A 57,671-nucleotide genomic window follows, 5' to 3' on the forward strand; every position below is an offset into this window, starting at 1 on the left:
TTTGAACGCACACAGGCGCGCAGGCAGCGGATGCCGATGAAACGCGTTTTCCAGCAGGTCCATCTGGTATCCCGCCGTATTCGCGTAAATCAGTAAATCGCCTGACTGCGGCACGGTTCGAAAATGAATCAATCGGTTCGTAATGACATCGTCGTCCAGACAGCTGTGTCCGGCGATCCAGGCTTTACCCGGCGTCGGACGTGTGTCTTTTTTGACGGAAAAAACATGCAGAGGATCAATCAAAAACTCAGAGTTAAACCAGGTTTCACACGCGCTGAAGCTGCTGCCTTCGACAAACACGACGTGGTTACCATCCGGCTGGCGGCGCGTGCGCGTGACGCGAAACACGGTAATCGCGCTTTGGTCGGCCAGACTGCGCCCCGGCTCAATCGCCAGAATCAGGCTGTACTGTTTTAGTACGTCCGCCACGCGATCCTGCCCGATTGAGGCAGACAGGAATGCCTCAAGATAGTCGACAGCCGAGCGCTCACCGCCATACGGGTAAAACGAGGTCGGCACCTGACCGTGGCGGTAATCCGCCGCATTCTGCTTCGCTAAATAATCCTGATAGCGTGAAGCCGAAAGATATTGAATCGGCAATCCCCCGCCGATATCAATCATCGCGGGCTGCAACCCCTTTGAGCGTGCACGATCCAGTAATGGCAGTACCTCAGCGAATGCCGCCACGCGGGTATCGGGATCATAGCCGCCGAGATGGAAATGGAAGCCTTCCAGATGAAGCACAGCCTGTCTGGTGCTCAACGCCTCCAGACAGATTGCAACCTCATCGGCCAGCATGCCAAACCGACTGGCCTGCGCGAACGACGGGCGATAGCGCAGCAGAACCCGCACGGGATCCGTCACGCGCAGCACATCCGCCAGCGCGAGCACCTCGTCGAACTCTTCCGGTGAATCCAGCACGATAAGCGCGCGGTGATGAACCAGCGCTGTCAGGAACTCACGCGTTTTGGCCGGGCCGGTGGCGCACAGCCGCGCGCCGTCGCAGCCTGCCCGCAGCGCATCTTTCAGTTCCTGTAAGCTGGAAACATCCACGCCGACACCCGCGTTAACCGCCGCCTGTACCAGCCCCGGCGATTTGTTCACCTTCGCGCCATAGTACAGGCGGCAGTCCACGTCGTGACGCTGCAACACTGTCCGCAATGCCGCGATATTGTTGGCCACAGTGTGCGGCCAGACAATATTCAGCGGCGACCCATACTGCTCAACCAGCCACGACAGCCTTTGCGGCGAGTTGAAAAGAAACTGCTCAATCTCACTATCCAGATAAGGCGTCAGTCTCTCAGGCCAGTGGGCCTGCGCGACAGGGAGGGAAGACACTGCGGCAAAGCTAAACAGGTTGCTCATCGCTATCTCCTTAACGTTCGGTTCCTGAAAAATACCTATCCTTAGAAATCAACCGCGACGGACAGCATCAGCGTCCGCGGCGTTCCTTGCGATACCGTGCTGAACGACGTCACGCCAGACCAGTAATTGCGGTCAAAGGCGTTCAGGACATCCGCACGGAATGTGGTGGGCGCGTTGTAGATTCGCGTCTTGTAACGCGCGCCGAAATCAACGGTGGTCCAGGAAGGAATAGACTGGGTATTGATGGTGTTGACGTTCTGCTTCCCGTTATGGGTGACGTTGGCGTTCAGCGTCAGATCGCGCAGGAACGGCAGATCATATTCCACGCCGGCGTTCGCCTGAAAACGCGACGTGCCCGGCGCACGCTTGCCCTGTGCACCCGGCGTCACGCTTTTGGTCAGCTCGGCATCCAGCAGCATCACGCCACCAGTCAGGCGCAGATCTTCCAGCGGTGAACCGACGACATCCAGCTCGATACCCCGATTGCGCTGCTCGTTAGCCTCAATAAACTCACTACCCGCTCCGTTAGCTAACCCGCCGCTCGGCTTGGTGATCTGAAACACGCTCAGCGTGGAGATCGTTCCCAGCGCGTCCACTTTCACCCCAGCCTCGTACTGTTTGCTCTTATACGGCGACAGCACCTGTCCATAATTGCTTGCTCTGGTATCGCTAACAACATCACCTTTACTCAGCCCTTCAATGTAGTTGGCATAGAGTGAGACGTGCTGCCAAGGTTTAACAACCACCCCGAGCATCGGGGTGATTGCACTCTTGTCGTTAGAAGAGCGCGTCCCACCATCCGGGGCGGCGAAATTGTCCGAGTTGATCTGCTGATAACGCAGCCCACCCGTGACTTGCAGCGCATCGTTCCAAAAGCCGAGCGTATCCGCCAATGCGATACCCGACAGCGCAGTGGAAGAACGTTTGCTAATCGTTGCAGGGGCGGCGATATTCTGCACGGGTGAAGAAACTGGATTGTAAATATTCGAGTTAATGAAATTAACATTTGGATCGCTGACGATGCCTGTAGCCTGACGATCGCGATAGTAGCTGGTCTGTACCGACAGCTTATGAGTCACCGAGCCCGTTTCCACATCCGCACGAACACCCGTCGCCAGCGTGTAGCGGCTGGTGGTAAAGCGATAATTCCCCACACTGGAGCGAATATCACCGTTATTATTCGTCACCTGCGGCACCTGCTCCGACAGTCGGCTCACGTGTGCGCTGGAACCGCCTAAATCGGTAAACCAGGTGACGTTATCCGCCAGGTCGTATTCGGTATGCAGCAGCACCGACTGGTCTTTGGAATGCCAGAATCCCCACGGCTGAGAGATATTGTTATTGCCATCCGGTGCGTCGGGCACGGTCACACCCTGCGCGAACGAATAAGGACGAGACGGCGCACGGGTTTTCAGATGCTGAGTGATGAGATCCAACGTGGCGCGGAAGCGTTCTGACGAGAAATCCAGCCCAAGCGAGCCGACCTGCGTGCGCTTGTCGCTACCATCCCACACCGTGTCGCCGTAACCGTAATTCCCGTTAAAACGCACGCCGAGCAGATTGTTATTGTCCAGCGCATAGACGCGGGAAATATCCGCATGCTGTGTGAGCTGGGAATCAGACTGCCAGCTGGTCGTGAGGCGGGTCAGATTGCCGACGGTGGTCGGGCGTTTGGTGACGGCGTTAATCACACCGCCCACGCTGCTGTTAGGCGACAGCCCATACAGCAGTGCCGACGGCCCTTTCAGCACTTCTACCCGCTCGATGTAGTCGGTCATCAACTGATAGTTAGGCGCCACACCGTAGACGCCGTTCATGGCGATGTCGCTCAGGTTTCCTTCATTGAGTGGAAAACCGCGAATGTAGTAGGAATCCAGCAGACCGCCCTGAGCACTGCTCACCCGCACCGATGCGTCATGCGCGACCACCTGCCCCAGCGTCTGTGCCTGTTTATTTTCAATAAACGATGCGGTCATGTTGCTGACGTTAAACGGCGTATCCATCACGTCCTTTTTGCCCAGCAGCCCGGTGCTGGACGACCGCGCCGACATGCCGCCCGCGACCAGCCCCTGCACGGCATCCGCGTCTTTAGCTTCCACCACGATAGTGGAATCATCGCGCTCACCCGTTGCCGACTGCGCGGGTATCGCGATGCCGCTTAGCACTGCCGTTACGGCGATGGCCAACACGGAGGGAATAGGAAAACGAGTCTTCCCGGTAGGTGGAGTGAAGTTCTTCCTGGCGTTCATCAACAAAGTTATCCATCTCAAAATGAGGAGTGAAAAAGATGCTCCCGTTTTCAGCCTGTGAGGCGGGAGCATCGCCATACATCACGATCCGATGCGGGTTTCTTCCTCTTCAATGAGGAAGGGATTGCTCAGACCGTGCTGAATCCGGTAGTCGCGATATTCCTGGATGTGCATGCGCAGCAGCGAACGCGTATACCAAGGCTGGGTCAAAAACATGTCGCGTTCGGTCTGCCACAGCTCGTCATCAACGCGCGACTTCACAGCGTCAAACGCTGCGGCCGTTTCTTCTTTCATCACCTGCCACAACTGGGCATCGGCAAAGCCGTATTCCGCGCTGAGCGCCAGCGCCAGTTCGTGCAGGTGGCTGACAAAGCAGGCATCGACGACAAACATCCGCACGGGTTCGATGTCGTCTTCAAATACCGTGGGCAGAATGCCGGGCCAGACGTAGGGTTGCAGGTGATGACCGCGCTGACGCAGCAGCGGCGCATAGGTGCGCCCGTCGCCAAAATCACGGATTAATAATCCCTGCGCGACACCTTCCGGTGAAAAGAGGATCTGGCTGTTCTGCTGATGCGCTTCCAGCCCGATGCCGTACAGCAGATAGATCGCGATAACAGGCCGGCTAACGGCGCGGACGTATTGGCGGAACCACGCTTCGGGGCCAAGCTCGGACAGCGTCACCAGCTCGGTGAACAGCGGCTGGTCGCGGTGAGGCAGTGCCGTAAACAGCGTGGCGACGGTCACGGGCAGCGCGCCGTCGGTGCGCTCATAAATTCGAGCATCGCGGAAAACGACGGAGAGATGTTTGCCCGGCGCGTCATCCTGATGAATCGCGTGCTTGTAGTGGAACGCCGTCTCTTCGCGGAAAAACGCCAGCCGCTGTTCGAACCCGCCTTCCTGCGCCAGAATCGCGTCGATAATGGTGCTGATACGTGGCCCCATGTGGATGGATTTCGCCTGTAGGCTGCGCATTTCGCTGGTCATCCAGATGGCGACGGGCAGTTTGATGAAAGGGGAAGCCGGCGGTTCAACGGGCAAAACCGTACGGAACGACATACCCGGCAGCGTAATGAGATCGGGGCCATCGGTAAGCAGAATCCCTTCGGCAATTTCATCCGCATAGTGGGATTTCACCCAGTTTTCCAAATGCCAACTGTGGATGGGCAGCGGGAGCCACTGTGTCTCATCCAGCCCCTGTTGATTCAGGCGCTGCTTCCAGTCCTGCCAGAGCGCGGGAAATGCCTGAGCAAACCACGAATGAAAATCATCGACGTGCGGCATGGATTCGACATACGCCATATCGCGGCGCAACGCGGTAATACGCAACGGCACGCGGGCGTTAAATTCGGGTGACAACTGCTGGACGTCTTCGTCACTCAGTCCGGGGCGGGATTTCCAGGTCGGGTAGTAAGGGTGGCCTTCCAGCGATCCCCACTGATCGAGAAACATAGCGGCATCGCGAATGCTGAGCTGCCGACGCAGCCACGGCGTGAAAGCGTTCTGCCCGTCCTGCTGCATGGCATCGGCCACCTCAGCACGCCACTGGCAACGATAGCGCCGGGCGTTGGTATCATTACGAATGCTGTTACCGACGTCTTTCTTCAGGCCACGGATGCCACTTTCTTCAGGATGAAAATCGAAATTGTCGCGAAGTAAATCAATCAATCGCTCGTGGCTGGTAACGGGAAAAGACGTTCCATCTGAACGAATAAGATAAATATTTCCATTATTAATATAGGTGTTTGCCGGTGCTGGCGAAATATCATCAAATTTCAATATCCCTTTGCCACCTTGCAAAACCAGCGTTGCTGCCCTGGAATTATCCTCAATAAATATCAGGTCATTTTTATTCACAATCCCTTCTGCGAAAAAGCAGCGAATCAATCGCCTTAACGCGTTTTTATTTGAGTAATCAGAGAGAAAATCATCTACATCCTGATGTATATCCCTGTGTTTAATTTCGTCAACCTTGATATTCATAACCACTCCTCATACCGATAAAACAAGTAAAAACCGATTGCAGTAACGTATAAAAGGGTGTCGTTAAATCTCGGGTTAACACGTCCCGAAACGTAATAAAAATGTCGTGATAGATGGATTGAAAAATAATGAACGGAAAGCTAGCACATTAACCACCGCGATGTAAATAGGTATCATTCTTATTCGCAATTGATGAGTTGCATTTTAATAAAAATGTATTTAATCAATTAATTAACAAAATTAGAGCAGCATGGGACACGCTAAAATCTATCTCTTTGTGCCGGATAATGCGCCCCACCGCTTTCAACAAGCCGTCTGCTACGGTGCCGATGCCGTGATATTTGATTTAGAAGATGCTGTTCATCCTGATGAAAAAAACCAGGCTAGAGAAAATATTCTCCAATGGGATAAAAGTGATACGGCCGTCTCTGAAATAAATTGCAAAAGATATATACGTTTAAACAAATTTGGTTCAGTGGAATTCAGTGAAGATATCGAGTTTCTGAATAGACTTAATAATAAAGAAAAATTAAGAAATAACGATCCATCCAAACATAAAACAGCCAAATGGGGAATTTTTTACCTAAAATAGAATCCGCAACAATGCTGCATGATGCGCAGGAAATGATAAATCGTAATAGATTAGAAAACGTGAACATTACTGCGATTATTGAAACCGCGCAGGGGTTGCATCATGCAGAAGAGATTTGTGCAGCAGGGGTAGATAACTCAGCCCGTTGCGCCGATAGCTCGCAAAAGAGGGATGTTTTTCCTCAATAAAAGTGCGTTTGCCCGGAATGTCGCACACATGCAAATGTCCTCTACATGCCACTACCGGGCCACTTTTTACTTAACGTACTCAATCGAATTAACAAACCACTCACGCGGGCCGTCTGGCGTGTTCACGATGAACTCCTCATCAACCGCTTTTTTCAGCATGGCGCGCGCCATCGGGGAATCGATTGAAATATAGTCTTTATTGTCGCCGTAGATCTCGTCTGGACCGACAATCCGAAAACGCTTCACCTCACCTTGTTCATTCTCGATCTCTACCCAGGCGCCAAAGAATACGCTGCCATCCTGCTGCGGCGAGTAATCAACGATTTTCAATTCCGTCAGGCATTTTCTGAGGTAGCGCACACGCCTGTCGATCTGGCGCAATAAACGCTTGTTATAGGTGTAATCCGCATTTTCTGAACGATCCCCAAGGCTCGCCGCCCAGGAGACAATTTTCGTAATTTCCGGGCGCTTTACATTCCAGAGATGGTCATGCTCTGCCCGCAGTTTGTCATACCCCTCGCGGGTAATCAGATTGGTTTTCAAGTCAGTAACCCCGTTAGGCTCTTAGTGCGTACCACATGCTTCGATATTCCCACGTGCAAAAATCGCGCGTTCATTACACAGATTTACAGTTTTGGCTAATAATCTACCAATAGACATAAATATGTCATTTCTATCCCGTACTTTTAGCCACAGAGAGCTACGGAGAACGATTTATGTTTAGCTTAGACGCCATTCTGCAAGATCTTGCCCCGCATCGCCATACGCCCCCTTGGCAGAAAACGGTTTTGCGTTCTCTGCTATTTGAAAATGAAATGCACCAATTTGCGCGGCGTTATCCGCATCTGAAAGGCTTAGATCTGGTCGAACAGATTCTTGACTACTTCAACTTCAATTGTGAAATGGTCGAAGGGGATTTAGAAAATATCCCCAGTCAGGGGCCAGTGGTGTTGGTTGCCAACCACCCCATTGGCTCACTGGACGGTCTGGCGCTACTGCGTACCGTCGCCAGCGTCAGGCCCGACGTCCGCATCGTCGCCAGCCAGCTACTCTCTTATGTCGCCCCGCTCAAAAATCTGTTTTTTTCCGTCGATAACTTCAATAACCGCACCAAACGCCAGCAAATCAGCGCCATCCAGCAGCATCTGGAAGGCGACGGCGCGATCATCGTCTTCCCGGCGGGCGAGGTTTCACGCGCCAGCCTACAAGGTATTCGCGACGGTCACTGGCACAACGGATTCATCCGCATGGCGAGCAAAGCCCGCGCGCCCGTGGTTCCGATTCATATCGGTGGACGCAACAGCACGCTGTTCTATCTCTCTTCCATGGTTTATCGCCCGCTATCCACGCTCCTGCTGGTGAGAGAGATGTTTGGTCAGCGCGATCAAACCCTCAAGCTGCGTATCGGTGCCAGAATTCCCTATGCGTCCTGGAGTCAGGGTGACTGGAACGCTAACGATTTGGCGGCCCGTTTCCGTCGTCACGTTTATCGCCTAGGGCAAGGAAAGCCCGGCTGTTTTACCGGTGAAAAGCCCATTGCACTGGCCGAAGATCGCGTGCTGCTGAAGCGCGCGCTGTCAGCATGCGAAACGCTGGGTACCACGCCGGATGGCAAGATTGTCTATCTGTATCGACGCGGTGAAGAAGATTACGTGCCGCTGTTGCGCGAACTCGGACGCCTGCGCGAAATCGCCTTTCGGGCTGTGGGCGAAGGATCCGGCCAACGCCGCGATCTGGACAGCTATGACGATGACTATTTGCACCTGATTCTGTGGGATGACCGCGAGCTAGAGATTGTCGGTGCCTATCGCTTTGTCTCGACGGCCAGTTTGATCGCAGAAAAAGGGAAAAGCGGCCTCTACAGCCACAGTCTGTTTCAGTACGGCGACGAAATGGATCCGATACTGGCGTCAGGCATTGAGCTGGGACGCAGTTTTATTCAGCCCAAATACTGGGGTAAACGCGGACTGGATTATCTCTGGCTGGGTATCGGTGCCTATCTGGCGCGTTATCCGGAACACCGCTACCTGTTCGGCCCAGTGTCGCTTTCTGGCACCTTGCCGCCGCATGCACGCGATTTGCTAGTTGCATTTTATCGTCTGCATTTCACGCCCGATCAGCCGCTGGCTACGTCGCGTCGCCCTTATCCGGCCTCGCTGCCTGACGTGCTGAAACAGTTTGAGGGAACAGACTACCAGCAGGATCTCACTCGGTTGAAAAGCATGCTCAGCAACATGGGGTGTGCGATCCCCACGCTCTACAAGCAGTATTCAGAGCTGTGTGAGCCGGGAGGTGTGCGATTTATCGACTTTGGCATCGATCCCGATTTCAATAACTGCATCGACGGCCTCGTGCTCGTCGATCTGAAGCAGTTGAAAGAGTCACGCTATCAGCGCTATATCGCCCCTTTTACCAGCGACAGCGTTTCTTGATTGATCGGTGCGTTAACGTCTAAAGGGGTTAACGCACTACTCTCCCACGTTTTTATCATTATTCCCATTCGCCAACGCCATACCCACACGCATTTTGTCTCTCAGATCACACATTTTATACGAAATCCCACTTGCCGTAATTTACGTGATCAACCGAACGCTTTTCTTGCCGATATTGAAGATATTCTTATCTATACATTTTTAAATACGGGAGTCGACGATGTATCCCGGAAACAAATTTTATGGCAATAAAACCTTGTCATTACTTGCATCGATTACGATAGCAAGCTCCCTCCGCTGTGCCTTCATAGCATGTCAAAAAATTAAGGATGTTTATGAATATGCTGAACAGAATCAAACTCGGTAATATGCTAGGAATGGGATTTACTCTGGTTATCATGATCAGCCTGATGGTGGCATTCTTCGGACGACTCCAACTGGTTGGACTGGGTAACGACATCAATCGGCTTTCCGGCACCACGTTGGCGAATATGTTATTGATTCAGGAAGTGAAAGCTGGTTTTGATGCTAATGCTCGCCTGATTCGCAACATTGCAATTAGCACTGACCCTGCACAAATCAGGCAGGAAAAGCAGTTCGTCGACGAGCAAATCGCCCGCAATACCGCCAACCTGAAAAAGCTGGGGCAACAGCTCGATACCGAAGGCACCCGCGCGCTGCTGAAACAGTTTCAGGACACCCGCCCGCCCTACCTTGCAGCCTTTTTGAAAGCGATGGAATTGGTACAATCCACCGATCCACAGCAGCGTCTGCAAGGTAACGCTATTATTCTCAATGAGATGCAGACGGCACAAAACGCACTGTTCAAAGTGCTGGACGCGATGATGGCCTCGCAGCAGCAGGATACCAACAAAATTGTCAGCGGGGCGCAGCAGGATGCACAGTCCGGCAGCGTCATCATGCTAATTCTCGCGCTTGCCGCCGCCGTCATGGCCGCTGCCGTGGCCTGGCTGATTACCCGCACGCTGAAAAACCAGTTGGGGGGAGAACCGCTCTACGCCACGCACGTTGCCCGTCAGGTGGCAGATGGCGATCTGGCCGTTGATATCAATATCAAGCCGAACGACCACAGCAGCCTGTTAGCCACCATGCGTCATATGAGTCATAACCTGGGTGATATCGTCGAACAGGTACGGCAGAGCAGCGAAGCCATCGCTTCCGGTTCCAGCCAAATCGCCGCAGGCAGTGAAAACCTGAGCCAGCGTACGGAAGAGCAGGCCGCCAGTTTGCAGCAAACGGCTGCGTCAATGGAGCAGATGAGTCAGGCAATTCGTCAAAATGCGGAAACCGTCCGCAACGCCACTCAGCTTGCCAGCCAAACTAGCGAAACGGCGACCAAGGGCGGCGAAGCCCTCAGCGATATGGTCATTACGATGAAAGAGATCTCCACCAGTTCACACAAAATCCGCGACATCATCAGCGTCATTGATGGCATCGCCTTCCAGACCAATATTCTGGCGCTGAATGCGGCGGTCGAAGCCGCGCGCGCGGGTGAGCAAGGTCGCGGTTTCGCCGTGGTGGCTGGGGAAGTACGTTCGCTGGCACAGCGTTCCGCCTCCGCCGCGAAAGAGATTGCGGTGTTGATCAACACCAGCGTCGAAAAAGTGGAAGCGGGGAATCGTCTGGTTGAAGACACCGGCAGCACCATTGATGATCTGGTGCGTCAGGCGCGCAGCGTGGCTGATTTAATCAATGAGATCGGAACGACAACGCAGGAGCAGGAGTCCGGCATTTCGCAAATTCATGATGCCGTGAACCAGCTCGATCAGGTCACCCAGCAGAACGCAACGCTGGTGGAAGAATCCGCCAATGCGGCAACCAGCCTGCGCGAGCAGTCCTCTCATCTGGTGACGCTCATGAACCATTTCCATCTACGGGGGATGCCAGCAGCCCGCCCAGCGCCGATGGCGAAGAAAGCCCAACCGACTCGTTTAGCGCTCGCGCCGGCCGGCAATGCACAAGATAACTGGGAAAAATTCTAGGCTTATCCTACCCGTGATCACCATGATGCCATGACATAGGCATCATGGTGAAAATCGCATCACTCTTTCAGCGCGGAAACATAGTCCCGACGCGGCGGTCCGGTATAAATCTGACGTGGACGGTAGATCCTGATTTCATCCTGCTTGTGCATCTCATCCCAATGCGCAATTCTGCCGACGGTAGGTAAATTTTGTTGCACTGAACAACGCCAGATCATCCGCGTTTTCCAGACGGCGGCGGCTGGCATTTTGCACGCTCAATCCGTATAACTGTCCTCACTTATTTCACTCACTACTTAATTCCACTACTTATTTACTCCACTAACTTGATGACGATTGATATCAGACCTATGAATGATTCATTAAGCCACATTATCGCCAGCGAATTGCAGGCGCGTACGGAGCAGGTAGACGCCGCCGTCCGCCTGCTGGACGAAGGAAACACCGTCCCTTTTATCGCCCGTTACCGTAAAGAAGTGACCGGCGGGCTGGATGACACCCAGTTGCGCCAGCTCGAAACGCGCCTCGGTTACCTGCGTGAACTGGAAGACCGACGCCAGACTATTCTGAAATCCATCGACGATCAGGGAAAGTTAACCGCGCAGCTCGCTACCGCAATAAAAGGTACGCTGAGCAAAACCGAGCTGGAAGATCTCTATCTGCCGTATAAACCGAAGCGCCGCACGCGCGGACAGATCGCGATTGAAGCCGGTCTGGAGCCGCTGGCCGACGGCCTGTGGCAAGACCCGAGCCAGGATCCGGAACTGACGGCCCAGGCTTATGTCGATGCCGAGAAAGGCGTAGCGGACGTGAAAGCCGCATTGGACGGCGCACGTTACATCCTGATGGAACGCTTTGCCGAAGACGCCACGCTGCTGGCGAAAGTGCGTCACTATCTGTGGAAAAACGCCCATCTGGTTTCCCGCGTCGTGGAAGGGAAAGAGGAAGAAGGCGCGAAATTCCGCGATTATTTCGATCACCATGAACCGATTGCTCAGGTGCCTTCACACCGCGCACTGGCCATGTTCCGTGGCCGTAACGAAGGCGTGCTGCAACTGGCGCTGAACGCCGATCCGCAGCACGAAGAAGCGCCGCGTGAGAGCTACTGCGAACAGATTATTATCGACCACCTGAACCTGCGTTTGGGGAATGCGGCAGCGGACAGTTGGCGGCGCGCCGTCATTAGCTGGACGTGGCGTATTAAAGTACTGCTGCACCTTGAAACCGAACTGATGGGCAGCGTGCGTGAAAAAGCCGAAGACGAAGCGATCAACGTTTTCGCCCGCAACATGCACGACCTGCTGATGGCCGCTCCGGCTGGCATGCGCGCCACGATGGGTCTCGATCCCGGCCTGCGCACTGGTGTAAAAGTCGCGGTGGTGGATGCCACCGGCAAGCTGGTCGCGACCGACACCATTTATCCGCATACCGGTCAGGCAGCGAAAGCCGCGCCGATCATCGCCGCACTGTGCCTCAAACATCAGGTTGAGCTGGTGGCGATTGGTAACGGTACTGCATCGCGTGAAACCGAACGCTTCTTCCTCGATACGCAAAAACAGTTCCCGGATATCAAAGCACAGAAAGTGATCGTCAGCGAGGCCGGCGCATCGGTGTACTCCGCGTCCGAGCTGGCGGCGCTGGAATTCCCCGATCTGGATGTCTCGCTGCGCGGCGCAGTCTCTATCGCCCGTCGTTTGCAGGATCCGCTGGCGGAGCTGGTGAAGATCGATCCGAAATCTATCGGCGTGGGTCAGTATCAGCATGACGTAAGCCAAAGTCTGCTGGCGAAGAAACTGGATGCGGTGGTCGAAGACTGCGTAAACGCCGTCGGTGTTGATCTGAATACCGCGTCCGTGGCGCTGCTAACCCGTGTCGCCGGACTCACGCGCATGATGGCGCAAAATATTGTGACCTGGCGTGATGAGAATGGCCGCTTCCACAATCGCGAACAGCTGCTGAAAGTCAGCCGTCTGGGGCCAAAAGCCTTTGAACAGTGTGCGGGCTTCCTGCGCATCAACAACGGCAACAACCCGCTGGATGCCTCTACCGTTCACCCGGAAGCCTATCCGATCGTGGAACGTATTCTGGCCGCGACCGAGCAGGCGTTGCAGGAGCTAATGGGGAACCCCAACGCGCTGCGTAACCTGAAACCGTCGGATTTCACCGATGAGCGTTTCGGCGTGCCGACGGTAACCGACATCATCAAAGAGCTGGAAAAGCCGGGTCGCGATCCACGTCCTGAGTTCAAAACCGCCAGCTTCGCCGACGGCGTGGAAACCTTAAACGATCTCCTGCCGGGCATGATTCTGGAAGGTGCTGTCACCAACGTCACCAACTTTGGTGCGTTTGTGGATATCGGCGTCCATCAGGACGGTTTGGTACACATTTCATCACTGGCCGACCATTTCGTCGACGATCCGCACAAGGTCGTGAAAGCTGGCGATATCGTCAAAGTGAAAGTGATGGAAGTGGATCTGCAACGTAAGCGTATCGCGCTGACCATGCGCCTTGATGAACAGCCGGGCGACACCGCATCACGCCGTGGCGGTGGCAATGCGCGTGGCGATAGCAATACTTCATCGCGTCAGCCGGCCGGTAAATCACGTCCTCGCCCCGCTAGCGCCCCTGTCGCTGGCAACAGCGCGATGGGCGATGCGCTGGCCGCCGCCTTTAAAAAGCGCTAACCGCCGTTCTGTCATTTAAATCATGCCTGACCTTATTTACGGGGTCAGGCATCTTTCCTGCCAAAATACTGCCATTTTGTTTCCCTAATAAAACTACGTTTCATTTATATTGAAATATTCAACCACTTCGCGATTATTTTGTGATCTGCATCTAGGTAAATAAATTACCGTTGCGTTATTATTGTTCTATATAGGAAACCATAGTTTTATATATAGAACCCGATGAATATATTCCAACAGCTCGAACACAGTAAAGCGCCGGCAGCCGTCCGTTTAGTGATGATTATTGACTACATCGCCAAACATGACGAAGCCAGCTTCACTGAGATTTGCACTGATTTGTCTATACCCAAAAGCAGCGTACATCATCTACTGGAAGTGCTGGTGGTGACGCAATTGTTACGTCAGCGCGCTGACGGTCGTTATGTTTTGGGATTAAGACTGTTTGAGCTTGGCGGTTTGGTAATAAAGAATATTGATCTGCGTAAAGACACGATTAACTTTATGCATGAATTAGTCAAAGAGACAGAACTGACCTGCCATCTTGGTATTATGGACGGCGATAACGGTTTCTTCCTGAGTAAAGTCGAATCCCCCAAGGCCATCGTAAAAACATCCTGGGAAGGTAAGAAAATTGTATTTAATCGTATGTCTCTGGGGAAAGTATTATTAGCCTGGCTGCCACAGGAAAGAATTGACGCCCTGATTGCTGATTGCACTTTTGAATATTTAACCCCCCGGACCATTACCAAAAAAGAAGATTTCCTACAACATCTGAAAATCGTCAAGGAACAAGGCTGGGCAATCGATGACGGCGAAGATATCGAGGAGATCTGCTGTATGGCCGCGCCTATCTTTAACCAAAATGGTGAAGTCATCGCCGCCATTGGCGTTAACGGTATGCAGTCGCAATATGCGAATGGAAAAAAAGAAAAGCATCTGGCAAGCCTGATCAAAACCAGCAAAGCGATTACCGCTCATATTAACAGCCGGAATATTGATAGTAGATAATATATTTAACGAAAATTACCCTAGTGAATTTCACTTTGTGATTTATTGAAACTCACGTAGGAAATAGCCACGACATCATTACCTGTAAACGTTAATTACGCCTTACGGGAAGGCCAGCTATAACTAAAAAACATGACATAAGTCATCATTAAGATGACGAAAAGTATTAATTATCAATTTTATAATGGGGACAACCACCTTCACTAGTTAATGAAATCGGGTAATAACCCCTTGGGTTTTATTCCGCCCTATTTATGACTTTATACCAATACTCCATCTGCTTTCACTGAAAGCGGGCTGAATATGCTTTTATCTTTTAATGAGGTCTTTTATGAAAATCAAACAAGCTATTGATAAAATCCCTGGGGGGTTAATGCTGGTGCCGCTCTTTTTGGGCGCGTTATGTAATACCTTTACGCCGGGGGCTGGGAAATTTTTAGGTTCTTTCAGTAACGGTTTGATTACGGGCACAATCCCTATTCTGGCGGTATGGTTTTTCTGCATGGGCGCGTCCATTGAATTTAAAGCAACGGGAACGATGCTGAGAAAATCAGGCGTTCTGGTGGTCACCAAAATCGCCACCGCCTGGGTTGTGGCGCTGATCGCGGGCACGTTCCTGCCGGGTGACGGCATCCAAAATGGCATGCTGGCTGGGATCTCCGTGCTGGCGCTGGTCGCAGCAATGGACATGACTAACGGCGGTTTGTACGCGGCACTGATGAACCAATATGGTTCGAAGGAAGAAGCGGGTGCCTTCGTACTGATGTCTCTGGAATCCGGCCCGTTGATGACCATGGTCATTCTGGGTGCCAGCGGTATCGCTACCTTTGAACCTCAGTTATTTGTCGGTGCCGTTCTGCCTTTCCTGATTGGTTTTGCATTGGGCAACCTGGACCCGGACTTGAGAAAGCTGTTCGGTAATTCAGTACAAACACTGATTCCTTTCTTTGCCTTTGCGTTAGGTAACACCATTAATTTATCAGTGATCCTCAAGACGGGCTTCACCGGACTCTTCCTCGGTCTGCTGGTGATTGTTGTTACAGGTATCCCGTTGATTCTAGCGGATAAATTTATCGGCGGTGGTAATGGAACCGCAGGCGTGGCCGCATCCAGCAGCGCGGGTGCCGCCGTCGCCACGCCTCTGTTGATCGCGAATATGGCTCCGGAATTCGCGCCGGTCGCTCAACAGGCAACAGCGTTAGTCGCCACCAGTGTGATCGTGACATCAGTACTGGTGCCCATCCTTACGGCAGTATGGGCAAAACGCTTTTCACCTAAAACCGCATAAGAAGGTAGCAAAATGGACGTACGACAAAGTGTACACAGTGAACATGCGAAAACGCTTGATACCACTGAGCTGAGAAAGAAATTTCTGATTGAGCAGATATTTACGCCAAACCAATACACCATGACCTACAGCCACATCGACCGTATCGTGGTGGGCGGGATCATGCCGGTGGATGGCGAGATAACGTTTGATGACGGCATCGGCAAACAATTTGGCGTGAACTATTTTCTTGAGCGTCGCGAATTGGGGCTGATCAATATTGGCGGCCCGGCAAAAATCGTCATCGACGGCACAAGCTATGAAGTGGGCAATGAGGAAGCGCTCTATGTCGGCAAGGGAGCGAAAGCCTTAGCGTTCAGCAGCCTGGACAGCGCCAAGCCTGCGAAACTGTATTATAACAGCGCACCAGCACATGCCGTTTTCCCGACACGCATCATTACGCAGGATGACGCGATCAAAGCACCGCTGGGCGACGTCAAAACCTGCAACAAGCGGACGATTTGCAAATATCTGGTGCCGGAAGTGGTGGAAACTTGCCAACTGAGCATGGGGTTAACGCGTCTGGCGGAAGGCAGCAACTGGAATTCCATGCCGACGCATACCCATGAGCGCAGAATGGAAGTGTACTTCTATTTTGATATGGCGGAAGACACCATTATTTTCCATATGATGGGTGAACCGCATGAAACGCGCCATCTGGTGATGCATAACGAACAAGCGGTGATTTCACCTAGTTGGTCGATTCACACCGGCGTCGGCACCAAAAACTACGCCTTTATCTGGGGCATGATCGGCGAAAATCTGACGTTTGACGATATGGACCATATCGCAATGCTGGATTTACGCTAATCCCTTCTGGCGTCACGCCAAGACAGTAAAATGCAGCAGGGTGAACCACGTTCACCCTGTTTTTTATACAGAGTCGGTAAGACGTCGAATGGCGTCATTCAAGATTATCGGCACAGGTTTCCCTCTCATTCCATTCACTGCCACCGTGCTCACCATTACAGTGCAATACAGCCGCCAGCGCCCCACGCAGTGCACCAAAGCAAAGACTCTCCGTGATTAATTAGCAGGGTAATAGATGAATAAGCATTGGTATAGAAGTTGCTTTTGTTCTTGTATTCCCATACCAAAAAACAAGGACCTGCCAATGCAACTTTCATTTATCGCCCGCACCATCACTGCCGCTTGCCTGATGCTGTCATCTCATGCGCTGCTGGCCGATGACGTCAAACCTGGCGTCACGATATACGCGACGGGGGGGACCATCGCCGGAAAAGCAGAATCCAATACGGCCACGACAGGTTATCAGGCTGGCGCGATCGGCATTCAGGAACTGTTGAATGCGGTGCCAGCCATTGGCGATGTTGCGACGGTGACAGGCGAGCAAATCGCCAACACCGCCAGCGGAAATATTGATCAGGCCATTCTGTTGAAGCTATCCAAAGCGATTAACAAACAGTTAAGCGATGCAAACACGCACGGCGTCGTCATCACTCACGGCACCGATACGTTGGAAGAGACGGCGTTCTTTTTGGATCTGACGGTAAAAAGCGAGAAACCAGTGGTTATCGTTGGCGCGATGCGTCCCGCCACCGCCATCAGTGCGGACGGTTCCATGAACCTGCTGGAAGCCGTCACGCTGGCGACCAGTAAGAACGCGGAAAAACGCGGCGCGATGGTGCTGCTCAACGACCGCATCGGCTCCGCCTTCTACACCACCAAAACCAATGCCACGGCACTGGACACGTTCAAAGCCAATGAACAAGGCTATCTCGGTGCCTTCTACGGTGGCGTTCCGCGCTTCTTCTACCAGCCATCTGCTCCCGAAAACAAACCGTTCTTTGACGTAAGTAATAAGGAAGCGCTGGCGAAGGTCGACATTCTGTACAGCTATCAGGATCAAGACAGCGGCCTGCTGAATGCCGCGATTGAACAGGGCGCAAAAGGGATCATTATCGCGGGTAGCGGTAACGGTTCTACGCCAACGCGTATCAAAGAAGACATCAAGAAAGCGGTAGCTAAAGGTATTCCGGTGGTGATCAGCACACGCACCGGCAACGGCTATGTAACGGATAAGAAGAAAGACGGTGCTATCGGCAGTGGATTCTACAATCCGCAGAAAGCTCGCATTCTGCTCTCTCTGGCATTGTCTAACGGCGACGATATCGAGAAAATCCGCAGCTATTTCGAGCAGTAATCACAGGATTAGACGGTAATAATAAAGTATCCCGCAGTGTGAACCTGTCGGGATACCTTTTCAAAACAACGAATTATTTTCACTAGGATCGAGTTAATAATCCAGCTCTACCGGCACGGGATAATCCTGTAATTTAGCAGCCCCGCCTAACGTCTCACGAATCGTGGCGGAATAGCGCGTGGTTTCCATTCCACCGACAAAATTATCCAACTCACTAAAGGAAAAACGTAACGAACGATTGTGAGCCCAATTTTCCAACGGTCTCAGATGATAAGTGAAATACACCACCGTCAATTCCTGATTTACACGATCGATTTTCTCAATGCGACTCACCTGCATGCGGCCGTAACACAAATCGCCATATTGACGCCAATTCTTCTCACCGACAGGCGATAAATGGTATACCGTGCCCGCTCCTTCAGGCGTCCCATGTGCCAGCCCCGCCTCCACCAGTGCATATAAGCGTCCACTGTTCCAGGGCGAATCACCTTTAGGACTGTTAACCGGCCACTGTTTCTCCCCCAGACACAGCGGCGGCTCCGCATCAAAAAACGCCTGTACGCGTTGCAGGTAATCCTGCTCACTGAGCTGCGCCCACGCCCCGAAGGATGCCAATAGCCCGAATGCGATTAATAACGATGTTTTCATTTTGCCAGCATCGCCTCATCCACTTCCTGGTAGGCCTCATCGACCGATTGGTAGGCATTTGGCGTTACCACACGCTTGCGCTCCGACCATTCATAAAGCGGCACGCCCGGATCGTCTTGCGACGAATGGAAACCGTAAATCGTCAAAATCACTTTTGCAGGATCAAATGAGTTTTCCCCTTCCTTCCTTGCCGAGACCAGAAAGTAACGACCTCCAGACAGGAACAGTTGATTGTCCTGCACCAAAAAATCCGCCGCAGCGGACAGGCGATAGTCGAACCAGGTAAACGTATTACTGTTGGCTACCGGCATGATGCTATGCCCACCGTCTGGACGGCGGACAAAAAAGGTCATCCCGAGATTAGGATGCGAGGTATTGTTGTCAAACTGCGCTACGACAACATAGTCTTGCTCACCGTCCTGATTGAGATCCACGCGATTGATGCCGTCTTTCAATGCAACAGGAGAGAGTGCAGCCGCCGTGCTACTAATGGCACAGAGCGCCAGCCACCCTACGAATTTATTGACCATCAAGTGTCCTTACTAATCGAAAACCAATATCTGGCATAAAAAAACCGGGCGTGTGCAGGTCGCAGCTAGCAAGACTGTGCGTGCGTTCCAGATAACTTCCGCCGCAAAAGTAGTACATGGTTTTACCGCCTTCAACCACATAAGACTCATTCAGCCACTCGGACACATTGCCGCTCATATCGTAAAGCCCCAGCGCGTTGGGACGCTTCGACACCACAGGCACCGTACCAAACGAAGATGAATCAGCGGGAAATTGCGCCACACGCTCCGGCTGTTCGCTGCCGGCATAGCGCTGTCCGTACGTCTCTTGCGCCAGTCCCTTGCTGCCACCTCTGGCCGCAATTTGCCATTCCGCCAGAGTTGGCAAACGGTAACCTGAAGTCTGTGGGTTCTCACGTATAGCTTTTTCACTGCCATCATCCGGCGCGCGCTTTAGCGTTTCGCCGTCTGCTGTCAGATAGTAAGGCGGCAGCCGTTCCCGTTCACTCAGTGCATTAGCGAAGATCAGCGCATCCCACCACGACACATTGGTGACAGGGTGAAGACCACCGTCCTGTTCAGGCGGCAGGCAATCCTCGAAGCTGGCGCCATTACAACCGCCGCTGAGCTGATAGCCGTGCGCGTCTGCCCACTCCAGCAAAGCATGGTACTGCTGATAGGTGATTTCCGTTTTCGTCATAGCAAAAGACGCTACTGAGGTGTTGGCATGGGCGGCGTAGTCCTCGGAACCAAAGATAGAGCCAACATAGAAATTGCCGCCGTTGACGATTATTTCTGCAAGGCCGATAGACTTAACATCAGTAACAGGAAGAGGTGTGCTATTGGCGGGGGTAAACGGTAGTCCTAAACACAACCCTAAAAAGATAAAACAGTGCTTAAACATAACTATCCATGTTGCGTGAACTAAAGAGATTAGGTCGTCTGATTATGTATTGCAGAAGTAGACATTAGGAATGGAGTGAAAAGCCAGACTTTCTGAGTGAAGACGAAAGGATGACTCTGAAACCATCATTCAATGGAGCAAAAAGCAAAATTCGAAAGACTTTATAAATAGATCTGCGCTGATTGGCAGGTTGCTCAATACAGAGGAATGACCGGTTTTTTGATGCCGCAGGCGCGGGCGTAACGGGTCAGTGTGTCGATGCTGGCTTTGGTTATGTTGTTTTCCAAACGGGAAATAACGGGAGGTGAGCCTGTACACCATTCTGTGTAAATGCCTTTTCTCAGAAGTGACCGTTCAGGCGGTCACCGAACTCAATAATAAAACGGCTCATTGCCATACGCCAGTCCCTCAGCGGCATCGTCCATTTTTGCGATGCCGCCTGGATTGCCAGCCATACTACCTTCTTTACTGAGTCGTCCGTCGGGAACACCTTACGCTTTTTGATGGCATGACGGATCACGCTGTTCAGCGACTCTATGGCGTTGGTGGTGTAGATCACTTTGCGGATGTCTGCCGGGTAAGCGAAGAATGTCGCAAGGTTCACCCAGTTTGCCTCCCAGCTTCGACTTATCTGCGGATATCGACTGTCCCAGGTACCGGCAAACGCATCCAGGGCCTGCTGTGCTGCCTCTTCCGTTGGGGCCTGATAGATCGCTTTCAGGTCTCGAGTGACTGCCTTGTAGTCCTTCCAGGAGACGAACCGCAGGCTGTTACGCACCATATGCACAATGCACAACTGGATCCGTGCCTCTGGATAGACTGCGTTAATCGCATCCGGGAATCCTTTCAGTCCGTCAACACAGGCAATGAGGATATCGTTCAGCCCGCGATTTTTCAGTTCTGTCAGCACGTTAAGCCAGAACTTCGCACCTTCATTTTCGGCCAACCACATCCCCAATAACTCTTTCTGGCCTTCGATATTGATACCCAGTGCCAGGAACACGGATTTATTAATTACGCGACTATCCTGTCGGACTTTCAATACAATACAGTCAAGGTAAACAATAGGATAGACCGCATCCAGTGGCCGATGTTGCCATTCGACTACCTGTTCCATAACGGCATCAGTCACCTTCGATACCAGTGCGGGTGAGACATCGGCGTCATAAAGCTCTTTGAACGCAGCCGCTATTTCACGGGTTGTCATTCCTTTGGCGTATAACGACAGGATCTGGTTATCCATCCCGGTGATCCGGGTCTGGTTTTTCTTCACCAGTTGCGGTTCAAAGGTGGCTTCACGATCGCGGGGAGTACGCAGCTCCAAGGGGCCATCGACAGTGGTTACGGTCTTTGTGGAGTAGCCGTTGCGGGCGTTAGAGCCCGTTTTAGCCTGGTTTTTATCGTAGCCGAGGTGGTGGGACATTTCGGCGTTGAGCGCTGCCTCAACGCTGATTTTCTTGAGCAGCCGATCGAACTGGTTGAGATCTTCAGGAGTTTTGAGATTTTTGGCCAGTTCGTTAGCCAGAGCCTGCAACTGTTTTTCGTCCATAAAGTAACCTGCTTTTGATGTTGGGTTGAACATATCAAAATCAGGCAATTACACAAATTTATGTACAGGCTCCGGGAGGTGTGACTCCCATGCGGTCAGCAACCTGTGCTTTTGTCAGGTTGTCATGCTTACGCCATTCAGCCAACAAGTTTCTGAGTTTCTCTTTGCGTTCTTCTTCCTGCCATGCCGCGCGATATTCATCATTATGCATCCACTCATTATGCAGTTCTTTATGGCTTACCAGTTTCATTAAGTACCTCTGCTAACCGCTTCTTGGCGAATTCGATGTCTTTCGCTGGTGTTTTCTGTGACTTCTTGATGAAAACTCGGAGCATAAAGTATGCTCCGGCCCTGATAGGGATTTTTGACAGGTTTATGACTTAATGGGAAATAATATCTGACCATAAATAAAAATCTCATTCATCATCTCTGTATCGAAGCCTGATAGCCATTTCGGTATTGAATCCCTGATAAAAAGCGCCCAACATTCAGCCCTCAAAAGGAATATTTTACTGTCAAAGGAGAATGACAATGCCGCGTGCTGCTCGTCTCAACGACATTGGAAGTGGTCATGACTGTTTCCCTGAAACCCCGATAATCGAAGGCAGTCCAGACGTGATTATTAATGGTCAGTCTGCTGCCCGACAAGGTGATGCTGTTCTGCTTCACGGTTGTCCCTGTCCCAATGCACCCCATGGTGTGCATTCCCGAAAAATCGCCGAAGGTTCATCCACCGTCATTATTAACGGTAAACCCGCCGCGCGTATTGGGGATGGTATCAATTGCGGTGGTGTCATTGTCTCCGGCAGTGGCAATGTCATTATTGGTGATACACCCCATCGTTCTCCCGTTCAGGAATGCGCTAAACAGGCAGCATTAACCCGTGCGCCATTGCTGGCGTTAACACCAATGCTGACGGTTCCCCCTGTTTACGCGAAATCTTGTTTGCTTGCTGACGGTTGTACGAAGGCTGGAACTGAGGAAGAGCCAGTTGAACATTTCGGGGACATGGTGCTGTTTGCCCAACCTGAGCAAGATGACTGCTGTGGTTATGGTCATCATGACGAGAGCCATGATGTTGTTCAACATGCGCAGGCGGCTAAGAAGACAGAAAAGGAAACGGTCGTAACTGTACCGCCACCTACTAAAGTCCCTGAGCTAGAGCCTTGGTATAAAACGTTGTTTGATTTGTTGGTTGCGACGGATGATAAAACGCATTCTCCGCTACCGACGTCTAAATCGGTTGTTCATCCCATCGCCGTGGAGAAACAGGAAGAGCCTGTTGCCAGTGCAGGTGTCGGTTTACTGACGGCTACAGGGGTCATGACACAAGTCTGGGGAGAATGGTCGCTGGGTGGTGTGCTGAGCGCAGCTAGGGGCGTGCCGTATATTGGTGCATTAGCCTCTGCGCTCTATATTCCTTCTGCTGGGGAAGGTAGTGATAAGGTTCTGGGACGAGATGAACACTGGTTAGAGGATGAGTTACGGCGTAAAGGCTGGGCGGGGGAAACGGCAACGACGCGCGTCCGGTTTTTCTGGCGTCCCGATATTCATGGCAAAATGCAGGTGTATGGTGTTCATACGGGCGAGGGTACGCCCTATGAAGGTGTACGTGTTGCCAATATGGTATGGGATGCGAAAATTCAGGGCTATACCTTCACCCCCGCGCCCGGAGTAGATGGGCCAACCATAACGTGGACACCGGAAAAACCTGAAGGGGCTGAGCCTGTTAGACATACAGGTAGCCCGGTAAAACCCATCGATCAACCGACAATCCTAATCTATCCTATTCCAGAAGATGAAGCGGAGACTACCACGCCCCCGTTTCCTGTGCCGGATGAGCATGATTTTAATGACTGGATCTTGGTATTCCCGGATGGTTCAGAGATAAAACCCATCTATGTTTATCTGCAATCAGCGCGGGATAAACCCGGAACCGTAACAGGAAAAGGTGAGGTATTGAGTGGTGAAGCTAAATGGCTGGAAGCTGCCAGTTCAGGATTAGGTGCGCCAGTGCCTGCACAGGTCGCGGATAAACTGAGAGATCAGAAATTTGAACGCTTTGATGATTTCAGGGAAGCTTTTTGGCTGGCTGTTGCTGAATGCCCAGAGTTAATGGAGCAGTTTAATAGATCAAATAAAACTATAATTAAAGCAGGTAATGCCCCCTTTGCTATACCTGAAGAGCAGGTAGGGGAAAGAAAACGGTTTGAAATCCACCATGTTAAAAATATACAGCATGGTGGAGAAGTATATAATATAGAAAATTTGAGAGTGAATACTCCAAAAAATCATATTGGTTTACATAAAAAATAACGGTGGATATATGAATTTAAAAGAAAATATTGAAGATTATACTGAGGAAGAGTTTATTTTTTACCTAAAAGAGTTTTTTGATAATCCTATGGGACTTAGAGGTAAAGAATTAGAAACACATTTAGATAGCCTGGTTGAACATTTTGACAGAATTGTGCTTCATCCAGAGGGAAATGGTTTGATTTTTTATCCACCTGATGGACGAGAAGACTCACCGGAGGGGGTTCTTAATGAAATAAAGCGCTGGAGAAAATCTCAAGGTCTTCCATTATTTAAAGACTCTAAATGATGAATTGTTATTCAGCGTACAACCTGTTTATTATAGGGTTGCACGCTGATACGTGCATCAGCTCTCAAATTCCTCCCGCTTTTTACCGCTTTCAATAGCAGCAGCAATCGCTTTAAGTGTCCGGCCTTGACCTGTCCATTATTTTTCATTGCCGTTTTCATCGACATATTTATATTTGGCCGGGCGGGGAGCACGTTTAGATTTTGCTGACTTGGTTGCAGAAGCAGAACCAAGCAATTCGGATGGATCAATGCCATCTTCAAGAAGTTGTCAGGGCCGAATCACACTTTATTAAAAAATTGAACTATTCTTTAATAGACTGATCTCAAAGTAGAATAGCTTTTTGAGGTCTTGATATGACCCTTTTTACCCCCTCTCTCTGGTAGAGGAAACCCGTTCTCCTATTCATCAACAACAACATCTTGTTGATGTGCTATTTCTTGTTCTCGCTGCAATCGCCAGTGGACAAAATGGGTAGGCTGAAATTCAACAGTTTGGTGATATTACTTTGCAAATACCGGCAGAGTTGAACCCAGAGTTACAGAAGAAATGGCCTTCAATAAAAACACTGGCCGCATCTGACTCTGCTCAGGCGCGGAAACTACGCGCCTGATGCTAATACGGCTATCGTCGCGGCTTACTCACCACGCAGTGCCGTGGCGGGAGATTGGCGGTAAGACAACATCGCGGGAATGGTGAGCACCACGGCGGCGACCAGTAACAGGAGCAGAACGAAGTGGATGTCTTCCCATTCCAGCGTCACTGGCAGGACGAAGCCGCTTTTCTCGCTCATGACCACCGCTATCGCACGGGCGGCAAGATAACCCAGACCGACACCCAGCAGCACGCCGACGCTCACCAGCGACATCAACCCGCTCCAAATCAGCGTGAAAATGCCGTAGCGCGGCGCGCCAAAAGCACGCAGAGCGCCGATCTGTTTCTGTCGCTGCCGCAGGTGGATAACCGCCACCATCGCCACCGCGACGCCGACTAATCCCTGCGTTCCCAGCGAGATATAGGTCAGCAGTTCACGAATGTCGCCCAGCATCGAGTAGAGCTTCACCAGCACTTCGCCAGGGAACACCGCCAGCGTCATGTTGCTGCGATACAGCGAACGCAGTTGATAAGCACCTGCGATCGTTTTCGGTTTAACGACAATAGCGGGCAACCCCGCCTGATGTGCGTGTCCATGCGCTTCTTCCTCGCCGTGCTCGTCGGCATGTGACGCCGTTACCGGCTGAGCGACAACAGCATGATGATCATCACTTTCCGCGCCTTCCGCAGGATGAGCTTCGTTGTGATGCTCATCGGCATGCTGTTCGCCTTCCGCCTGCGTGGTTTCATCATGCGAATGACCGTCATGTTCACTTTCATGATCATGTTCCCCCTCATGCTCATTGTGGTCGTGATCATCGTCCGCAGCATGCGGTGGATGGATGCCGTGTACTCGCCACACCGCGTTCACCGGCACCAGAATCGCTTTATCCCACGCGCTGCCGTCAGCAGGTAAAACACCGACAACGGTGTAGGTGACATCATCGTGCGCGTGCGCCCCTTCCGTTCCCACCTGACCATGAATCGGGCTGAACGTACTCCCCACCGTCAGCCCCGTTTGCGCGCCTACCACAGCCTCAAAGCCGTCGTTGAACACGCGTCCGGCGGTAAGTTGCCGCTTACCGTTATCCGTGACCAGCGGCGGCGTGGTGCCAACAATCGGCATCCCCTGATAGAAATCACCAAACGCGACCGGTGCCGCCCAGGCAACCAGCGGGTTCTTCTCCAGATCGGTCAGCACCTGCGCAGGAACCAGTGTCAGCGCCGACGGTTGCAGAAACACAGATGACAGCACCAGTTGGGTTTCGCTCCCCGGCGCACCAATCACCAGATCGAAACGGTCAGCCGCTTTGGCGCTGCCCATACGTAGCGCTCTTTCCTGCAAACTCACCGAAATACTTAACGCCGTCGCCACGGCGATCAGCAATACTACGACCAGCACACCCGGCCAGAGCCGACGCCAGTCGACCCAAATAAGACGCCAAGGAATCATGCGCGATCCTCCTGATGCAACGTGTCCGCCACGAGGCGTCCTTTTTCCAGTTGAATACAGCGCGACATCTGTGAAGCCAGACGTGCATCGTGCGTAATCGCGATAAGCGTCGCGCGACTCGCGCGCGCCAGCGTCACCAGCAGGTCGGCAATCTGCTCACCGCTGTGCGCATCCAAACTGGCCGTTGGCTCATCGGCGATGATAATGTCAGGCTTGCTGAGCAAGGCTCTTGCGACCGCCACCCGCTGCTTCTCGCCGCGTGATAGCACTTCAATCGGACGTTTCGCGGTATCCAACCCGACCTGTGCCAGCAAATCTGCCGCCCGCTGCCTGAGCGCCGCGGGGATCCGCCAGTGGTGAAACTGCGCAGGCAGTAAGACGTTCTCTATCGCACTCAGGCCGGGGAACAGGTGGAAATCCTGCATCACCAGCCCAATATGCTGCGCCCGCCAGCGGTCGCGTTCCGCTTCGTTCATCTGCCAGATATCCTGTTTTTCCCACTGCACACAGCCCGTTCCGCTGTGATCCATCCCGGTAATAGCATTCACCAGCGTGGTTTTACCAGAGCCGGAAGGCCCCATCACCGCAACCCGCTCGCCAGAACGAATAGACAGCGCGGGAATAGCCAGCACGGCCTCGGACGTATCGGGGAAGGTCACACTCAGGTGTTGAATCAATAACTCCGCCATCAGTGCTCCTAAAGGGTATCGAACGTGGCTTCACGCAGTCGCAGCAGGCTGACAAAACCCGTTTCAGGGTCGGTCCACGATCCGTGCTCCAGCACGCCTTCCACCTCAATCATGGTGTTGTTCTGTACGAAGGTCTGACGTTTGGCGAGGTAAACGACGAGGATATCTTCAGGCCAGTCCGCATCAGACGAACAGAAGGGGCACAGCGCCATCGGCATTTTGGTTAAGACAAAGAATTGTGACTCCGCCTTGAGCGGCGGCGCCATGAAGCCGCGCATTTTTACCCGTTTGCCGGAGAGCGCTTTGACGTCATTGGAGAATTCCAGACCCAGCACGCCGTAAGAGGCGTACAGCTTGTCGAAGGAGAGTTCAGACTGCGCGGCTTTCACCGGGGCGATACCACCGAGGAGGAGGAGCACCAGCACCGCGCGCAGCCAAGAGAATAAAAGCGGGGTCGCCCCCGCTTTGCTGCATTTCGCATTATTCATAGCGTCGTAGGATTACTTTTTGTCCTGCGGTTTCACCGCCAGTGCATCAACAATCACCCGGAACAGATCGGTGTTTTCCATGTAACCACGGATACGCTCTGCACCTGGGCCGCTCGCCTGAATCACCATGTCGTCAACGGCATGAACACCCGTATCGGAAGAGCGTGGCAGGATCCCTTCACGGAATACCGCGCCCGGCACTTTCTCGTAGGCTTTGTTGGCGACATATTCATCTTTTTCATTCTTGATAGCAGGAACGAACTGGTTATCCAGCTTCGGACGGAACGTCTCGTAATAGTCAGGGAAGTTGTTGAAGAACACCGCCAGACGTTTAGAAACGTTCAGGTCATCCGGGTAGCCGTCTTTGTTGGCATCCTTATAGTTCGGATAGCCCGCATCTTCATACACGCCGACCTTCTCACGCATCTCGGTGCCTGGCTTGCTGTCGTCCACAGTACCGATGATAGACAGGCCGTGTGTATGGTCACCCGTCACAATAATCATCGTATCTGGGTTTTTCTCGGCAAATTTCTTGGCGATGGCGACAGACTGATCCAGCATGATGGTGTTCGTGAAAGCACGTTCCCAATCCAACGGGTGGGATGCTTTGTCGATCAGCGCGGATTCCACCATCAGGAAGAAGCCGTCTTGGTTTTTGGACAGCACATCCAGCGCCGCCTGCGTCATGTCGGTCAGGTCAGGCTGGTTCGGGAATTTCTTGGCGACGTCATTTTTCAGGAAGCGACGATCCATCACGCCATCCATGTTGCCGGTGTGGAACAGCCCCAGCAGCTTGGTGGCCTGCGCGGCATTTTTCTTCAGTGAATCCGCATCGGTAACCAGTGAATAGCCCGCCTGCTGGAATTTCTCAACGTAGTTGGTTTCGTCTTTACGCTTAGAGCCCGGCGTGCTTTTCGGCAGGAAGTAGGCAGAACCGCCGCCCAGCATGACCGTAGGCTGCACGTTGTAGAACATCTCAACGATTTCGGCTTTATCCGCACGACGACGCGTGTGAGAGACAACCGCCGCTGGCGTAGCATCCTGAAGTTCAGCATCACTGACGACGCCGACAGACATCTTGGTAGAACGGGTCAGCAGCTCACCCAGCGTTTCCTGCTTTGGGTGCTCCAGTGAATTTTTGCTACGGCTGACGTACACACCCAGCGCGTTCACACCGGATTTGTGACCGGTCATGTAGGCGCTCATGGTGTTGGCGCTATCGGCCGCGATAGAGTCGGTACTGGACGTGCCGGCAAACGCCATATATTGCAGATCATCAATCGCCAGACGACCATCAGCTTTCCCTTCCGTCACCCCTTTGGACAGGATGCGCGCGCCAGTACGGTGCGCAACGGACAGGCCATCGCCGATGAACAGAATCACGTTTTTGGCTTTACGCGTGCCGGACGCGGAATAAACGTCCCAGTTCACCTGCGTCTTTTTGCCTTTGGCTTCCGCCTCTACCACATACTTGCCCGCTTCCGGCAAGTTCACGTCTCGCAGCCAGATCGTGGACGCGTTGCCGCCGTCTTCACGCTCAACAAACGATGCCGTTTTGCCCAGCACCTGCTGGTAATCCTTGCCGTTGATCAGAATGCGAATATCTTCCGGCTTAAGTACTTCATCAAACTCGACTTTAAAATCGAATTTCCCGCCCGCCAACATGGTGGCGCGGTCAATGGGATAAATGGCCTGAGCCTGCACCATTCCTGGCAGCGCAGCAGAAATCAGTAAAGGCAGTAACCAGCGAGCTTTCATTGTTATGTCCTTGGTTGCGTAGTTTAGCAAGACATAACGTAGTTACCTTTTTTTACAGTTTGATGAATTTCCTTAAAAATTACGGCCGCACGAGCATTTGCGTAAGCATGGCCTCACTATGGGATTCAGCGAGCAGTTGCTCCCAATCTCCCGGCGGATTCCCGCTTGCTAGCATGCCGCTAAAAACTTTATAAGCATCATGCTGATCGCCATATGCTCGTTTAGTGTCTGAATCATTGACCCAGGCAAGGATGATAGTTTTATGTCTCTCGCTATAGCGAAAAAATAACCGATACTGACCCAGAAATTTTGCCCTGAACCAATGTTTGTTACCTCCGCCTAGCGTATCGCCTTGTCTAAACTTCGTTTGGGACGGATCGCCACAAATCTCAGTACGGATGACTTTGACTATTGCAGCCAATAGCTTAGTTGCCTGCTTTTTCTGGTAAGATTCTGGATATTTCTTGCGCAGTTGCTCAACTTCAACAATAAGAGACTCAAACTGCGCATCAAAACAAGGATGCGTAAATAGCTGCCACCCATTTATTACTCGCTTATCAACCATTTTGCTCACTCGTCGTCAGTAAGCGGTGCATCCAGATCAATATCCATCCCTGCGGTTAACACACTCGCACGTGACATAAGCGATTGATCAAACGGCTTAATATTTTCTGGATGACGTTGCATATCTTCAGCCAAAAAATGCAAAAAGTGATGAATAACGGGGTCATCATCTATCACCTCTTCACGCCGACTGATCAGCACTTGCCCCCCCGGTAGCACGCTATAATGAATGTACTCCCCAGGTTGCAGGTTCATTGCATCACGCACAGACGATGGAATCGTTGTCTGACTACGCGCCGTTAAGCGACTATCGGCGCGCAACAACACATCCGCTGATTTTAAATCAAACATTTTTTAATCCTCAGTATCGCGCGTCAGTGTCCAGTTCCAAACGTAGTCATGCCGGAGAAAACGCGATATTGCGCATTGATTCTCCGTGTTTGAATGTCGATTATTTCGCGACCTACTGGAAGAATAATGCAAATGCATTACCAATGCAAATGCATTACTCCTCTTCATTATGAAGAGAGCAACCGCAACACCATCATGCCTTCTCCTTTAACGGAAAGCGGCGGCGCACGACAACCAAGAACAGCGGCACGAAGAAGATGGCAAGGAAGGTGGCAGCCAGCATCCCGCCAATCACGCCCGTTCCCACCGCATGCTGACTGGCTGAACCCGCGCCGCTGCTGGTCGCCATCGCACAACTTAAATTATTTAGAATATAGGGTAAGCAGGAAAACTCAGAGAACCTACAACTCCAAGTATGACGGAGATAAAAGCAAAAACCAGCACTGTCGTTATATTCCCCCTAATCAAGAGTGATTGCCGCCATAATAATTTCATTTTTATCAGGGTAGACACTCAGATAAACGTCATATTCACTATAAGACAGCGAACGCCAGTGGATAGTATTAGCATCAATATTTTCAGGAATAAACCCTTTAGCTATTAAATAGCTTTCCAATTTTGATTGATCCGCTGTTCCCATGAAAAATATTATATTTGCCTCAGGTTTATTACCATCACGGGCTGAATAGGTTATGTAATAGTCCTGAGAGACAAGGGGAGTCTCCCTTATAACTTCCATTGAGAAAAAATGGTCATAAAACCAATTTTCTTTCGTATAAGAAAGACTATCAATAGTCATTAGTTTAATTAATACACATACTGTCATCGCTATAAAAGCAAAAAAAACAATATTCTTATTAATCACCATAGACTCTCTTATTGTTTAAATACACGCCAAAATCACTGTCATTTACAATTACAACATCACCAGAATCGAAATTTGAATATGGCTTCACTGATTTCATAAAACTGGGTAATTCACCTGGATAAGGCCTTGCGTTTGGTGATTTTGATGGATCAGGAAACAACAAAGGCCTAAACCCTTTATTCTTAAAGTTGCCAATAGCGCCATAATAATCCCATCGTTTAATTGACTCACTTTTGCTAACAGGTTTTAAGTCAGAAAGATAATTTTTACCATGGATTGCTCGATAAAACCCAAGCAAATCGGACACAAGGTCTTCTCCACTAAAGCCACTGTCTGTAGCCCAGCTAAAAGGCCAACTATCTTGCATCCCTTCAAATGCTATGCCCGTTCTCATCATCATAGCAAGAGCGATACTATGGCGTTCAGATAGTAAGCGTCCTCGGCGTATTTTCCAAAGACTGTACTTAGCAGTACCTGCCAGCTTTCGTTTAACGAACATGTTTTGTTCATAACGAATATGATAAAACTTATCGAGCTTACTTTCACCTAATTCCATTTGAGACAAAACACTCCTGATGTCATCACCTGATGCATGCCCCAAATCTACCCAACCTAATATTTCGGTGTAAATGATACCATACTTCGCTGATATTACCTGATTGACATCCAATATTTCTGATCGCTTACTCATTTACTTTATCCGTCCTTGGATTTCTAGAAATCAATAAATTGAATCACTCCATAGCATATAACTACTCGTACGAGCAATAACATGCTCCAATGTTATTGATGAAAACTTAAATGATACATTTTCCTGAGGTTGACCATCATTATCCGTCAATGAGTGGGGATAAAAATAACGAATATCATTAATGATCGCATCTTTTAACGATATTTTAAAAAAAGCTTCATGCCCACCTAAGGATGACGTTCTATACAATAAAAATTCGCAATTTAATTTTTCTTTATCATTCAAAGCCTGAGCTAAAAGCGGTGTGGATTTATCTATTGGCTTTCTTATATCAACCGGATGAAGAGACACATTTTCCAGTCGCGTAAATTGATTCATTAACTCATATATAAAAATTTCATCCTCATGCCCTGATTGATATTTGTTACCAATCGAATCTACCGAGGATGCGCCTGCCGATATGAGGCCTTGTCTCTCACCGTTAATTTTTAAATAGATAATACTAGCCATTTACTACTCCTATTCATTCCCTTGAAAATTAATGCATCCTAACTAAATTTTTATCATAAAATATTTTAAAGATCAAAGGTAATATCATTACTGCTTTTACTTAGCAGTCATATATCTAATTAGTATGATTATGAAATGTTGAATAAATAATTTCACACATATTTATTTGGTAGCACGCTGTAGTGAATATACTCGCCAGTTTCAGGTTAATTACATCACACACAGACAATGAAATTGTTGTCTGACCACGCACCGTTAAGAGAGTAGCCAGACAAGTGCATTACTCGTCTTTATTAAACCACTGTGGCACCATCATGCCTTCTCCTTTAACGGAAAGCGGTGGCGCACGACAACAAAGAACAGCGGCACGAAGAAAATCGCGAGGAAAGTCGCAGCCAGCATCCCGCCAATCACGCCCGTTCCCACCGCATGCTGACTGGCCGAGCCCGCACCGCTGCTGGTCGCCATCGGCAAAACACCGAAAACAAACGCCAGTGACGTCATCAAGATCGGCCGCAGTCGCTGACGGGAAGCCTCCAGCGTGGCCTCAACCAAGTCCTTCCCTTTCTGGTTCATTTCGTTAGCGAATTCCACTATCAGAATGGCATTCTTCGCCGATAGCCCGACCACCGTCAGTAGCCCAACCTGAAAATAGACATCGTTTTCCAGACCGCGCGCCCAGGTTGCCACCAGCGCCCCCAGCACGCCCATCGGCACCACCAGCATGACGGAGAACGGCACCGTCCAGCTTTCATAGAGCGCAGCCAGACAGAGGAACACCACCAGCAGCGAAATGGCATACAGCGCCGGTGCCTGCGCTCCGCTCAATCGCTCCTGTAAAGACATGCCCGTCCACTGCAACCCAAAGCCTTCCGGCAACTTCGCCACCAGCGATTCCATGACATTCATCGCCGTGCCGGTACTAACGCCCGGCGTCGCCTCGCCGACAATCTCCAGCGAGGAATAACCGTTGTAACGCTCAAGACGCGGCGAGCCGGTTTCCCAGACGGTTTGCGCAAACGCGCTGAACGGCACCATGCCGCCGCTGTTGTTGCGCACATACCATTTGCTGACATCGTCCGGCAGCATGCGGAACGTCGCCGCCGCCTGAACGTAGACTTTCTTCACCCTACCGCGGTCGAGGAAGTCATTCACATAGGTCGAGCCCCAGCCCGTTTTCAACGTGCTGTTAATGTCATCTACCGACACACCCAGCGCCTGTGCTTTGCGCTGATCGATATGAATCCGCAGCTGTGCGCTATCATCCAGACCGTTGTGCCGCACGCGCGTCAGTTCGGGATTGCTGTCAGCCATGTTTAATAGTTGATCTCGTGCGGCCATCAGCGCACCGTGTCCCAGCCCCGCGCGATCCTGTAGCTGCATGGAGAAACCCGCGGCACTCCCCAGCCCGTTAATTGATGGCGGGCTACTGGCGAACACACGCGCTTCTTGAATATAACGAAAGGCTTTGGTTGCGCGTTCGATAATCGCAAACGAGCTGCTCTCTGGCGTGGTGCGTTCATCCCAGTCTTTAAGACGTACAAACAGCCGTGCTACGTTCTGCCCGTTTCCACCTGGCCCCGAGCCGATGGTGGAAAACACGGACGTCACGGTGTCTTTTTCCTTCGTGAGATAGTACTGCTCAATCTTGTTGACCACCTGTAAGGTCTGCTGCTGTGTCGAACCCGGCGGGAGCTGCACTTGTGTCGTGAACACACCGCGATCTTCCTGCGGCAGAAACGAGGTCGGCAGCCGGAAAAACAGGAAGGCCATAATCCCGATGATGCCCATATACAGCAGCAGCCAGCGTCCGCTGTTGATCAATATCTTGCCGACGCCGCGTTCATACTTCAGCGACGTGCGGGTAAAGCTCCGGTTAAACCAGCCGAAGAACCCTTTGCGGCCATGATGTTGACCTTTAGCGAGCGGCTTGAGCAACGTCGCGCACAGCGCGGGCGTCAGAATCATCGCCACCAGCACCGACAGAATCATTGAGGTCACAATCGTGATGGAGAACTGGCGGTAGATCGCGCCCGTCGTGCCGCCAAAGAAGGCCATCGGCACAAATACGGCGGACAGCACCAGCGCGATCCCGACCAGCGCCCCTTGCACCTGCCCCATCGATTTTCGCGTCGCCTCGCGTGGTGAGAGTCCTTCTTCGCTCATCACCCGTTCTACGTTTTCCACTACCACAATGGCATCGTCAACCAGCAGGCCAATCGCCAGCACCATCGCGAACATCGTCAGCGTATTCAGGCTAAAATCGAAGGCATACAGCACGGCAAACGTGCCGAGCAACACCACCGGCACCGCAATCGTAGGGATCAGCGTGGCGCGGAAATTCTGCAGGAACAGGTACATCACCAGAAAGACCAGCAGCACCGCTTCAAACAGGGTTTTCACCACATCGGTGATAGAGGCTTTAACAAAAGGGGAGGTTTCGAAAGCGATTTTGGCTTCCAGTCCGTGCGGGAAGTACTGCGACAGCTCCTCGATACGTTTTCTGACGCGCTTATCGGTTTCCAGCTCATTCGCGCCAGACGCCAGCGTCACCCCTAGACCGGAGGCGGACTGGCCGTTGAAACGACTGAGAAAATCGTAGCGTTCAGCGCCCAGTTCAACTTCCGCAACGTTAGCTAACGTCACGGCGGAACCATCCTGCTTGACGCGCAGCGTGATATCGCGAAACTGCTGCGGCGTCTCTAACAGCGACTGCGCATTGATTGTCGCGTTAAGCACCTGATTATCCACAGACGGCACGCCGCCGACCTGCCCTACCGAGACCTGACTGTTCTGCGATTCAATCGCCCGCACTACGTCGCTGGTCGTCAGCGCATAATCCATCAGTTTGGCCGGATCCAGCCAGATGCGCATCGCATATTGCGATCCATACGCAGAAACCTCACCCACCCCGCTGATACGGCTAATCGGTTCCTGAATATTCGTCGCGACATAATCGGCGATATCCTGCTTGTCCATGCTGCCATCGGTAGAGACAAACGCGACCATCAGAATATTGGTATCGCCGGTTTTACTCACGGTGACGCCCTGCTGCTGGACTTCCTGAGGCAGCTTGCGGATAGCGGATTGAAGCTGGTTTTGTACCTGCTGACGGGCTTCATCGGGATCGGTGCCTGCTTCAAAGGTCAGCATGACTCTGGCTTGCCCGGTGTTGCTGCTGTCCGAGGACATGTACATTAGGTTATCCAGCCCGGTCATGCTTTGCTCGATAACCTGTGTGACGGTATTTTCCAGCGTCTGCGCCGATGCACCAGGGTAGCTCGCAGTGATTCGCACGCTGGGCGGGGCCAGATCGGGATACTGTTCCAGCGGCAATGACTTGATCGCCAACATACCACACAGGCTGAGAAGGATAGCCAGCACCCACGCAAAAATGGGACGGTCGACAAAAAAGTTCGCCATCTCTCCAACACTCCTCAGCCATATTTTAACGTGGCTGCTTCACGAGCAGCCTACTTATATTCAAACAGAATTCAACCCAGAGAAAACCCTGCGCACAGGGTGCCGAATTACCTTAACTGCCGACGTCGGCTAAATCGTGGAGAAATTGAGGAGAAAATGTAAATTATCGTCGGCTAGGCCTGCGCGAACGCGATCACCTGCTCGGTAAACGCATCGGGATGCGAGATAAACGGCGCATGCGCGGCCTTTGGAATCACTACAGACGTCGAGTTCGGCCACTGCGCATCCAGCAATCCGGCAACCTTGCGCGGCACCAGCCCGTCTAAGGCACCATAGAGCCGCAGGAACGGCATATCCAAGTCGGCTAACGACTGGCGTAAATCCGCTTCGCGCAATATGGCCAGCCCGCCGTTTAATACCTCGACTGACGGCGTCGGCTGTTCCAGCACCACACTCTTTAACAGTCGGGCATCCTGCCGTGCGCTTTCCGTTCCCAGCGTTTGCAGCGCCAAAAACCGCTCGACCGTACGCTGAAAATCTTCACTGAGCTGCTGTTGAAACCCCAGCAAGACGTCCGGTTTGATGCCCGGCCAACCGTCCTGTGCGCTGAAACAGGGCGATGACGCCACGGTAATCAGCTTTTCCACCCGCGCAGGGGTGCTCAACGCAATATGGCTGGCAACCAGTCCGCCCAGCGACCACCCTAACCAGATGGCACGCTCCGGTGCCTGTGCCAGTACGCAATCTGCCATATCGCTTAACGGCATCGGCCCCAATCCCTGACTTCTGCCATAGCCCGGCAGATCGACCAGATGCAGACGAAAATGCGGAGCGAGTCGCGCAATAATGCTTTGCCATACCTGCGCATTCAATCCCCATCCGTGCAGCAACACAAGATCCGTATTTCCTGCGCCTTCGGTCTGCCAATACAACGCTGCCATCAGTTATCTTCCTTCCTCAGGAAACCCCTTCACGTTTGCATGGGGGGTCAATATATTTCAGGGAAAACGATCGTTAAGGAAAACAATGTTAACCATCTCCGCACGCTGCTGGCTATGCTTATTGCCGCTTCATCACAGCCAGCAGGGTATTTGCTCGTACTGCCAGCGCCATTTGCCGCGTTTGCCTCTCTGCTGCCCGCGCTGTGGCTTGCCCTCTGGTGACACAACACATCAGTGCGGGCGCTGCCTGCAAAACCCGCCGCCCTGGCAATCGATGACCTTTATCAGCGACTACGCGCCACCGTTCAACACACTGCTGAAGCATTTCAAGTTTCACGGTAAAACCGAACTGGCAGCGGTACTCGCTCGACAACTGTTGCTGCGCTGGCAGACGACCTACCGCGAACGAAAACTCACCGGACACGTTCCTCTGTTTCGTCCTGACCGACTGTTCACTGTTCCCCTGCACCGAAACCGCCAGTGGCGGCGTGGCTTCAACCAGACCGAGCTGCTCGCTCGGCCTCTCGCCCGCTGGCTGAACTGTACTTACGAGCCACGCGAATTGCAGCGTACCCGACGCACGCCGCTACAGCAAACGCTCAGCGCCAGCGCGCGGCGACGAAATCTGCGGGGTGCATTTTCCTGTGATGTCTCGCTGTCTGGGCAACAGGTGGTTTTACTGGATGATGTGGTCACGACGGGCAGTACCGCAGCCGAAATCAGCAGGCTACTGCTGGCTCAAGGCGCGGCAGGCGTTCAGGTCTGGTGTTTGTGCCGAACCTTGTAGTCGGAGGGAGGATGGGCGTATTATAACCGATAAGTGCAGTCAACTATCGAGCTTACTCTTATGATCCGTATTACCGATGCTGCTCAGGAGCATTTCCTGAAACTGTTGGCAAAACAGGAAGAAGGCACACAGATTCGCGTATTTGTTATCAATCCAGGTACGCCAAACGCCGAGTGTGGCGTGTCGTATTGCCCGCCGGATGCCGTAGAAGCCAGCGATACCGTACTGAAGTTTGAAAAGATTTCCGCTTATGTGGACGAACTCAGCGCCCCTTATCTGGAAGACGCTGAAATCGACTTCGTAACCGACCAGCTAGGTTCTCAGCTCACGCTGAAAGCGCCGAACGCCAAAATGCGTAAAGTGGACGACAACGCCCCTCTGATGGAACGCGTGGAGTATGTGCTGCAATCGCAGATCAACCCACAGCTGGCGGGCCACGGCGGCCGTGTGACGCTGATGGAAATTACCGATGACGGTCTGGCGATTCTGCAATTTGGCGGCGGCTGTAACGGTTGTTCTATGGTTGACGTCACGCTGAAAGAAGGGATTGAGAAAGAGCTGCTGCAAACCTTCCCTGAGCTGAAAGGCGTGAGAGATCTCACCGAACACCAGCGCGGCGAGCACTCCTACTATTAATCCTCTCCCCTGCTGATTGATCCTTGCTTTTCCTCCCCCGACTCCGGGGAGGAAGAGTATTCATTCTGTTATTCGGCTTTCTGCGTTTTCATCGGTGCGCCACGGCGCAAATCCATATCCCGAACCAATCGTTCAAGGCAGCGGTCAGCGAAGATCGACTCCAGCGGACGCGTGAGCTTGCGCCGCCAGTTAGGGTATTCACGATTGGTGCCTGGCACATTGACCGGTGTCGCCATATCCAACCAGTCTTCCAGTTGGAATCCCACTAGTGCGCTTGCGCTGTCAGCGACATAGCGATGAACGCCACGGCTTAGCGGTGCGCCCATTGTCGTCAGCGATGAGTTGCGGCCAACCCGCTGCGGCAATAGCCCGAACTCGTGTAACGCATTAAGCAGCCCCTGTTTCGCTTTCTCACGCTGCTGCATCTGCTCCTGCAACAACGCCTCCGTAGGATACAAACCTAACTCCCGCCCAAGCGATAAGTCCACGGTTTGCCAGTAGCCACGCAGCGTCGGGAGGTCGTGAGTGGTGATGGTTGCCATCGCCTGCCGCGGATAATCTTCCGGTGCGCGGAAGTGGTTCGCATCGTCTTTTTCAAAGAACAGCACCTTGTAAGAATAGATACCGTAATCATGCAGCTTGCTGACAATTTCTGGTGGCACCGTGCCTAAATCCTCACCGATAATCAGGCAGCGATGACGCTGACTTTCCAGCGCCAGCACCGCCAGCAGATCGTCAACCGGATAATGCACGTAAGCCCCATTGCCCGCCGACTCCGCCTTGGGGATCCACCACAGGCGCAAGAGCGCCATCACGTGATCGATACGCAGCGCACCACAGTGCGCCATGTTGCTGCGCAGGACGTCGATAAACGGTTGATAGCCACGCAGTTGCATCATGGTGGGATTCATCGGCGCAAGCTGCCAGTCTTGTCCCTGTGGCCCGAGCGGGTCCGGCGGTGCGCCGATAGAGGCATCAAGACAATAGAGCTGCCGTTCGTCCCAAGTTTCCGCGCCACCTTGTGCAACGCCAACGGCTAAATCACGATACAGGCCGAGCGGTAAGCCAAGCTGTTTACTGTGCGCGTAGCACTCCGCGAGTTGCTCGTGCGCCACCCATTGCAGCCAACTGTAGAACGTAATCTCGTCGTGGTATTCACGGCGGAAGGATTTTACGGTTTCGCTGTGTACATCATGATAGCTGGCCGGCCACTGGTGCCAGTCCGCATAATTCTCGCCCTGTTTTTTCAGGTGAGCCTGCAACGCATCAAACGTCGCCTGAAGCTGTAAACTCTGCCCGCCGCTGACGACAAACTGACGAAAGGCGCTAATGCGCGGGTCCAGCGCACTGCGTGTCGTAAAGTAGCGGAAAGCCAGCCGTAAGGCGGTCAGCTTAAGCGCCGTCACCGGTTCATAATCGACCCAGCGCCCCGCACGCAGCGAAACGATTGCGCTTTGCGTATCCTCACGGTGCCACCATGCCTGCGCTTCCCCACTCTGCTGAAAATCATCGATCCAATTGACATCGATATAAATAATGTTCAGCCAATGCCGAGAGGAAGGGCTGTAAGGGCTCGCAGCCTCTGGCAATGCGGGATACAGCGAATGCAGCGGGTTCAGCCCCACAAAGGCACCGCCGCGTCGGGCAATTTGCTCCACCAGTTGGCGCAGGTCGCCAAAATCCCCGACGCCCCAGTTGTTCTGCGAACGTAAGGTGTAAAGCTGGACGGTAACGCCCCACCAGCGTTTACCCTGTAGTAAGGCTTCGGGTTCATAGCAGCGATGCGGCGCGACAATAATCCGGCAGCTCCAGCGCTGGTCGGCCTGCGTCAGCGTCAGGTAGTGGTAGCCCAGCGGCAGCACACCCGGCAGCGCCAGCGTTGAGCCGCCCGTTATCTGTCCTTGAATTTGACCGCCGTTTTCATACATCAGCGTCCAGAGGAATTCACCGTGACCAGCAAGCTCGATGACCGCATCCCGGCCTTGCAAAAAGACACAAACAGGCGGTAGGGGCGCATTGCCGCTATCAGAAACGTCCATCATTGCCTGAATCTGGTCTCTGATTGCGGCCGCAACAATGTGCTCTTTGCCATACGCATCGGTATAGCTTTCCGCGATGCCTGTCTGCTGGCTTGCCAGTTTATCCACCTTGAATACCCTCTCCTTTTCCTAACGATGCGCCTGCCAAATGCGCGTCTGGTAATCATGAATCGCCCTGTCCGAACTGAACATCCCCATTCTGGCGGTATTCAACACACAGCGGCGCGTCCATTCATCCGGCTCACGGTAAAGCGCATCAACACGCTGCTGCACCTCACAGTACGGTGCAAAATCGGCCATTAACATATAGGGATCGCCCAGTTTCAGCAGGCTATCCAACAGCGGGGCAAACGCATTTTTATCCCCCTGACTGAACGCGCCGCTCGCTAGCTCGTTCAGCACTTCACGCAGCAGCGGCGTCACAGCAAGGTAGTCAGACGGCTCATAGCCTTGCGCCTGTAGCGCTTTTACCTGTTCGACGGTGTGACCGAAAATGAACAGATTGTCTGCACCGACCTGCTGCGCCATTTCTACATTCGCCCCGTCCAGCGTGCCGACGGTCAGCGCGCCGTTCAGCGCCAGCTTCATATTGCCCGTACCGGACGCTTCTTTACCTGCCGTTGAAATCTGTTCAGACACATCTGCGGCAGGAATCACCCGTTCGGCCAGCGAGACGCGATAGTCCGGCGGGAAGACAACCTTCAGGCGATCGTTAACGCGGCGATCCTGATTAATGACCGCGGCAACCCGATTAATGGCATAAATGATGTTTTTCGCTAATACATAGCCCGGTGCCGCTTTGGCACCGAACAAAAAGACGTGCGGCACTATATCCAGATGCGGATTGTCACGCAATTGACGATAGAGCGCGAGGATATGCAGCAGATTCAAATGCTGGCGTTTGTACTCATGCAATCGCTTAATTTGCACATCAAACAGCGCGTGCGGATCGATCACGATGTCGTACTGCTGGCGGAGGTAGGTCGCCAACTGCGTTTTATTATCGGCCTTGATTTGTCGATAACACTCACGAAAGCCAGCATCGTCAGCATAGGGCTCTAGCCCTTGCAGCGCAGGCAGATTATTCACCCACGGCGTGTGCAGCGTGTCGTCGATGAGCGCGGACAGCGCCGGATTACACTGCTTTAGCCAGCGGCGTGGCGTAATGCCGTTGGTGACGTTATGGAATTTGGTCGGCCACAGTTGGTGATATTCCGGGAACAGATCTTTCACTACCAGTTCCGAATGCAGCGCCGCCACGCCATTGACCGCGAAGCAACTGACCACGCACAGGTTTGCCATGCGAATCTGGCGCTGGTGGCGAATCGCGAGTTTCGCCCATATCTGCCGATCGCCAGGCCATTGCTGTTCAACCTGCGCCTTAAACTGCGTATCAATTTGCCGGATGATAGACAGGTGGCGCGGAAGCAGACGGCCAAACAGCCGTTCGTCCCAGCGCTCAAGCGCTTCCGGCATCAGCGTGTGGTTGGTATAGGCAAAGGTACGTCCGGTTATCGACCAGGCTTCATTCCACGGTATCTGATGCTCATCCATCAGCAGCCGCATCAGTTCGGGGATCGCCAGCGTCGGGTGAGTATCATTAAGCTGGATGACTTCATAATCCGGCAGCGTGGACAGCGCGCGCCCCGCCTTAAGATGACGGCGCAGAATGTCGGCCACCGAACAGGCGCAGTGGAAGTATTGCTGCATCAGGCGCAGGCGTTTGCCCGCCGCGTGGTTGTCATTCGGATACAGCACGCTGGTCAGGCTGGCGGCGGAAACCCCAGCCTGTGCCGCGCGCAGATAGTGCCCTTCGTTGAATAGCGTCAAATCAAACGGATCGCGATGCGTCGCACGCCACAGACGCAGCGGCTGCGCCGCACCGTTGTGATAGCCAATCACCGGCAGATCACAAGCTTCACCTCTGAAAACGGTATCCGGCAGCCAGCGCAAGGTGCCGTCAGTTTGAGGTTGCAAACGCCCGCCAAACCCGACATCCACCGCCAGCTCCGCGCGCGATAAAAACCACGGATAGGTATCGCGCTGCCAGTCATCGGCCGTTTCCTGCTGCTTTTCTTGCGCAAAGTGCTGACGGAACAGGCCATACTGGTAGTTGAGGCCGTACCCCGTTGCGGGCTGCCCCACCGTCGCCATCGAATCCAGAAAGCAGGATGCCAGCCGACCCAATCCGCCGTTGCCTAAACCCGGATCGGTTTCCTGCTCCAGAATATCGCTCAGGTTCAGCCCCTGCTCAGCCAGCACGGCAGCTACCGCATCATACCAGCCCAGATTCAGCAGGTTGTTGCCCGTCAGACGACCAGGCAGAAACTCCATCGACAGGTAGTTAACATGGCGCTGAGGCGTATTGGCCGTGGAAGACGTGGGCGACGCGGAGTGCATCAGCAGTTGTTCCGACAGCGCAAGGCTGACGGCGCGCCAGCACTGCACTGGCGTCATCGCGTTCAGGGACGCGACGCCACCGAGCCGCTGTTGGCGGCGCAACGCGGCGGTAAATTCTGAGGCATCAAAGGCGATAGCAGGATGGGTGGAGGAAACGGGCTGCGTTAAAGCCTCTGGTTTTTTTGCAGCCGCTGAACGTGTTGACGATCCGGATACTTTTGCAGAACCCGACTTTCTTGAAGAATCTGACATCGTGCCTCCTCCTTTGTCCATCATGGAAAAGGCACATCGAGTTCAACACAACTCCAACTGTACCTTATGTTGTTCAATGATTTTCAGTACGCTGGGCGGTGGTGACTGATCGGTAAAAAGATAGTCTATCAAATCCATGTTACCCAAATTCACCATCGCATTACGACCAAACTTGGAATGGTCCGTCACCAGCATGACGCAGCGAGAATTTTCAATAATCGCCCGTTTTGTGCGCACTTCATGGTAATCAAACTCCAGTAATGACCCATCCATGTCAATACCACTGATGCCCAAAATGCCGAAATCCAGACGGAACTGAGAGATAAAATCCAGCGTCGCCTCACCCATAATACCTCCATCGCGGGTACGCACTTCGCCACCGGCCAAGATCAGGCGAAAATCCTCTTTTGCCGTCAGCAGCGTTGCTACATTCAGGTTATTGGTGACGACGCGCAGATCTTTATGCTGCATCAGTGCATAGGCCACCGCTTCAGGCGTGGTGCCGATATCGATAAACAAGGTAGCGCCGTCTGGAATCTGGCTTGCCACCCGACGGGCAATGCGCGCTTTTTCGTCCGACCACATCATTTTACGGTCATGGTAGGCCGTGTTAACCGAGCTAGACGGCAATGCCGCACCGCCGTGGTGGCGATGGATTTTATTCTGCTCGGCCAGATCGTTCAGATCGCGACGAATGGTCTGCGGGCTCACCGCAAAATGCTCCACTAGCTCTTCAGTACTGACATAGCCCTGCTGGCGCACCAGCTCAATAATGGCGTCATGCCGTTGTGTCTGCTTCACATTTATCCCCTAAGACGCCCCGATTTACCGAGGGTTTGTTTTATTATACGTGTCCCAAAAGGCCATCAATAGCCCGACAACCAGACCAGCCACATGCGCCGCATTCGCGATCGACATGCCTAAAATATCGAAATAACCGGCGACCAGCCACAGTAAAGCGAAGACCATCAAACTGCGCGGCATGGATAAATAACCGTCAGGCTCTCGTTCCCCTCGTAGCCAGACATAGCCCATCAGGGCATAGACCACGCCAGACAAGCCACCAAAATGGGTGCCGCTAAACCAGGACTGCGCCCAACCGCTCACCAGCGCGGAAACCAGCGTGATGACCAGCAACTTTCCGGTTCCCAGCACTTTTTCAACCGGGCCGCCCAGATACCACCACCACATAAGATTGAACAAAATGTGCAGCAGGGAAAAGTGCAACAAAACATGACTGAACCAGCGCCACACCTCGACCTGTTGCCCCTCAGCCGGGAATGCCAGCCATACCATCACGCTCTCATAGCCCGAGATTTGCATCAGGATGAACACCGCAATCGTCACGACCATCAGGGAGAGCGTCAGCGGGCCTGCCTTTTGCTTCAGCGTTTGCAGGTAAGAGTAGCGTTGGTATTGAATACCAGTATCCATCGATCCCGTTTGCCAACTGGCAGCCAGATAGCGCGGGTTTGTCGGGTCGCGCAGAAAAATCTCCAGTTCACCCTGAACCTTGCTCAGTTGGCTTTCATCCTCCAGCCACAGTTCAGCTTCATACCCCTGAGGTCGCATTTCCAGATGAACCTGCTGTGTACGCATGTAATCAACAAATGCCTGAGCCAGACGCGGGTTGGAGAGAGCAATAACGCGAATCATCATAGCGGGAAGCGCCAGTGAGTAGGTTGAGTTAGGAGCATGATAATAAAGGTTCTTTAATCGTCATGCGATCAGGCTTGCGCCTGCGTGTCTTGCGGGTAGCGGTTTTGCCAGGCCTCAAAGCCACCATCGATACTGTACACAGAATCAAACCCCAGGCTAATCAGATACTGTGCAGCGTTGCGGCTGCTGATGCCGTGGTAGCAAATCACCATGACCGGTGCTTCAAAGTCAGCACCGCGCACAAAGTCAGACAGCGTCTCGTTCGTCAGGTGCGTCGCGCCGGGAACATGGGCTGCGGCAAAGCTCTGTGGATCGCGAATATCAACAACAACGCCCCCTTCCTGCCAGCGGGAATGGGCGTGCTCAATACTGATAGCTTCAAATTGTTCCATCGAAAGTGACAACCTTGTTAATAATGGACAGGATGTTAGTAACCACTGACGTCATGGCAACCCGAGGCGTCATTGTAACCCGCCTTCAGCGGCATAAAACCCATGTGATTATACGGTTATTTATAAAAACAGTGCTTCACTAACGTAAGTCGTGGCGACAAAACAGCACAATGCCAACCCAATATCCCTGCTTTTAATGTGACAACTATCATCATATTGTTAGGTTCGTCACGCATAAATGTTTTTATTTGGTTAACCATTGGCTGATTTGTTTGTTTTCGATTATTATAATGCTCGAAAACGAACATTTTGATTTATTCGAGGGTGGAGGAAGAAACGTGGAAACCAAAGATCTCATCGTTATCGGCGGCGGAATTAACGGTGCAGGCATCGCCGCAGATGCGGCTGGGCGAGGGTTATCAGTCCTGTTGTTGGAAGCACAGGATCTTGCCTGTGCCACGTCCTCAGCCAGTTCCAAGCTAATTCATGGTGGCCTGCGTTACCTTGAGCACTATGAGTTTCGTTTGGTCAGCGAAGCGCTGTCTGAGCGCGAAACGCTGCTGAAAATGGCCCCGCACATTATTTTCCCTATGCGCTTTCGTTTGCCCCACCAGCCGCACCTGCGTCCGGCCTGGATGATTCGTATCGGCCTGTTCATGTACGACAACATCGGCAAACGCGTCAGCCTGCCTGCCAGTAAAGGACTGAAATTCAGCGCAGAGTCTGTGCTTAAGCCTGAATTGAAGCAGGGCTTTGAATATTCTGACTGCTGGGTGGACGATGCGCGTCTGGTGGTGTTAAACGCGCAGGAAGTGACAAAACGCGGTGGAGAAGTCCGTACCCGCACCAAAGTGACCCGCGCTCGCCGTGAACAAGGCGTATGGATTGTCGATGCGGTTGACTCACTGACCGGTGAAACCTTCACCTGGCGCGCCAAAGGTCTGGTGAACGCGACGGGCCCGTGGGTGAAAGAATTCTTTGATGACGGCCTGCAGCTGAAATCACCTTACGGCATCCGTTTGATCAAAGGCAGCCACATCGTGGTGCCAAAAGTGCATAACCAGCCGCAGGCGTATATTCTGCAAAACAAAGATCACCGTATTGTGTTCGTGATCCCGTGGCAGGATGACTACTCAATCATCGGCACGACCGACGTGGAGTACAAAGGCAATCCGCACGATGTGAAGATCGATGACAGCGAAGTCGCCTACCTGCTGGACGTGTATAACGACCATTTCAAACAGCAGCTTACGCGTGACGATATCGTCTGGACCTACTCTGGCGTGCGCCCACTGTGTGATGACGAATCCGATTCTCCGCAGGCGATTACCCGTGACTACACGCTGTCGGTCGATGATGATAACGGTCAGGCTCCACTGCTTTCCGTGTTTGGCGGCAAACTGACGACATACCGTAAGCTGGCAGAGCACGCGCTGGACAAGCTGCACAAATACTACCCGCAAGCGGGTAAGGCCTGGACGAAAGGCGCGGTACTGCCGGGTGGTGATATCGCTGGCACACGTGATGACTACGCCGCTGCGCTGCGTCGCCGCTTCAATCTGCCTGAATCACTGACGCGCCGTTACAGCCGCACCTACGGTTCAAACAGCGAACTGATTCTGGCAAACGTGAAAGGCCTCAGCGACCTGGGTGAAGATTTCGGGCACGACCTGTATGAAGCAGAACTGCGCTATCTGGTCGAAAAAGAATGGGCCGTTATGCTTGATGACGTCATCTGGCGCCGCACCAAACTGGGCATGCGCTTCGATGATGCACAGAAACAACGCATCAGCGACTGGCTGGCAAACCATTACCAGCAGATAGCAAAAGCGGGTTAATCAGCAGTTATCACAAGCGCCTTTTAGTGCAAATACAAAAGCGCCGTAGGTTTTTGCCTACGGCGCTTTTTCATATCATCAACGCGTAATCACAACCGTATCGGTTTGATATTCCAGATATCTTCTGCATATTCTCCGATGGTGCGGTCGGACGAGAAATAGCCCATATTAGCAATATTCTGGACGGCACAGCGCGCCCATTCGTCCTTGTTCTCATACAGCTCATCCACCCGATCCTGCGTATCCACATAGCTGCGATAGTCCGCCAGTAGCTGGTAGTAATCGCCAAAATTCACCAGTGAATCAAACAGATCGCTGTAGCGTCGGCTATCATCAGGGCTGAAAACGCCCGTGGCGATTTGCGTCAGCACGCGGTGCAGCTCCTCATCCTGATCGTAATATTGCCGTGGGTTGTAGCCGTTCTGACGCAGCGCTTCGACCTGATCGGCCGTGTTGCCGAAGATGAACATGTTCTCTTCGCCAATATGTTCCAGCATTTCGACATTCGCCCCATCCAGCGTGCCAATCGTCAGCGCGCCGTTCAGAGCAAACTTCATATTGCTGGTTCCGGAGGCTTCCGTCCCCGCCAGCGAGATCTGTTCAGAGAGATCCGCCGCTGGGATGATCAACTGTGCCAGACTCACGCTGTAGTTGGGAATGAAGACGACTTTCAGCCGATCGTGCAATGCCGGATCGTTGTTGATCACCTTCGCGACGTCGTTGATCAAGTTAATAATGTGCTTTGCCATGTAATAGGCTGATGCGGCTTTACCCGCAAAAATGACAACACGCGGCACACGCTCGACCTCGGGGTCATCCTTAATGCGGTTATAGAGTGTGATGACGTGCAACACGTTCAGCAGTTGCCGCTTGTATTCGTGAATACGCTTAATCTGCACATCAAACAGCGATTCCGGGTTAACCACAATATTCAGGGTTTCCGCCATATAGGTCGCTAAGCGCACTTTGTTCTTCAGCTTCACCTTGCTGATTTTCTGCACAAATGCGGGATAATCGATGTGTTGTTTCAGTTCGCTCAATTGGCTCAGATCGGTGCGCCAGTTGTGGCCAATGGTGTCATCCAACAGCCTAGAGAGCGATGGGTTGGCCAGCGCTAGCCAGCGCCGCGGCGTCACACCGTTGGTTTTATTGCAGAAACGGTTGGGGAAGAGACGGGCGAAATCGGCAAACAGAGATTGCACCATCAGATCCGAATGCAGCTCCGATACACCGTTCACCTTATGGCTGGCAACCACGGCCAGCCACGCCATACGTATTTTACGCCCGTGGTTTTCATCAATGATGGAAACTCGCGCCAACAGCTCGTTGTCATCAGGGACTTCTTTCTGGACGTACTCCAGAAAATGTTCGTTAATTTCGAAAATCAATTGCAGATGGCGCGGCAGGATTTTACCCAGCATATCAACCGGCCAGGTTTCCAGCGCTTCCTGCATCAGCGTATGATTGGTGTAGGAGAAGACTTTTCTCACCACCGTCCACGCCTCTATCCACTTGAATTTATGCTCATCGATCAGCAAGCGCATGAGCTCTGGGATGGCCAGCACCGGGTGCGTATCGTTCAGGTGGATGGCAAATTTTTCCGCCAGATTGGCATAGGTTTTATGCATCATCCAATGCCGACTGAGAATGTCCTGCACCGTCGCGGAAACCAGAAAATACTCCTGACGTAGGCGAAGCTCACGGCCAGAATAGGTGGAATCATCGGGATACAGCACGCGCGACACGTTTTCCGAGTGGTTTTTATCTTCCACCGCCGCAAAATAGTCACCCTGATTAAATTTACCCAGATTGATTTCGTTACTGGCCTGCGCGCCCCACAGACGCAAAGTATTGGTGGCATCCGTATCAAAACCGGGAATGATTTGGTCGTAGGCACAGGCAATCACTTCTTCTGTTTCCAGCCAACGTAACTTGCTGCCTTCCTGCTGGATTCGGCCACCGAAGCGCACTTTGTAGCGCGTGCTGTGGCGCGGGAATTCCCACGCATTACCGTATTCCAGCCAGTAGTCGGGCGATTCCGCCTGTCTGCCGTTAACGATATTTTGTTTGAACATACCGTATTCGTAGCGAATACCGTAGCCGCGCCCCGGCAGAGCCATCGTCGCCAGCGAATCAAGGAAACAGGCGGCCAGACGCCCCAGACCGCCGTTCCCTAAGCCGGGATCGTTTTCTTCCTGTAGCAGATCGTCCAGTTCCAGCCCCATGCCATCCAGCGCGGCCTTCAGATCGTCATACAGTCCCATCGCCAGCAGCGCGTTCGACAACGTCCGCCCCAGCAAAAATTCCATCGACAGGTAATAGACCTGCCGCACATCCTGCGAAAGCTGTGCCCGATTCGAGCGCAGCCATCGCTCCACCATCCGGTCACGCACGGCCAGCAGCGTGGCATTCAGCCAGTCATGTTTATTCGCAATGGAAGGATCTTTCCCTACGCTAAACATGAGCTTATAAGCAATAGAGTGTTTCAGCGCTTCCACACTGATCGTTGGTGAAGTATAGATAAACGGCGAGTTCATAATATTCATTCCCAAGTGAGTGTTACCTTACCCTGTCGTTTCCAGATTGCACGAGGATGACGCGCAGTGGGAAAACTAGTGGGTATACAAGCGTTGATAAAGCGCACCATAAGCCTGAGCAGAAACCTGCCAACCAAAATCCATCGCCATCGCCTGACGCTGCACATAGCGCCATAGCGTGGGTCGGGACCACAAGACAAACACACGACGAATTGCGCGGGATAGCGATCCCACACTGCAATCGTTAAAGACGAACCCACTTGCCAGCCCATCCGCCAGATTCTCCAGCGAACAGTCCGATACCGTATCCGCCAGCCCGCCGGTTCGGCGCACCAGCGGCAACGTGCCATATTTCAGGCCGTAGAGTTGCGTTAACCCGCAAGGTTCAAATCGGCTCGGCACCATGATGACATCCGCGCCGCCAATAATGCGGTGTGAGAAGGACTCGTGATAGCCAATCTGTACCCCAACCTGACCGTGATATTCCGCCGCCGCCGCCAGAAAGCCCTCCTGTAAATCGGCATCCCCTGCGCCCAGCACCACTAGTTGTCCGCCCTGTTCCAGCAGGTCCGGCACCGCGCTTAGCGCGATATCAAGCCCTTTCTGGCTGGTCAAGCGGCTGACAATAGCAAAAACCGGTGCTTTGTCGTCGACCTTCAAGCCCATCGCTGTTTGCAGATGCCGCTTGTTTGCGGCTTTGTCCGCTAAAGCATCTCGGGAGTAATGGCTGGTGAGTAGAGGGTCGTGCGCCGGATTCCAAATTGTTTCGTCTACGCCATTGAGAATGCCGGACAGCCGTCCTTCTTCTTCCCGCGTTTTCAGCAAGCCTTCCATCCCGTAGCCATAAGCCGGTAGCGTAATCTCGTGCGCGTAGGTTGGGCTCACGGTCGTAATATGGTCAGCGTAGTACAGCCCCGCCTTGAGGTAGGAAATCTGGCCGTAAAACTCCAGACCGTACACCTGAAAGAAATCACTCGGCAGGTGGATATTCGGCATATGCCGAGCATCAAACAGCCCCTGATAAGCCAGGTTATGAACGGTAAAGACCGATTTCGCCGGACGGTTGCGCGCCGCTAGGTAGGCGCAGGTCAGCCCCGCGTGCCAGTCATGGGCATGCACAACATCAGGTCGCCAGTAGCGATCCAAACCGCATGCCATTTCAGATCCCATCCACCCCAGCAGCGCAAACCGCAGGTAGTTGTCGGCATACGCATAAAGCGCTGGATCGTGATAAGGGCTGCCCGCGCGTTCATACAGTTCGGGTATATCAATTAAATAGATACCGACGTCATTAAAATGGCCAAACAGCAGCGTGACGTGCCCGGCGAAGGTATCCAGCTCACGCACGACCTGTAGATTGGCGACGCCTTTTTTCAGATCGGGGAAGGCAGGCAGGATGACACGGGCATCCATCCCCGCCGCAATCTGCGCGCCGGGCAACGCACCAGCCACATCCGCCAGTCCACCGGTTTTCAATAGTGGAAATAGCTCTGAACAAACATGTAAGACCCGCATTATTACTCCCGTTTTGTTCCGATGGTGTTTACAGCTTTTCCAACATTGATCGCGTGACCAGCACGATCCCCTCTTCCGAACGGTAAAAACGGCGGCTATCCTCTTCCGCGTTTTCACCAATCACCATGCCTTCCGGCAAGTGGCAGGCGCGATCGATCACACAACGGCGTAAACGACAGGATCGCCCCACGTTGACATCCGGCAGGATCACCGTCGAATCGATACTGCAAAACGAATTCACCCGCACACGCGGGAACAGCACGGAATGCGTGACAACAGAACCGGAGACGATGCAGCCCCCAGATACCAGCGAGTTCATTGTCATGCCGTGACTGCCGGAACGGTCTTGAACAAATTTGGCGGGCGGCAGCGATTCAATCGCGGAACGAATCGGCCAGTGCCGATCGTACACATCCAGCTCCGGCGTAACGGACGCCAAATCGAGATTGGCGCGCCAGTAGGCTTCCAGCGTGCCAACATCCCGCCAATATTGGTGTTCATCTTCACCCGACGTGACGCAAGACAAGTTGAAAGGGTGTGCCCAGGCCAGACGCTGCGACACAATCTTCGGGATCAGGTCCTGCCCAAAATCGTGATTAGAGTCCGGTGCGTTACGGTCTGCTTCCAGTAATTGATAAAGATAGTCCGCATTAAAAACATAGATCCCCATGCTCGCGAGCGCCATGTCCGGGTTATCTGGCATCGGCGTCGGGTTATCCGGTTTTTCGGCAAAATCGAGGATGCGATGCTGTTTGTCCACGCTCATGACGCCAAAGGCGCTGGCTTCTTCCAGCGGCACGGGCAGGCAAGCGACCGTACATTCCGCCCCCTTCTCTACGTGATCGATGAGCATACGTGAGTAGTCCATCTTGTAGATGTGATCGCCCGCGAGAATCACCACATACTCCGCACGATAGCGCCGGATGATGTCGAGATTCTGACACACCGCGTCCGCTGTTCCCCGATACCAGTGATCGGTCGAATGGCGCTGCTGCGCAGGGAGCAAATCGACAAATTCGTTCATTTCCGCATTCAGAAACGACCAGCCGCGTTGAATATGCTGCACCAGCGTATGCGACTGATATTGCGTAATCACGCCAATGCGGCGAATACCGGAATTCAGGCAGTTAGAGAGCGCGAAATCAATAATGCGAAATTTGCCGCCAAAATGGACAGCGGGCTTGGCACGCAATGCCGTCAGCCCTTTCAGTCGCGTTCCACGACCTCCAGCCAAAATTAATGCCACGGATTTCAAAGGGAGTTGTCTTGCCAACATCAGAGGGTCATGCTTGTCGTTATTTACCATGGCTATCTCCTGATTATTCTTTTAATGGCTTGCGCTTAGGCAGTCTGTTTTATCAAGACGCCTACCGCCTGCGCGTGTCCGTGCCAAACTCCACCCTCAGGCGGATTCGTTTCATCAAACGGCGGTGAAACCTGCCAGTGGCCTTCTGGCAAAATGAATGCTCCGGCATGCAAGCTGGCGTTAAACAACACAAGCCAACGACCGGAAAGTAAAATCTGTAGCTGATGCTCCCCCTGCTCCCACTGTTGCGGCGTCAAAGGCTGCCCTTCTCGGTTCAGCCACTGCACCGCGCCATCCCCTTCTTGCCACCACGTTGCCTGCTGTAATGCCGGAATCGTGCGACGTAACTGGAGCAATCCGGCGACAAACTCGCGCAGGGTGCGATCCGCGTTGTCCCAGTGCAGCCAGGTTAACTCATTGTCCTGACAGTAGGCGTTGTTGTTGCCCTGCTGGCTGTGTCCCAGTTCATCGCCGGCCAGCAGCATTGGTGTTCCCTGCGACAGAATCAGCGTCGTCAGCAGCGCCTTCTGGCTGACCAGTCGGCGTTGAAGAACGTCGTCGTCCGCTTCCAGCCCTTCCGTGCCATGGTTATTGCTGAAATTGCTGCCTGTGCCGTCGCGGTTGCCCTCGCCGTTGGCGTCGTTGTGCTTGTGGTTGAAACTCACCAGATCGCGCAGCGTAAAGCCGTCATGGGCCGTCAGTTTGTTGATGGAGGCGTAAGGTCGGCGGTCGCGCTGTTGGAAGATGTCGCTGGAGGCAGCAAAACGGCGGGCAAATGTGCCAAGAGAAATGTCACCATGTAGCCAAAAGCGGCGCATGTCGTCACGGTAGCGGTCGCTCCACTCGGCAAACGGTGTCGGGAACTGACCGAGCTGATAACCACCATGCCCAATGTCCCACGGTTCGGCGATCAGCTTGCAGCCCTGTAAACGGCTATCATTTTTCATGGCAGACAGCAGCGGCGCGTCGGCGGTAAAATCTGGGGTACGTCCCAGCACCGTTGCCAGATCGAAGCGGAAACCATCAACGTGGCAGACCTCGCGCCAGAAGCGTAGACAGTCGATCACCCAATCCATCACCGCCGGATGATTCAGGCGCAGCACATTGCCGCAGCCGGTCCAATTAGGATATTCGCCGTCTTCACCCAGCCAGTAATAGCTACGGTTGTCGATGCCTCGCTGGCACAGCGTGGGGCCTTCGACGTCCAGCTCAGCACTGTGGTTAAACACCACATCCAGAATGACCTCGATGCCCGCGTGATGCAGCGCTTTGACCGCATCCCGAAATTCATTCAGTGCGTCGTCACCCGCGGCCAGGCTGTTATCGACAGCAAACGGCAGCAGCACGTTATAGCCCCAGTAATTACGCAGCCCCAGTTGCTGAAGCTGGGGTTCATCCGCATGCTGCTGCACTGGGAGCAACTCCAGCGCCGTCACGCCCAACGATGTCAGATAATCAATCATCACCGGATGGCCTAACGCCGCATAGCTACCGCGAATGTCTTCGGGAATATCAGGGTGCAGTTGCGTCAGCCCACGAACGTGCGCTTCATAAATCACCGTCTGATGCCAAGGCGTTTGCGGATGCTGGTCATCCTTCCAGTCGTAATCCTCAGCCGTAACGACGCACTTCGCCATGATGGCAGCGCTATCGCGTTCATCTCGCTGGTCAATCCCGCCTTGCAGACAGGCGTCATCCACCACCCAGCCATCAAGCTGGCGGGCGCGCGGATCCAACACCAGTTTATGCGGATTGAAGCGCAAACCCTGCGACGGCTCGAACGGCCCATCGACCCGGAAACCGTAGCGTAGCCCCGGCTGTGCATCAGGGAGATAGCCATGCCAGATATCGCCGCTGCGTGCAGTCAGCACGATGCGCTGTTCCTGCTGACGTTCATCAAATACACACAGTTCGACGCGCTCGGCATCCGCCGAAAACAGGGCAAAATTCACGCCCTGTCCATCAAAACTGGCTCCCAGCGGCGTCGGCTTGCCCGTTTGCAATTCCGACATTTACGCCTCCTTCACCAGATACAGCGTGGCAAGCGGCGGAAGGGTCAGAACGAGAGAATGCTGGCGCTGGTGGCTGGCCTGCTCCTCGCTGTAAATCGTCCCGGTATTGCCCAAATTGCTGCCGTTGTAGTAGCCAGAATCCGTATTCATCGCTTCTCGCCAACCGCCAGGCTGGTTGATGCCGATTCGATAGCCATAGCGCGGCACTGGCGTGAAGTTACTGACCACCAGCACTTCATTGCCTTGCTCATCACGCCGAACAAAGGCAAAGACTGAGTTTTCCCGGTCGTCCACCACCAGCCATTCAAAGCCCTGCGGCTGAAAATCTAGCTGATATAATGACGGCTGCTGGCGATAGTAGTGGTTGAGATCGCGCACCAGTGTTTGCACGCCACGGTGCCAGCCTTCCGCTTCATCTAGCAGATGCCAGTCCAGACTGGCATCGTGGTTCCATTCACGCCCTTGCGCAAATTCGCCGCCCATAAATAGCAGTTTCTTGCCGGGATACGCCCACATAAAGCCGTAATACGCACGTAAATTGGCAAACTTCTGCCAGACATCGCCAGGCATGCGATCCAGCAATGAGCGCTTGCCGTGCACCACTTCATCGTGAGACAGAGGCAGCACGAAATTCTCGCTATAGGCATACAACATGCCGAATGTCAGCAAATCGTGATGGTATTTACGGTGAACCGGATCGAGCTGCATATAGGTCAGCGTGTCGTGCATCCAGCCCATATTCCACTTGTAATGAAATCCTAAGCCGTTGCAGTCTGGTGGCAGCGTGACACCCGGATAATCGGTGGACTCTTCGGCCAGCGTTATCGCCGCAGGAGCCGCATGACCCAGCATGTGGTTGGTGTAGCGTAGAAACGAGATGGCTTCGAGGTTCTCTTTGCCGCCGTAATGGTTCGGCACCCACTGGCCTTCGCTGCGGCTGTAGTCACGGTAAATCATGGAAGCCACAGCGTCGACCCTCAGCCCATCAATGCCATAGCGCTCCATCCAGAACAGTGCGTTACCCGCCAGATAGTTACGTACCTCATGGCGACCATAGTTATAAATCAGCGTGTTCCAATCTTGATGGTAACCTTCGCGCGGATCGGCATATTCATACAGCGCGGTGCCGTCAAACTGTGCCAAACCGTATTCGTCGCCGGGAAAATGCCCCGGTACCCAGTCCAACAGAACGTTGATGTCCGCCTCATGGAGCGCATCAACAAACGCTCTGAACTCCGACGCAGTACCGAAACGGCGCGTTGGCGCATACAGCCCCAGCGGTTGATAACCCCAGCTACCATCGAACGGGTGTTCGTTAATTGGCATCAGCTCCACATGCGTGAAGCCCATGTACTGCACATAATCAATCAGTTGATTCGCCAGTTCCTGATAGCTCAGCCAGAAATTGTTATCCGTATGCCGCCGCCAGGAACCTAGGTGAACTTCATAAATGGAGATCGGTGAACGCAGGCCGTTCGCCTCACGCCGAGCGTCGCTGGTTGGGACTTTCTCGGGCAGCGATGTAATCAGCGATGCGGTATCTGGGCGCATCTGCGCTTCAAACGCATACGGATCGGCCTTCAGCCGCACGCTCCCGTGGCTGTCGAGCATTTCATATTTGTAGAGCTGCCCCGCTTTCACATCGGGCAGAAACAGTTCCCAAATACCGTTTTCCTGTCGCAACCGCATCGGGTGACGTCGGCCATCCCAGAAGTTGAACTGCCCCACCACTGAAACACGCTGGGCATTCGGTGCCCAGACGGCAAAGCGCGTGCCTTCAACGCCATCCAGCGTTTCCAGATGTGCGCCTAACCGCTCGTAAGGTCGCAGGTGGGTGCCTTCAGCCAAAAGCCAAATATCCATATCCTGCAACAGCGGGCCAAAACGGTAGGGATCTTCAATCACCCAGGTTTCTTCGCGCCAGGTCACGGCTAATTGATAGTGAAAAACCTTTTTCCGACGCGGCACCAGACCACAAAAAAAACCACGACCATCCACACGTTCCAGCTCGACGATTTTTCGTCCATTGCTGGCATCCACAACCCAGACTGCCTGCGCATCCGGCAACAGTGCCCGAACTTCAAGACCTTTGGAGGAATGATGCATACCTAACAGCGAAAACGGGTCGGCATAGTGCCCGGAAATAAGTAAATTAATCGCCTCAGAAAACGCTGGCATGGTATTCATCCTCTGATAAACCATTTAAATTAAATAATTTATATAATAAAAATCACAAGATCGCACTTACATTCAAACAAAAAAACCCAATAAAAATAATAAGTTATTAGCACGCTAACAAATAATGATAACGTGTAAGAATAATCAATATTATGAAAGCATTCTTGCACAACCCCCTCCTCAATTAAGCGTAGTCAAAGAGTGGAGAAATATCAGAGACATTGATTAAATTTTTCTGTGTATATTTATATGAATAAGTTATGACGCAAGACAATTAGCATTATTTGTTTAATATCGATTCGTTAATAGGGAAAAAGCAGTACAATTTAATGGATTTCGTGTGAAGAGACCCCGCCCATGGTTAGCCAGGTTGATCTGATTCTTTCCCTGTTACAGCAGATGTGCGTTTATCTGGTCATCGCCTATCTGCTCAGTAAGACACCGCTGTTCATCCCGCTGATGCAGGTCACCATCCGTCTGCCGCACAAGCTGGTCTGCTATCTGGTTTTTTCCGTGTTTTGCATCATGGGAACCTATTTCGGTTTGCATATAGACGATTCGATTGCCAATACCCGCGCGACGGGCGCCGTGCTCGGCGGTATGTTGGGCGGCCCTTCTGTCGGTTTTCTCGTCGGGTTAACGGGTGGATTACACCGCTATTCGATGGGCGGAATGACCGCGCTGGCCTGTATGTTATCGACGATTGCCGAAGGCTTGCTCGGTGGGCTGCTACACCGCTATCTGGCACGCCGCAACCGCATCGATTTGCTGTTTCAGCCCCTCGTCGTCGGGCTGACCGCGCTGGTTGCGGAGATACTACAAATGGCGATTATCCTGCTGGTCGCCCGTCCGTTTGATAATGCCGTTGAACTGGTTAGAGACATTGCTTTGCCGATGATGATCACCAATACCATCGGTTCTGCCATGTTCATGCGTATCCTGCTCGACAGACGTGCCATTTTTGAAAAATACACCTCCGCGTTTTCCGCCAAGGCACTGCAAATCGCCGCCCGCGCCGAAGGGGCACTGCGTCAGGGATTCAACCCGCAAAACAGTATGCGCGTTGCCCGTATTTTGTATGAAGAGTTAGGTGTGGGTGCCGTAGCCATTACCGATCGTGACAAGCTGCTGGCCTTTATCGGACTGGGCGACGACCACCACAACGTCGGCGCGCCTATCACGTCATCACATACCCGTCGGGCGATAGACAACAATCAGGTGGTGTACGCCGACGGCAACGAAGTGTCTTATACCTGTTCGGTTTCATCACACTGCAAACTCGGCTCCACGCTGGTGATCCCGCTGCGTGGCGAAGATCAGCGCATTGTCGGCACGATCAAGCTTTATGAGCCCAAAAATAAGCTATTTTCCAGCATTAACCGCACGCTAGGGGAAGGGATCGCCCACCTGCTTTCCGCACAGATTCTGACGGGCCGCTTTGAACAGCAGAAACAGCTACTGGCCCAGTCGGAAATCAAGCTGCTACACGCGCAGGTCAACCCGCACTTTCTATTTAACGCACTCAACACGCTGTCCGCCGTGATACGGCGCAACCCCGATCACGCTCGCCAACTGGT

At 52.8% G+C, this 57,671-nt stretch carries 45 protein-coding genes and 5 pseudogenes (2 of these 50 only partly in view); 15 read left to right on the plus strand and 35 right to left on the minus strand.

The window, feature by feature from the left end:
* From IG609_RS18480 to IG609_RS18490, 3 genes are all read right to left on the minus strand, one after another.
* On the minus strand, positions 1 to 1,365 hold the 5' portion of the coding sequence (locus IG609_RS18480) for a Y4yA family PLP-dependent enzyme (protein WP_193398054.1). Its footprint begins 39 nt before the window's first position; 1,365 of the gene's 1,404 nt are visible here — the first part of the coding sequence; its start codon is at positions 1,363 to 1,365; the stop codon falls past the left edge of the window.
* Positions 1,366 to 1,406: 41 nt separating this feature from the next.
* Positions 1,407 to 3,614 (minus strand): TonB-dependent receptor, encoded by a 2,208-nt coding sequence (locus IG609_RS18485; RefSeq protein WP_193398055.1) that lies wholly within the window; start codon positions 3,612 to 3,614, stop codon positions 1,407 to 1,409.
* Positions 3,615 to 3,695: 81 nt separating this feature from the next.
* Positions 3,696 to 5,597 (minus strand): IucA/IucC family protein, encoded by a 1,902-nt coding sequence (locus tag IG609_RS18490; protein WP_193398056.1) that lies wholly within the window; start codon positions 5,595 to 5,597, stop codon positions 3,696 to 3,698.
* A gap of 250 nt (positions 5,598 to 5,847) precedes the next feature.
* Here IG609_RS18490 and IG609_RS18495 point away from each other — a divergent pair, with 250 nt between their 5' ends.
* Positions 5,848 to 6,189 carry an aldolase/citrate lyase family protein gene (locus IG609_RS18495; RefSeq protein ID WP_226373211.1) on the plus strand — a complete coding sequence of 114 codons (342 nt, stop codon included), beginning with the start codon at positions 5,848 to 5,850 and terminating at the stop codon, positions 6,187 to 6,189.
* Between the two features lie 11 nt (positions 6,190 to 6,200).
* Positions 6,201 to 6,377, plus strand: a complete 177-nt coding sequence (locus tag IG609_RS18500; RefSeq protein ID WP_226374249.1) for a hypothetical protein — start codon at positions 6,201 to 6,203, stop codon at positions 6,375 to 6,377.
* 66 nt (positions 6,378 to 6,443) lie between these two features.
* On the opposite strand, the gene greB is transcribed toward IG609_RS18500, so the two are convergent.
* Positions 6,444 to 6,920, minus strand: coding sequence for a transcription elongation factor GreB (gene greB, locus IG609_RS18505; protein WP_193398057.1), 477 nt, complete (start codon positions 6,918 to 6,920; stop codon positions 6,444 to 6,446).
* Positions 6,921 to 7,093: 173 nt separating this feature from the next.
* Here greB and olsF point away from each other — a divergent pair, with 173 nt between their 5' ends.
* Positions 7,094 to 8,809, plus strand: a complete 1,716-nt coding sequence (olsF, locus tag IG609_RS18510) for a bifunctional ornithine lipid synthase OlsF (RefSeq protein ID WP_193398058.1) — start codon at positions 7,094 to 7,096, stop codon at positions 8,807 to 8,809.
* A 335-nt stretch (positions 8,810 to 9,144) separates the two neighbouring features.
* Positions 9,145 to 10,812: a methyl-accepting chemotaxis protein gene (locus IG609_RS18515; RefSeq protein WP_102116884.1), complete on the plus strand. Its 1,668-nt coding sequence runs from the start codon at positions 9,145 to 9,147 to the stop codon at positions 10,810 to 10,812.
* Positions 10,813 to 10,871: 59 nt separating this feature from the next.
* Here the strand turns inward: IG609_RS18515 and IG609_RS18520 are convergent, their stop codons facing one another.
* Complete coding sequence (locus tag IG609_RS18520; protein WP_193398071.1) at positions 10,872 to 11,012, minus strand: hypothetical protein; 141 nt, start codon at positions 11,010 to 11,012, stop codon at positions 10,872 to 10,874.
* A gap of 150 nt (positions 11,013 to 11,162) precedes the next feature.
* On the opposite strand from IG609_RS18520, the gene IG609_RS18525 reads away from it, so the two are divergent.
* From IG609_RS18525 to IG609_RS18545, 5 genes are all read left to right on the plus strand, one after another.
* Positions 11,163 to 13,496 carry a Tex family protein gene (locus IG609_RS18525; protein WP_193398059.1) on the plus strand — a complete coding sequence of 778 codons (2,334 nt, stop codon included), beginning with the start codon at positions 11,163 to 11,165 and terminating at the stop codon, positions 13,494 to 13,496.
* Positions 13,497 to 13,718: 222 nt separating this feature from the next.
* On the plus strand, positions 13,719 to 14,507 hold the full coding sequence (locus IG609_RS18530; protein ID WP_193398060.1) for an IclR family transcriptional regulator: 789 nt from the start codon (positions 13,719 to 13,721) through the stop codon (positions 14,505 to 14,507).
* A 331-nt stretch (positions 14,508 to 14,838) separates the two neighbouring features.
* Entirely contained in the window at positions 14,839 to 15,795 is a 957-nt protein-coding gene (gene kdgT, locus IG609_RS18535) for a 2-keto-3-deoxygluconate transporter (RefSeq protein WP_193398061.1), read from the plus strand.
* Positions 15,796 to 15,807: 12 nt separating this feature from the next.
* Positions 15,808 to 16,644 (plus strand): 5-dehydro-4-deoxy-D-glucuronate isomerase, encoded by an 837-nt coding sequence (gene kduI, locus IG609_RS18540; protein WP_010299379.1) that lies wholly within the window; start codon positions 15,808 to 15,810, stop codon positions 16,642 to 16,644.
* A gap of 304 nt (positions 16,645 to 16,948) precedes the next feature.
* Positions 16,949 to 17,998 (plus strand): asparaginase, encoded by a 1,050-nt coding sequence (locus IG609_RS18545; RefSeq protein ID WP_193398062.1) that lies wholly within the window; start codon positions 16,949 to 16,951, stop codon positions 17,996 to 17,998.
* A 93-nt stretch (positions 17,999 to 18,091) separates the two neighbouring features.
* Here IG609_RS18545 and IG609_RS18550 read toward each other — a convergent pair whose 3' ends face one another.
* The 7 genes and pseudogenes from IG609_RS18550 to IG609_RS18580 all read right to left on the minus strand — a co-directional run.
* Positions 18,092 to 18,646 carry a carbapenem biosynthesis protein CpmH gene (locus tag IG609_RS18550; RefSeq protein ID WP_193398063.1) on the minus strand — a complete coding sequence of 185 codons (555 nt, stop codon included), beginning with the start codon at positions 18,644 to 18,646 and terminating at the stop codon, positions 18,092 to 18,094.
* A complete protein-coding gene (locus IG609_RS18555; protein ID WP_193398064.1) occupies positions 18,643 to 19,176 on the minus strand; it encodes a carbapenem self-resistance protein CarG family protein in 534 nt (177 codons plus the stop codon). The genes IG609_RS18550 and IG609_RS18555 overlap by 4 nt, the downstream gene beginning before the upstream one ends.
* Positions 19,166 to 20,059, minus strand: a complete 894-nt coding sequence (locus IG609_RS18560; RefSeq protein ID WP_193398065.1) for an SUMF1/EgtB/PvdO family nonheme iron enzyme — start codon at positions 20,057 to 20,059, stop codon at positions 19,166 to 19,168. The genes IG609_RS18555 and IG609_RS18560 overlap by 11 nt, the downstream gene beginning before the upstream one ends.
* 194 nt (positions 20,060 to 20,253) lie before the next feature.
* Positions 20,254 to 20,367: pseudogene (locus tag IG609_RS18565) on the minus strand (helix-turn-helix domain-containing protein); the annotation flags it as partial.
* A gap of 32 nt (positions 20,368 to 20,399) precedes the next feature.
* Positions 20,400 to 21,608: an IS256 family transposase gene (locus tag IG609_RS18570; RefSeq protein WP_193399575.1), complete on the minus strand. Its 1,209-nt coding sequence runs from the start codon at positions 21,606 to 21,608 to the stop codon at positions 20,400 to 20,402.
* A gap of 73 nt (positions 21,609 to 21,681) precedes the next feature.
* Positions 21,682 to 21,858, minus strand: a pseudogene (locus IG609_RS18575) (helix-turn-helix domain-containing protein); the annotation flags it as partial.
* Positions 21,839 to 21,946 (minus strand): annotated as a pseudogene (locus IG609_RS18580) (type II toxin-antitoxin system RelE/ParE family toxin); the annotation flags it as partial. The pseudogenes IG609_RS18575 and IG609_RS18580, both read right to left, overlap by 20 nt.
* 193 nt (positions 21,947 to 22,139) lie before the next feature.
* Between IG609_RS18580 and IG609_RS18585 the strand changes: the two are divergent.
* Together IG609_RS18585 and IG609_RS18590 are read left to right on the plus strand one after the other, a co-directional pair.
* Positions 22,140 to 23,924, plus strand: a complete 1,785-nt coding sequence (locus IG609_RS18585) for an S-type pyocin domain-containing protein (RefSeq protein ID WP_193399192.1) — start codon at positions 22,140 to 22,142, stop codon at positions 23,922 to 23,924.
* 10 nt (positions 23,925 to 23,934) lie between these two features.
* Positions 23,935 to 24,213, plus strand: a complete 279-nt coding sequence (locus IG609_RS18590) for a bacteriocin immunity protein (RefSeq protein WP_193399193.1) — start codon at positions 23,935 to 23,937, stop codon at positions 24,211 to 24,213.
* Positions 24,214 to 24,270: 57 nt separating this feature from the next.
* Here IG609_RS18590 and IG609_RS18595 read toward each other — a convergent pair.
* From IG609_RS18595 to bioH, 13 genes and pseudogenes are all read right to left on the minus strand, one after another.
* Positions 24,271 to 24,483, minus strand: a pseudogene (locus IG609_RS18595) (H-NS family nucleoid-associated regulatory protein); the annotation flags it as partial.
* A gap of 367 nt (positions 24,484 to 24,850) precedes the next feature.
* Positions 24,851 to 26,260: an FtsX-like permease family protein gene (locus tag IG609_RS18600; protein WP_193399194.1), complete on the minus strand. Its 1,410-nt coding sequence runs from the start codon at positions 26,258 to 26,260 to the stop codon at positions 24,851 to 24,853.
* Complete coding sequence (locus tag IG609_RS18605; RefSeq protein WP_193399195.1) at positions 26,257 to 26,949, minus strand: ABC transporter ATP-binding protein; 693 nt, start codon at positions 26,947 to 26,949, stop codon at positions 26,257 to 26,259. The genes IG609_RS18600 and IG609_RS18605 overlap by 4 nt, the downstream gene beginning before the upstream one ends.
* Before the next feature lie 8 nt (positions 26,950 to 26,957).
* Positions 26,958 to 27,437 (minus strand): hypothetical protein, encoded by a 480-nt coding sequence (locus IG609_RS18610; protein WP_039277140.1) that lies wholly within the window; start codon positions 27,435 to 27,437, stop codon positions 26,958 to 26,960.
* Between the two features lie 12 nt (positions 27,438 to 27,449).
* The gene (locus tag IG609_RS18615; protein ID WP_193399196.1) at positions 27,450 to 29,195 is read right to left on the minus strand and encodes an alkaline phosphatase; all 1,746 of its coding nucleotides are present in this window, start codon (positions 29,193 to 29,195) and stop codon (positions 27,450 to 27,452) included.
* Between the two features lie 79 nt (positions 29,196 to 29,274).
* Entirely contained in the window at positions 29,275 to 29,760 is a 486-nt protein-coding gene (locus IG609_RS18620) for a type II toxin-antitoxin system YhaV family toxin (RefSeq protein WP_193399197.1), read from the minus strand.
* Positions 29,761 to 29,765: 5 nt separating this feature from the next.
* The gene (locus IG609_RS18625; RefSeq protein ID WP_180785957.1) at positions 29,766 to 30,110 is read right to left on the minus strand and encodes a type II toxin-antitoxin system PrlF family antitoxin; all 345 of its coding nucleotides are present in this window, start codon (positions 30,108 to 30,110) and stop codon (positions 29,766 to 29,768) included.
* Between the two features lie 193 nt (positions 30,111 to 30,303).
* Positions 30,304 to 30,459, minus strand: a pseudogene (locus IG609_RS18630) (efflux RND transporter permease subunit); the annotation flags it as partial.
* Between the two features lie 111 nt (positions 30,460 to 30,570).
* The gene (locus IG609_RS18635; protein ID WP_226373213.1) at positions 30,571 to 30,978 is read right to left on the minus strand and encodes a hypothetical protein; all 408 of its coding nucleotides are present in this window, start codon (positions 30,976 to 30,978) and stop codon (positions 30,571 to 30,573) included.
* Positions 30,968 to 31,669, minus strand: a complete 702-nt coding sequence (locus IG609_RS18640; protein WP_039277137.1) for a hypothetical protein — start codon at positions 31,667 to 31,669, stop codon at positions 30,968 to 30,970. The genes IG609_RS18635 and IG609_RS18640 overlap by 11 nt, the downstream gene beginning before the upstream one ends.
* Before the next feature lie 30 nt (positions 31,670 to 31,699).
* Positions 31,700 to 32,179 carry an Hcp family type VI secretion system effector gene (locus IG609_RS18645; protein ID WP_039277134.1) on the minus strand — a complete coding sequence of 160 codons (480 nt, stop codon included), beginning with the start codon at positions 32,177 to 32,179 and terminating at the stop codon, positions 31,700 to 31,702.
* Positions 32,180 to 32,491: 312 nt separating this feature from the next.
* Positions 32,492 to 35,602 (minus strand): multidrug efflux RND transporter permease AcrD, encoded by a 3,111-nt coding sequence (gene acrD / locus IG609_RS18650; RefSeq protein WP_193399199.1) that lies wholly within the window; start codon positions 35,600 to 35,602, stop codon positions 32,492 to 32,494.
* Positions 35,603 to 35,775: 173 nt separating this feature from the next.
* Complete coding sequence (gene bioH / locus IG609_RS18655; RefSeq protein ID WP_193399200.1) at positions 35,776 to 36,543, minus strand: pimeloyl-ACP methyl ester esterase BioH; 768 nt, start codon at positions 36,541 to 36,543, stop codon at positions 35,776 to 35,778.
* 85 nt (positions 36,544 to 36,628) lie between these two features.
* On the opposite strand from bioH, the gene gntX reads away from it, so the two are divergent.
* On the plus strand, positions 36,629 to 37,330 hold the full coding sequence (gene gntX, locus IG609_RS18660; protein ID WP_193399201.1) for a DNA utilization protein GntX: 702 nt from the start codon (positions 36,629 to 36,631) through the stop codon (positions 37,328 to 37,330).
* 60 nt (positions 37,331 to 37,390) lie between these two features.
* Positions 37,391 to 37,966, plus strand: a complete 576-nt coding sequence (nfuA, locus tag IG609_RS18665) for a Fe-S biogenesis protein NfuA (protein ID WP_010277845.1) — start codon at positions 37,391 to 37,393, stop codon at positions 37,964 to 37,966.
* A gap of 68 nt (positions 37,967 to 38,034) precedes the next feature.
* On the opposite strand, the gene malQ is transcribed toward nfuA, so the two are convergent.
* The 5 genes from malQ to glpE all read right to left on the minus strand — a co-directional run bounded on the left by malQ (position 38,035) and on the right by glpE (position 44,708).
* Positions 38,035 to 40,113 (minus strand): 4-alpha-glucanotransferase, encoded by a 2,079-nt coding sequence (malQ, locus tag IG609_RS18670; protein ID WP_193399202.1) that lies wholly within the window; start codon positions 40,111 to 40,113, stop codon positions 38,035 to 38,037.
* A gap of 21 nt (positions 40,114 to 40,134) precedes the next feature.
* The gene (malP, locus tag IG609_RS18675; protein ID WP_193399203.1) at positions 40,135 to 42,657 is read right to left on the minus strand and encodes a maltodextrin phosphorylase; all 2,523 of its coding nucleotides are present in this window, start codon (positions 42,655 to 42,657) and stop codon (positions 40,135 to 40,137) included.
* 42 nt (positions 42,658 to 42,699) lie between these two features.
* On the minus strand, positions 42,700 to 43,458 hold the full coding sequence (locus IG609_RS18680; protein ID WP_010277854.1) for a DeoR/GlpR family transcriptional regulator: 759 nt from the start codon (positions 43,456 to 43,458) through the stop codon (positions 42,700 to 42,702).
* 24 nt (positions 43,459 to 43,482) lie between these two features.
* Positions 43,483 to 44,316 carry a rhomboid family intramembrane serine protease GlpG gene (gene glpG, locus IG609_RS18685; RefSeq protein WP_193399204.1) on the minus strand — a complete coding sequence of 278 codons (834 nt, stop codon included), beginning with the start codon at positions 44,314 to 44,316 and terminating at the stop codon, positions 43,483 to 43,485.
* Positions 44,317 to 44,384: 68 nt separating this feature from the next.
* The gene (glpE, locus tag IG609_RS18690; protein ID WP_193399205.1) at positions 44,385 to 44,708 is read right to left on the minus strand and encodes a thiosulfate sulfurtransferase GlpE; all 324 of its coding nucleotides are present in this window, start codon (positions 44,706 to 44,708) and stop codon (positions 44,385 to 44,387) included.
* 338 nt (positions 44,709 to 45,046) lie between these two features.
* Here glpE and glpD point away from each other — a divergent pair, with 338 nt between their 5' ends.
* Positions 45,047 to 46,546 carry a glycerol-3-phosphate dehydrogenase gene (gene glpD / locus IG609_RS18695; protein ID WP_193399206.1) on the plus strand — a complete coding sequence of 500 codons (1,500 nt, stop codon included), beginning with the start codon at positions 45,047 to 45,049 and terminating at the stop codon, positions 46,544 to 46,546.
* 89 nt (positions 46,547 to 46,635) lie between these two features.
* Here glpD and glgP read toward each other — a convergent pair whose 3' ends face one another.
* The 5 genes from glgP to glgB all read right to left on the minus strand — a co-directional run bounded on the left by glgP (position 46,636) and on the right by glgB (position 56,094).
* On the minus strand, positions 46,636 to 49,083 hold the full coding sequence (glgP, locus tag IG609_RS18700; protein WP_102117065.1) for a glycogen phosphorylase: 2,448 nt from the start codon (positions 49,081 to 49,083) through the stop codon (positions 46,636 to 46,638).
* Between the two features lie 75 nt (positions 49,084 to 49,158).
* Entirely contained in the window at positions 49,159 to 50,598 is a 1,440-nt protein-coding gene (glgA, locus tag IG609_RS18705) for a glycogen synthase GlgA (RefSeq protein WP_193399207.1), read from the minus strand.
* A 28-nt stretch (positions 50,599 to 50,626) separates the two neighbouring features.
* Positions 50,627 to 51,904 (minus strand): glucose-1-phosphate adenylyltransferase, encoded by a 1,278-nt coding sequence (gene glgC, locus IG609_RS18710; protein WP_193399208.1) that lies wholly within the window; start codon positions 51,902 to 51,904, stop codon positions 50,627 to 50,629.
* A 35-nt stretch (positions 51,905 to 51,939) separates the two neighbouring features.
* Positions 51,940 to 53,916, minus strand: a complete 1,977-nt coding sequence (glgX, locus tag IG609_RS18715; RefSeq protein WP_193399209.1) for a glycogen debranching protein GlgX — start codon at positions 53,914 to 53,916, stop codon at positions 51,940 to 51,942.
* On the minus strand, positions 53,917 to 56,094 hold the full coding sequence (glgB, locus tag IG609_RS18720; protein WP_193399210.1) for a 1,4-alpha-glucan branching enzyme: 2,178 nt from the start codon (positions 56,092 to 56,094) through the stop codon (positions 53,917 to 53,919).
* A gap of 357 nt (positions 56,095 to 56,451) precedes the next feature.
* On the opposite strand from glgB, the gene IG609_RS18725 reads away from it, so the two are divergent.
* A protein-coding gene (locus tag IG609_RS18725) for a sensor histidine kinase (RefSeq protein ID WP_193399211.1) crosses the window boundary here: on the plus strand, positions 56,452 to 57,671 show its 5' portion. The gene runs 499 nt beyond the window's last position; the window shows 1,220 of its 1,719 coding nt (coding positions 1-1,220); the start codon lies at positions 56,452 to 56,454; the stop codon falls past the right edge of the window.

The sequence above is a fragment of the Pectobacterium quasiaquaticum genome, from assembly GCF_014946775.2.
Lineage (GTDB): Bacteria > Pseudomonadota > Gammaproteobacteria > Enterobacterales > Enterobacteriaceae > Pectobacterium > Pectobacterium aquaticum.

Coding starts and splice junctions, on each gene's coding strand:
- bioH (WP_193399200.1), bottom strand. CDS start 36,543: ATGGCAGCGTTGTATTGGCAGACCGAAGGCGCAGGAAATACGGATCTT.
- IG609_RS18490 (WP_193398056.1), bottom strand. CDS start 5,597: ATGAATATCAAGGTTGACGAAATTAAACACAGGGATATACATCAGGAT.
- olsF (WP_193398058.1), top strand. CDS start 7,094: ATGTTTAGCTTAGACGCCATTCTGCAAGATCTTGCCCCGCATCGCCAT.
- IG609_RS18500 (WP_226374249.1), top strand. CDS start 6,201: ATGCTGCATGATGCGCAGGAAATGATAAATCGTAATAGATTAGAAAAC.
- IG609_RS18545 (WP_193398062.1), top strand. CDS start 16,949: ATGCAACTTTCATTTATCGCCCGCACCATCACTGCCGCTTGCCTGATG.
- glpE (WP_193399205.1), bottom strand. CDS start 44,708: ATGGAACAATTTGAAGCTATCAGTATTGAGCACGCCCATTCCCGCTGG.
- IG609_RS18570 (WP_193399575.1), bottom strand. CDS start 21,608: ATGGACGAAAAACAGTTGCAGGCTCTGGCTAACGAACTGGCCAAAAAT.
- IG609_RS18585 (WP_193399192.1), top strand. CDS start 22,140: ATGCCGCGTGCTGCTCGTCTCAACGACATTGGAAGTGGTCATGACTGT.
- IG609_RS18605 (WP_193399195.1), bottom strand. CDS start 26,949: ATGGCGGAGTTATTGATTCAACACCTGAGTGTGACCTTCCCCGATACG.
- kduI (WP_010299379.1), top strand. CDS start 15,808: ATGGACGTACGACAAAGTGTACACAGTGAACATGCGAAAACGCTTGAT.
- glgX (WP_193399209.1), bottom strand. CDS start 53,916: ATGTCGGAATTGCAAACGGGCAAGCCGACGCCGCTGGGAGCCAGTTTT.
- IG609_RS18525 (WP_193398059.1), top strand. CDS start 11,163: ATGAATGATTCATTAAGCCACATTATCGCCAGCGAATTGCAGGCGCGT.
- gntX (WP_193399201.1), top strand. CDS start 36,629: ATGTTAACCATCTCCGCACGCTGCTGGCTATGCTTATTGCCGCTTCAT.
- IG609_RS18495 (WP_226373211.1), top strand. CDS start 5,848: ATGGGACACGCTAAAATCTATCTCTTTGTGCCGGATAATGCGCCCCAC.
- glgP (WP_102117065.1), bottom strand. CDS start 49,083: ATGAACTCGCCGTTTATCTATACTTCACCAACGATCAGTGTGGAAGCG.
- IG609_RS18640 (WP_039277137.1), bottom strand. CDS start 31,669: ATGAGTAAGCGATCAGAAATATTGGATGTCAATCAGGTAATATCAGCG.
- IG609_RS18590 (WP_193399193.1), top strand. CDS start 23,935: ATGAATTTAAAAGAAAATATTGAAGATTATACTGAGGAAGAGTTTATT.
- acrD (WP_193399199.1), bottom strand. CDS start 35,602: ATGGCGAACTTTTTTGTCGACCGTCCCATTTTTGCGTGGGTGCTGGCT.
- nfuA (WP_010277845.1), top strand. CDS start 37,391: ATGATCCGTATTACCGATGCTGCTCAGGAGCATTTCCTGAAACTGTTG.
- IG609_RS18620 (WP_193399197.1), bottom strand. CDS start 29,760: ATGGTTGATAAGCGAGTAATAAATGGGTGGCAGCTATTTACGCATCCT.
- glgC (WP_193399208.1), bottom strand. CDS start 51,904: ATGGTAAATAACGACAAGCATGACCCTCTGATGTTGGCAAGACAACTC.
- IG609_RS18555 (WP_193398064.1), bottom strand. CDS start 19,176: ATGGTCAATAAATTCGTAGGGTGGCTGGCGCTCTGTGCCATTAGTAGC.
- IG609_RS18550 (WP_193398063.1), bottom strand. CDS start 18,646: ATGAAAACATCGTTATTAATCGCATTCGGGCTATTGGCATCCTTCGGG.
- IG609_RS18610 (WP_039277140.1), bottom strand. CDS start 27,437: ATGAATAATGCGAAATGCAGCAAAGCGGGGGCGACCCCGCTTTTATTC.
- IG609_RS18515 (WP_102116884.1), top strand. CDS start 9,145: ATGAATATGCTGAACAGAATCAAACTCGGTAATATGCTAGGAATGGGA.
- IG609_RS18530 (WP_193398060.1), top strand. CDS start 13,719: ATGAATATATTCCAACAGCTCGAACACAGTAAAGCGCCGGCAGCCGTC.
- IG609_RS18560 (WP_193398065.1), bottom strand. CDS start 20,059: ATGTTTAAGCACTGTTTTATCTTTTTAGGGTTGTGTTTAGGACTACCG.
- glpG (WP_193399204.1), bottom strand. CDS start 44,316: ATGATGATTCGCGTTATTGCTCTCTCCAACCCGCGTCTGGCTCAGGCA.
- IG609_RS18615 (WP_193399196.1), bottom strand. CDS start 29,195: ATGAAAGCTCGCTGGTTACTGCCTTTACTGATTTCTGCTGCGCTGCCA.
- kdgT (WP_193398061.1), top strand. CDS start 14,839: ATGAAAATCAAACAAGCTATTGATAAAATCCCTGGGGGGTTAATGCTG.
- glgA (WP_193399207.1), bottom strand. CDS start 50,598: ATGCGGGTCTTACATGTTTGTTCAGAGCTATTTCCACTATTGAAAACC.
- IG609_RS18485 (WP_193398055.1), bottom strand. CDS start 3,614: ATGAACGCCAGGAAGAACTTCACTCCACCTACCGGGAAGACTCGTTTT.
- IG609_RS18625 (WP_180785957.1), bottom strand. CDS start 30,110: ATGTTTGATTTAAAATCAGCGGATGTGTTGTTGCGCGCCGATAGTCGC.
- IG609_RS18600 (WP_193399194.1), bottom strand. CDS start 26,260: ATGATTCCTTGGCGTCTTATTTGGGTCGACTGGCGTCGGCTCTGGCCG.
- malP (WP_193399203.1), bottom strand. CDS start 42,657: ATGTCAGATTCTTCAAGAAAGTCGGGTTCTGCAAAAGTATCCGGATCG.
- IG609_RS18635 (WP_226373213.1), bottom strand. CDS start 30,978: ATGGTGATTAATAAGAATATTGTTTTTTTTGCTTTTATAGCGATGACA.
- glgB (WP_193399210.1), bottom strand. CDS start 56,094: ATGCCAGCGTTTTCTGAGGCGATTAATTTACTTATTTCCGGGCACTAT.
- IG609_RS18645 (WP_039277134.1), bottom strand. CDS start 32,179: ATGGCTAGTATTATCTATTTAAAAATTAACGGTGAGAGACAAGGCCTC.